The 56,217-nt window shown below is 61.7% G+C and carries 55 protein-coding genes and 1 pseudogene (1 of these 56 cut by a window edge); 26 read left to right on the top strand and 30 right to left on the bottom strand.

Translation table 11 applies throughout. The features are described from left to right. Positions 1-99 precede the first annotated feature (99 nt). From P3T23_RS12635 to P3T23_RS12610, 6 genes are all read left to right on the top strand, one after another. Positions 100-1,389 carry a dicarboxylate/amino acid:cation symporter gene (locus P3T23_RS12635; protein ID WP_429316495.1) on the top strand — a complete coding sequence of 430 codons (1,290 nt, stop codon included), beginning with the start codon at positions 100-102 and terminating at the stop codon, positions 1,387-1,389. After that, positions 1,386-2,867 carry an aspartate/glutamate racemase family protein gene (locus tag P3T23_RS12630; RefSeq protein WP_429316494.1) on the top strand — a complete coding sequence of 494 codons (1,482 nt, stop codon included), beginning with the start codon at positions 1,386-1,388 and terminating at the stop codon, positions 2,865-2,867. Before P3T23_RS12635 ends, P3T23_RS12630 begins: the two co-directional genes overlap by 4 nt. An 86-nt stretch (positions 2,868-2,953) precedes the next feature. Next, a complete protein-coding gene (gene aspA, locus P3T23_RS12625) occupies positions 2,954-4,372 on the top strand; it encodes an aspartate ammonia-lyase (RefSeq protein ID WP_429316493.1) in 1,419 nt (472 codons plus the stop codon). Positions 4,373-5,006: 634 nt separating this feature from the next. Continuing rightward, positions 5,007-5,444 carry a cupin domain-containing protein gene (locus P3T23_RS12620; RefSeq protein ID WP_429316492.1) on the top strand — a complete coding sequence of 146 codons (438 nt, stop codon included), beginning with the start codon at positions 5,007-5,009 and terminating at the stop codon, positions 5,442-5,444. A gap of 71 nt (positions 5,445-5,515) precedes the next feature. Then, entirely contained in the window at positions 5,516-5,872 is a 357-nt protein-coding gene (locus P3T23_RS12615; protein WP_429316491.1) for a nuclear transport factor 2 family protein, read from the top strand. A gap of 174 nt (positions 5,873-6,046) precedes the next feature. After that, a complete protein-coding gene (locus P3T23_RS12610; protein ID WP_429316490.1) occupies positions 6,047-6,442 on the top strand; it encodes a VOC family protein in 396 nt (131 codons plus the stop codon). Between the two features lie 39 nt (positions 6,443-6,481). Here P3T23_RS12610 and P3T23_RS12605 read toward each other — a convergent pair whose 3' ends face one another. Together P3T23_RS12605 and gloB are read right to left on the bottom strand one after the other, a co-directional pair. Then, a complete protein-coding gene (locus P3T23_RS12605) occupies positions 6,482-7,462 on the bottom strand; it encodes a helix-turn-helix domain-containing protein (protein ID WP_429316489.1) in 981 nt (326 codons plus the stop codon). A 208-nt stretch (positions 7,463-7,670) separates the two neighbouring features. Further along, positions 7,671-8,528: a hydroxyacylglutathione hydrolase gene (gloB, locus tag P3T23_RS12600; protein ID WP_429316488.1), complete on the bottom strand. Its 858-nt coding sequence runs from the start codon at positions 8,526-8,528 to the stop codon at positions 7,671-7,673. Positions 8,529-8,938: 410 nt separating this feature from the next. Between gloB and P3T23_RS12595 the strand changes: the two genes are divergently transcribed. The 7 genes from P3T23_RS12595 to P3T23_RS12565 all read left to right on the top strand — a co-directional run bounded on the left by P3T23_RS12595 (position 8,939) and on the right by P3T23_RS12565 (position 14,930). Continuing rightward, positions 8,939-9,433, top strand: coding sequence for a tautomerase family protein (locus P3T23_RS12595; protein WP_429316487.1), 495 nt, complete (start codon positions 8,939-8,941; stop codon positions 9,431-9,433). 235 nt (positions 9,434-9,668) lie between these two features. Continuing rightward, positions 9,669-10,121, top strand: a complete 453-nt coding sequence (locus P3T23_RS12590; RefSeq protein WP_429316486.1) for a MaoC family dehydratase — start codon at positions 9,669-9,671, stop codon at positions 10,119-10,121. Positions 10,122-10,302: 181 nt separating this feature from the next. Next, entirely contained in the window at positions 10,303-11,013 is a 711-nt protein-coding gene (locus P3T23_RS12585; protein WP_429316485.1) for a flavin reductase family protein, read from the top strand. A gap of 28 nt (positions 11,014-11,041) precedes the next feature. Continuing rightward, positions 11,042-12,214 (top strand): alpha/beta fold hydrolase, encoded by a 1,173-nt coding sequence (locus P3T23_RS12580; protein ID WP_429316484.1) that lies wholly within the window; start codon positions 11,042-11,044, stop codon positions 12,212-12,214. Positions 12,215-12,247: 33 nt separating this feature from the next. Continuing rightward, positions 12,248-13,141: an alpha/beta hydrolase gene (locus P3T23_RS12575; protein WP_429316483.1), complete on the top strand. Its 894-nt coding sequence runs from the start codon at positions 12,248-12,250 to the stop codon at positions 13,139-13,141. 29 nt (positions 13,142-13,170) lie between these two features. After that, the gene (locus tag P3T23_RS12570; RefSeq protein ID WP_429316482.1) at positions 13,171-13,959 is read left to right on the top strand and encodes an enoyl-CoA hydratase/isomerase family protein; all 789 of its coding nucleotides are present in this window, start codon (positions 13,171-13,173) and stop codon (positions 13,957-13,959) included. Positions 13,960-14,018: 59 nt separating this feature from the next. Then, positions 14,019-14,930 (top strand): LysR substrate-binding domain-containing protein, encoded by a 912-nt coding sequence (locus P3T23_RS12565; RefSeq protein ID WP_429316481.1) that lies wholly within the window; start codon positions 14,019-14,021, stop codon positions 14,928-14,930. Positions 14,931-14,933: 3 nt separating this feature from the next. Here P3T23_RS12565 and P3T23_RS12560 read toward each other — a convergent pair whose 3' ends face one another. Then, positions 14,934-15,095, bottom strand: a complete 162-nt coding sequence (locus P3T23_RS12560; protein ID WP_429316480.1) for a hypothetical protein — start codon at positions 15,093-15,095, stop codon at positions 14,934-14,936. A 43-nt stretch (positions 15,096-15,138) separates the two neighbouring features. After that, positions 15,139-16,011, bottom strand: a complete 873-nt coding sequence (locus P3T23_RS12555; protein ID WP_429316479.1) for a LysR family transcriptional regulator — start codon at positions 16,009-16,011, stop codon at positions 15,139-15,141. Positions 16,012-16,157: 146 nt separating this feature from the next. On the opposite strand from P3T23_RS12555, the gene P3T23_RS12550 reads away from it, so the two are divergent. Then, a complete protein-coding gene (locus tag P3T23_RS12550) occupies positions 16,158-17,231 on the top strand; it encodes an alkene reductase (protein WP_429316478.1) in 1,074 nt (357 codons plus the stop codon). A 10-nt stretch (positions 17,232-17,241) separates the two neighbouring features. After that, complete coding sequence (locus tag P3T23_RS12545) at positions 17,242-17,382, top strand: hypothetical protein (RefSeq protein WP_429316477.1); 141 nt, start codon at positions 17,242-17,244, stop codon at positions 17,380-17,382. A gap of 43 nt (positions 17,383-17,425) precedes the next feature. Here P3T23_RS12545 and P3T23_RS12540 read toward each other — a convergent pair whose 3' ends face one another. The 5 genes from P3T23_RS12540 to P3T23_RS12520 form a co-directional block, all read right to left on the bottom strand. Beyond that, positions 17,426-19,435, bottom strand: coding sequence for a beta-galactosidase (locus tag P3T23_RS12540; protein WP_429316476.1), 2,010 nt, complete (start codon positions 19,433-19,435; stop codon positions 17,426-17,428). Positions 19,436-19,518: 83 nt separating this feature from the next. Continuing rightward, complete coding sequence (locus tag P3T23_RS12535; protein ID WP_429316475.1) at positions 19,519-20,370, bottom strand: carbohydrate ABC transporter permease; 852 nt, start codon at positions 20,368-20,370, stop codon at positions 19,519-19,521. A gap of 16 nt (positions 20,371-20,386) precedes the next feature. Beyond that, positions 20,387-21,334 (bottom strand): carbohydrate ABC transporter permease, encoded by a 948-nt coding sequence (locus P3T23_RS12530; protein ID WP_429316474.1) that lies wholly within the window; start codon positions 21,332-21,334, stop codon positions 20,387-20,389. Between the two features lie 16 nt (positions 21,335-21,350). Continuing rightward, positions 21,351-22,586 (bottom strand): ABC transporter substrate-binding protein, encoded by a 1,236-nt coding sequence (locus tag P3T23_RS12525; protein ID WP_429316473.1) that lies wholly within the window; start codon positions 22,584-22,586, stop codon positions 21,351-21,353. Positions 22,587-22,606: 20 nt separating this feature from the next. Continuing rightward, positions 22,607-23,761, bottom strand: a complete 1,155-nt coding sequence (locus P3T23_RS12520) for an ABC transporter ATP-binding protein (protein WP_429316472.1) — start codon at positions 23,759-23,761, stop codon at positions 22,607-22,609. A gap of 221 nt (positions 23,762-23,982) precedes the next feature. Here P3T23_RS12520 and P3T23_RS12515 point away from each other — a divergent pair, with 221 nt between their 5' ends. Next, positions 23,983-25,023 carry a LacI family DNA-binding transcriptional regulator gene (locus P3T23_RS12515; protein ID WP_429316471.1) on the top strand — a complete coding sequence of 347 codons (1,041 nt, stop codon included), beginning with the start codon at positions 23,983-23,985 and terminating at the stop codon, positions 25,021-25,023. 96 nt (positions 25,024-25,119) lie between these two features. On the opposite strand, the gene P3T23_RS12510 is transcribed toward P3T23_RS12515, so the two are convergent. From P3T23_RS12510 to P3T23_RS12495, 4 genes are read right to left on the bottom strand one after another with little or no spacing between them, the layout of a single operon-like run. Continuing rightward, complete coding sequence (locus tag P3T23_RS12510) at positions 25,120-25,431, bottom strand: non-heme iron oxygenase ferredoxin subunit (protein ID WP_429316470.1); 312 nt, start codon at positions 25,429-25,431, stop codon at positions 25,120-25,122. 8 nt (positions 25,432-25,439) lie between these two features. After that, entirely contained in the window at positions 25,440-25,913 is a 474-nt protein-coding gene (locus P3T23_RS12505) for an aromatic-ring-hydroxylating dioxygenase subunit beta (protein WP_429316469.1), read from the bottom strand. Position 25,914: 1 nt separating this feature from the next. Next, the gene (locus P3T23_RS12500) at positions 25,915-27,171 is read right to left on the bottom strand and encodes an aromatic ring-hydroxylating dioxygenase subunit alpha (RefSeq protein ID WP_429316468.1); all 1,257 of its coding nucleotides are present in this window, start codon (positions 27,169-27,171) and stop codon (positions 25,915-25,917) included. A 42-nt stretch (positions 27,172-27,213) separates the two neighbouring features. Continuing rightward, on the bottom strand, positions 27,214-28,200 hold the full coding sequence (locus tag P3T23_RS12495; protein WP_429316467.1) for an FAD-binding oxidoreductase: 987 nt from the start codon (positions 28,198-28,200) through the stop codon (positions 27,214-27,216). Between the two features lie 130 nt (positions 28,201-28,330). On the opposite strand from P3T23_RS12495, the gene P3T23_RS12490 reads away from it, so the two are divergent. Beyond that, positions 28,331-29,233: a LysR family transcriptional regulator gene (locus P3T23_RS12490; RefSeq protein WP_429316466.1), complete on the top strand. Its 903-nt coding sequence runs from the start codon at positions 28,331-28,333 to the stop codon at positions 29,231-29,233. 215 nt (positions 29,234-29,448) lie between these two features. On the opposite strand, the gene P3T23_RS12485 is transcribed toward P3T23_RS12490, so the two are convergent. Next, entirely contained in the window at positions 29,449-30,204 is a 756-nt protein-coding gene (locus tag P3T23_RS12485) for an SDR family NAD(P)-dependent oxidoreductase (RefSeq protein WP_429316671.1), read from the bottom strand. 86 nt (positions 30,205-30,290) lie between these two features. Between P3T23_RS12485 and P3T23_RS12480 the strand changes: the two genes are divergently transcribed. The 3 genes and pseudogenes from P3T23_RS12480 to P3T23_RS12470 form a co-directional block, all read left to right on the top strand. Then, positions 30,291-30,731, top strand: a complete 441-nt coding sequence (locus P3T23_RS12480; RefSeq protein ID WP_429316465.1) for a hypothetical protein — start codon at positions 30,291-30,293, stop codon at positions 30,729-30,731. A 152-nt stretch (positions 30,732-30,883) separates the two neighbouring features. Continuing rightward, a complete protein-coding gene (locus P3T23_RS12475; RefSeq protein WP_429316464.1) occupies positions 30,884-31,105 on the top strand; it encodes a hypothetical protein in 222 nt (73 codons plus the stop codon). Positions 31,106-31,121: 16 nt separating this feature from the next. Beyond that, positions 31,122-31,221: pseudogene (locus P3T23_RS12470) on the top strand (DDE-type integrase/transposase/recombinase); the annotation flags it as partial. Here the strand turns inward: P3T23_RS12470 and tcuB are convergent. The 3 genes from tcuB to P3T23_RS12455 are packed head-to-tail and all read right to left on the bottom strand — an operon-like array spanning position 31,213 to position 34,770. Next, complete coding sequence (gene tcuB, locus P3T23_RS12465; RefSeq protein WP_429316463.1) at positions 31,213-32,388, bottom strand: tricarballylate utilization 4Fe-4S protein TcuB; 1,176 nt, start codon at positions 32,386-32,388, stop codon at positions 31,213-31,215. The pseudogene P3T23_RS12470 and the gene tcuB sit on opposite strands and share 9 nt — an antisense overlap. Beyond that, the gene (tcuA, locus tag P3T23_RS12460; RefSeq protein ID WP_429316462.1) at positions 32,375-33,778 is read right to left on the bottom strand and encodes an FAD-dependent tricarballylate dehydrogenase TcuA; all 1,404 of its coding nucleotides are present in this window, start codon (positions 33,776-33,778) and stop codon (positions 32,375-32,377) included. Before tcuA ends, tcuB begins: the two co-directional genes overlap by 14 nt. After that, on the bottom strand, positions 33,775-34,770 hold the full coding sequence (locus P3T23_RS12455; RefSeq protein WP_429316670.1) for a LysR family transcriptional regulator: 996 nt from the start codon (positions 34,768-34,770) through the stop codon (positions 33,775-33,777). The genes tcuA and P3T23_RS12455 overlap by 4 nt, the downstream gene beginning before the upstream one ends. A 159-nt stretch (positions 34,771-34,929) precedes the next feature. On the opposite strand from P3T23_RS12455, the gene P3T23_RS12450 reads away from it, so the two are divergent. Then, entirely contained in the window at positions 34,930-35,928 is a 999-nt protein-coding gene (locus P3T23_RS12450) for a LysR substrate-binding domain-containing protein (RefSeq protein WP_429316461.1), read from the top strand. Positions 35,929-35,945: 17 nt separating this feature from the next. Here the strand turns inward: P3T23_RS12450 and P3T23_RS12445 are convergent, their stop codons facing one another. The 12 genes from P3T23_RS12445 to P3T23_RS12390 form a co-directional block, all read right to left on the bottom strand. Next, positions 35,946-37,481 (bottom strand): FAD-dependent oxidoreductase, encoded by a 1,536-nt coding sequence (locus P3T23_RS12445; RefSeq protein WP_429316460.1) that lies wholly within the window; start codon positions 37,479-37,481, stop codon positions 35,946-35,948. 20 nt (positions 37,482-37,501) lie between these two features. Then, positions 37,502-38,236, bottom strand: a complete 735-nt coding sequence (locus P3T23_RS12440) for an SDR family NAD(P)-dependent oxidoreductase (protein WP_429316459.1) — start codon at positions 38,234-38,236, stop codon at positions 37,502-37,504. Next, positions 38,236-39,210: an NAD-dependent epimerase/dehydratase family protein gene (locus P3T23_RS12435; RefSeq protein WP_429316458.1), complete on the bottom strand. Its 975-nt coding sequence runs from the start codon at positions 39,208-39,210 to the stop codon at positions 38,236-38,238. Before P3T23_RS12435 ends, P3T23_RS12440 begins: the two co-directional genes overlap by 1 nt. Before the next feature lie 20 nt (positions 39,211-39,230). Beyond that, positions 39,231-39,653 carry a cupin domain-containing protein gene (locus tag P3T23_RS12430; protein WP_429316457.1) on the bottom strand — a complete coding sequence of 141 codons (423 nt, stop codon included), beginning with the start codon at positions 39,651-39,653 and terminating at the stop codon, positions 39,231-39,233. A 26-nt stretch (positions 39,654-39,679) separates the two neighbouring features. Further along, the gene (locus P3T23_RS12425; RefSeq protein ID WP_429316456.1) at positions 39,680-42,295 is read right to left on the bottom strand and encodes an ATP-binding cassette domain-containing protein; all 2,616 of its coding nucleotides are present in this window, start codon (positions 42,293-42,295) and stop codon (positions 39,680-39,682) included. After that, entirely contained in the window at positions 42,292-43,161 is an 870-nt protein-coding gene (locus tag P3T23_RS12420; protein ID WP_429316455.1) for a branched-chain amino acid ABC transporter permease, read from the bottom strand. Before P3T23_RS12420 ends, P3T23_RS12425 begins: the two co-directional genes overlap by 4 nt. 32 nt (positions 43,162-43,193) lie before the next feature. Beyond that, positions 43,194-44,426, bottom strand: a complete 1,233-nt coding sequence (locus tag P3T23_RS12415) for an ABC transporter substrate-binding protein (protein ID WP_429316454.1) — start codon at positions 44,424-44,426, stop codon at positions 43,194-43,196. Between the two features lie 113 nt (positions 44,427-44,539). Then, complete coding sequence (locus P3T23_RS12410) at positions 44,540-46,318, bottom strand: thiamine pyrophosphate-binding protein (RefSeq protein ID WP_429316453.1); 1,779 nt, start codon at positions 46,316-46,318, stop codon at positions 44,540-44,542. A 13-nt stretch (positions 46,319-46,331) separates the two neighbouring features. Beyond that, entirely contained in the window at positions 46,332-47,768 is a 1,437-nt protein-coding gene (locus P3T23_RS12405) for an aldehyde dehydrogenase family protein (protein ID WP_429316452.1), read from the bottom strand. Between the two features lie 165 nt (positions 47,769-47,933). After that, positions 47,934-48,533, bottom strand: a complete 600-nt coding sequence (locus P3T23_RS12400) for an NADPH-dependent F420 reductase (RefSeq protein WP_429316451.1) — start codon at positions 48,531-48,533, stop codon at positions 47,934-47,936. Between the two features lie 76 nt (positions 48,534-48,609). Further along, positions 48,610-49,587 carry a zinc-dependent alcohol dehydrogenase family protein gene (locus tag P3T23_RS12395; protein WP_429316450.1) on the bottom strand — a complete coding sequence of 326 codons (978 nt, stop codon included), beginning with the start codon at positions 49,585-49,587 and terminating at the stop codon, positions 48,610-48,612. Between the two features lie 130 nt (positions 49,588-49,717). Further along, positions 49,718-50,758: an alcohol dehydrogenase catalytic domain-containing protein gene (locus P3T23_RS12390; protein WP_429316449.1), complete on the bottom strand. Its 1,041-nt coding sequence runs from the start codon at positions 50,756-50,758 to the stop codon at positions 49,718-49,720. Positions 50,759-50,839: 81 nt separating this feature from the next. On the opposite strand from P3T23_RS12390, the gene P3T23_RS12385 reads away from it, so the two are divergent. Both P3T23_RS12385 and P3T23_RS12380 read left to right on the top strand, forming a co-directional pair. Further along, positions 50,840-51,523: a TetR/AcrR family transcriptional regulator gene (locus tag P3T23_RS12385; RefSeq protein WP_429316448.1), complete on the top strand. Its 684-nt coding sequence runs from the start codon at positions 50,840-50,842 to the stop codon at positions 51,521-51,523. Positions 51,524-51,716: 193 nt separating this feature from the next. Continuing rightward, entirely contained in the window at positions 51,717-52,436 is a 720-nt protein-coding gene (locus tag P3T23_RS12380; RefSeq protein WP_429316447.1) for a hypothetical protein, read from the top strand. Positions 52,437-52,510: 74 nt separating this feature from the next. Here P3T23_RS12380 and P3T23_RS12375 read toward each other — a convergent pair whose 3' ends face one another. Then, positions 52,511-53,104, bottom strand: a complete 594-nt coding sequence (locus tag P3T23_RS12375) for a helix-turn-helix domain-containing protein (protein ID WP_429316446.1) — start codon at positions 53,102-53,104, stop codon at positions 52,511-52,513. A 121-nt stretch (positions 53,105-53,225) separates the two neighbouring features. Here P3T23_RS12375 and P3T23_RS12370 point away from each other — a divergent pair, with 121 nt between their 5' ends. The 3 genes from P3T23_RS12370 to P3T23_RS12360 form a co-directional block, all read left to right on the top strand. Next, the gene (locus P3T23_RS12370; protein WP_429316445.1) at positions 53,226-53,954 is read left to right on the top strand and encodes an SDR family oxidoreductase; all 729 of its coding nucleotides are present in this window, start codon (positions 53,226-53,228) and stop codon (positions 53,952-53,954) included. A gap of 2 nt (positions 53,955-53,956) precedes the next feature. Next, the gene (locus P3T23_RS12365) at positions 53,957-55,054 is read left to right on the top strand and encodes an S-adenosylmethionine:tRNA ribosyltransferase-isomerase (protein WP_429316444.1); all 1,098 of its coding nucleotides are present in this window, start codon (positions 53,957-53,959) and stop codon (positions 55,052-55,054) included. Positions 55,055-55,326: 272 nt separating this feature from the next. Further along, positions 55,327-56,217 carry the 5' portion of a hypothetical protein gene (locus P3T23_RS12360; RefSeq protein ID WP_429316443.1) on the top strand. Its footprint extends 42 nt past the window's final position, so 891 of the gene's 933 nt are visible here — the first part of the coding sequence; its start codon is at positions 55,327-55,329; the stop codon falls past the right edge of the window.

The following is a 56,217-nucleotide window of genomic DNA, read 5'->3' as shown; positions in this document are numbered from 1 at the left end:
CCATACACAGAAACGTCGCCTGGCCAACGGCGTTTTTGCCCTCTCCCCGCGTACGGTGGTCGCGTCTGACCTTTGTGCGCCAGCCTCGGACGGATGGAAATGAAAAACCGCCTCACGCTCTATATTCTCGTCGGCATGGTGCTCGGCGTGATTGTCGGCTACCTATGTCATCGGACGGTCGGTGACGCCGCCGAAGCGAAGACCATCGCAGGCTACTTCTCAATCATCACCGATATCTTCCTGCGGCTCGTGAAGATGATCATCGCGCCGCTCGTCTTCGCCACACTGGTATCCGGCCTTGCCGGAATGGAGGGCTCAGGCGATGTGCGCAGAATCGGACTCAGGTCAGTTGGATGGTTTGTGTGCGCATCCCTTTTTTCGCTCGCGCTTGGCCTCGTTCTGGCGAATCTTCTGCAGCCCGGCGCGGGGTTGCATATGGTGCAGACGAGCGCCGATGTGGCCACCGGTCTCAACACCGCTGGTCTGAACTTCAAGGACTTCGTGACGCATGCGTTTCCGACCAGCATCATGGATGCGATGGCGCGAAATGACATCCTCCAGATCCTTGTCTTCTCCGTGCTGTTCGGCGTTGTTCTGAGCGTCATCAAGACGGACCCGCGTGTGGCGCCGCTGATCGCTGGCGTGGACGCTCTCGTACCTGCAATGCTGAAGCTGACCGACTATGTGATGCGACTCGCACCTGTGGGTGTTTTCGGCGCGCTTGCCGCTGCGATTACCGTACACGGCCTCGATGTATTGATGACCTACGGCAAGCTCATCGGTAGTTTCTATGTCGGTCTCGCATTGCTGTGGACTGCACTCATTCTTGTTGGCTATGCATTTCTCGGTAAGCCCATCTGGGCGTTGTTGAAGGCCATTCGGGAACCGGCAATGCTCGCGTTTTCGACTGCGAGCAGTGAGGCGGCTTATCCGCGTCTCACCGAGAAGCTGGAAGAGTTTGGTGTTGACAAGAAGGTTGTCGGCTTCACCCTGCCGCTCGGATATGCGTTCAATCTCGACGGCTCGATGATGTACCAGGCGTTCGCCGCGATTTTTATCGCACAGGCATTCGGCATCGAGATGCCTCTGAGCGCGCAGATCATCATGCTGCTGGTGCTGATGCTGAGTAGCAAGGGCATGGCGGGCGTCGCGAGAGGCTCGGTGGTCGTGGTCGCCGCTGTCGCCCCGATGTTCCATCTGCCGCCGTCGGGAGTCGTGCTCATCCTTGCCATCGACCAGATTCTCGACATGGGCAGAACAGCGACAAACGTGATTGGCAACAGCATCGCCACGGCGGTTATCGCAAAGTGGGAGGCAAAGCGGGTCCCCACGCGACAGGAAGCGAACGTTGAAATCACGTTCGGCCAACTTCAAGGCGAGACGAAATGACAGCCGGAGACATCAAGCGCGAGCGCAAGTTCGGTGTGGTCGGTGGTCTCGGGCCACTGGCTAGCGCAGACGTCTTTTTCAAGCTCGTGATGTCGACTCCTGCAACCAGTGATGCAGAACACTTCGATGTGGTCTTCGAGCAGCATCCATTCCCGAGTTCAGGCACGGGCAGCGAAGCGACGACGCAAAGAAAACTCTATATTTTCGACATGATTAGCGGCTTTGAGAAGCGAGGCGTGACGACGGTTGTGCTGCCTTGTTTCCTCAGTCATACCTTCATCGACGAGTTGAAAGCCAACTCGCCGTTGCAGATTGTTGACATGGTCGAGGCCGTTCGCAGCCACGTCCGAAGGAAGTTCCCGGCTGTTCGTCGCGTGGGCGTGCTGGCCTCGGACTACACCCGAGGCAGGAGGCTATTCGAAAAGTATTTTTCGGCATCCGGGTTCGAGGTTGTTCATCCGCGACTGCGCGACAACGTCGACCTCGTCACGGAAGCCGTTTATGGACCGGACGGCGTAAAGAGCGGAAACCTGCGTGGTCGGCCAGTCGAGCTTCTGCGCGAAGCGTGCGAGGACCTTATCGCACAGGGCGCAAATATCATCGTGCCAGGCATGACAGAGATTGCACTCGTCGCGGATGAAATCGGCCCACTGCGCGTCCCGATGGTTGATTCGAATCTCGCGTATGCGCAATACGTCGTTTCGTGGCAGTACGGCTCGGCCGAAACAGTCTTCAAGGTCGGGGTAGTCGGCGGCGTTGGCCCCGCGGCTACCGTAGATTTCATTCACAAGATAGTGCGCAGCACGCCCGCAAAAAGGGATCAGGACCATATCAAGCTCCTGGTCGAGCAAAATCCACAGATTCCCGACCGCACAGAAAACCTGCTTGGCGACGGCCCCGACCCGACCGTCTCTCTTTACGCGACCTGCAAAAGGCTTGAAGCCGGCGATGCGGACATCATCGCCATCCCGTGCAACACGGCTCATGCGTTCGTCGAACGGATTCAGCCCTATCTCAACATACCGATTGTGAACATGCTGACGGTCACCGTTCGCTATCTCCGCGAGACGTTTCCCGCGCTTCGCGCAGTTGGCGTGCTGGCAACCTCCGGAACGGTCGCAAGCGGCGTCTACGAAAAGGCGCTCGAGTTACAGGGCCTGCACCAGGTCGTACCCGGACCCGCCTTGCAGGCACGCGTGATGGATGCCATATATGGCAAGGAAGGTGTAAAAGCCGGGTTCACGACCGGGCAATGTCAGGACGATATTGCTTCCGCAGTGGATGGACTTATCGCCCAGGGCGTCGAAGTCATCATCCTTGGATGTACGGAGCTACCGCTACTTCTTCCGCATAAGGAATTCGTGGGCGCGAACGGCACCCTCGTGAGTCTGGTCGACCCCACCGATGTTCTGGCGAGACAGTGCGTGGCGTACGCAACTTCAGCGGCGGAATTGCCGCATCGCAAAGCAGCTGGCTAACACGAAAACCCCCATGACGGTCCCGACGCGTCAAGAGCGCCGGGTGACGCAGTTCGTCAGTCGAATCCGGTACCAACGAGGAACCTATGCTCACGCCCACTGAACGTATCGAACACGACCTTCTCGGCGACCTCGCCGTGCCCGCCGCAGCCTATTACGGCATCCACACGCTGCGTGCGCTCGAGAACTTTCCCATCACCGGGATTCCCATCTCGGCTTACCCGAACCTCATCAATGCGCTGGCGAGCGTAAAAGAGGCTGCCGCGCTGGCGAACCGTGACCTTGGGTTGCTCAGCGAACTCAAGACGCAAGCCATCGTTGAGGCATGCAGGCAAGTCCGTTCCGGCGCCGCACACGACCAGTTCGTGGTCGATGTCATTCAGGGCGGCGCGGGAACCTCGACGAACATGAACGCGAATGAAGTTATCGCCAATCTTGCTCTTGAACATCTTGGACATCAGCGAGGCGAATACGCTGTCCTGCATCCGAATGAGGATGTCAATCTTGGACAAAGTACGAACGACGTCTATCCGACGGCGCTGAAAATTGCGACATACGCGGGAATCATGCAACTGGTCGATGCAATGGCCACGTTGCGCACCTCGTTCGAACGTAAGGCCGAGGAATTCAGGAGCGACCTGAAGATGGGGCGCACGCAACTTCAGGATGCCGTTCCCATGACGCTGGGGCAAGAGTTCAGCACGTTCGCGGTCATGCTCGGCGAAGACGAGGAGCGACTCAAGGAGGCCGCAAAGTTGATTTGTGAGATTAACCTGGGGGCCACTGCGATTGGTACGGGCATCAACACGCACCCTGAATACGCGCAGCTCGCTTGCCGTCACCTGAGCGACGTGACCGGCATTCCTCTCACGACTTCTCCGAACCTGATCGAAGCAACGCAGGACGTTGGTTCGTTTGTGCAGTTGTCGGGCGTGCTGAAACGGGTTGCGGTCAAACTCTCGAAAACCTGCAATGACCTGCGTCTTCTTTCGAGCGGGCCACGCGCGGGTCTGGGGGAAATCAATCTGCCGCCCGTACAGGCGGGCTCCAGCATCATGCCCGGGAAGGTGAACCCGGTCATCCCCGAAGTCGTCAACCAGATCGCGTTCGAGGTGATCGGCAACGATGTGACCGTAAGCTTTGCTGCGGAGGCGGGTCAGCTGCAACTCAATGCATTCGAACCCATCATCGCGCACAGTCTTTTCAAAAGCGTCGCCCACCTGCGCGCCGGATGCCTCACGCTCGCTTCAAAATGCATCGATGGCATAACTGCCAATCGGGACCGGCTGCGGTCAATCGTCGAGAATTCGATTGGCATCGTGACTGCACTCAATCCATACATCGGTTACACGCATGCTACGGAAGTCGCGCGCGAGGCGCTCGCGTCTGGCCGAAGTGTGGCGGAGATTGTGGTTGAGAAGGGCTTATTGAGCCAGACACAACTTGATGAAATCCTGCAGCCGGCGATGCTGACCAGGCCGAGGAAAGTTGGGCCTGTCGCGTAAGGGACGGTGACTGGGGTGTCGCGTCGGCACCCTGGCTGATGCGAGTCAGGTCTCGCCCGATATTCCAGATTCCTGTTGCGACGGCTCGGTCACCACGCGTTGTCCGCCGTCTGGGGCAAGGATAGCCCTTCAACGCAATTGGGGTGGATGGCCGTACCGGCCTCTATTTCGATGGCGCAAGGCTCGCCAGGGCCCATCCTGACGCCTACAACCCCGCCATTCGCAAGCGACTGCGTCAGCTCAGCTTTCAGTTGAGCGACCCGTCCTTGGCACATTGACACATCGAGCTTCGATGTTGGTCCGCCTGGGTTCCGATACCCGGCATTTTCAAAGAACGGAGACTTCAACCATGTCACAACATGTCTTCATCGTCGGTGACTGCGCAGGACCGCTCCGCACCGGTGTGCCCTCTCAGCGCCGATGTCTTGTGCTGCGGCGGTGGGCGCCTTCGCCGCAGGATGCCGCGATCCTGTCATTCTGGCTCCCTGAATGCTCCCTTAACTATCCATGCACTAGCAGGCAAGCGGACCTGCGCTATCAGGCAAGCGCTGCCTGGTCTGTCGGCGATATCGTTGTCTCACCCCGCAAAACCTGCCGGCCCCTTTGGGAAGCGGCAACATCACAGGAGACGATGATGGAAATCAAGCCGAAGGTCCGTGAGGAAGCTGTTCAACTGAACGATATCCCCTGGAAGGCGTTCCCCGATGCGCTTTCCCATGGCGGCATCCGCTGGAAGATGCTGCACGCCTCGCCCGAGATGGGTGCCTGGACGGCGATTTTCGACTGCCCGGCCGGCTCCTCCTTTAATGCCCACTTCCATGTCGGGCCCGGCGAATATCTTCTGACAAAAGGCCGCATGGATGTCCGCGGCGGTGCCGAGCACGGTGGCGACACCGTCGTCGCTCCCGCATACGGCTACGAATCCGCGAACGCGCGGCACGACAAGACGTTTTTCCCCGTCGACAGCGAGTTCTACATGACGTTCCTCGGCCCGCTTTCGTTCATCAAGGAAGACGGCACGCCGATCGTCGTCGTGACGTGGGACGAAGCACAGCGCGCCTACGCGGGTTAAGCCTGCACGGAGCCGAACGCCCGCGACAGCCTGATTGCGGGATCTGCAAACGGTTTTTGGAGACATTGAACATGACCCATGCTTCAGCACAGATCGATGGTGCTACCCAGCAGGTGTTCGACCATCATCTCGGCGCGTTCGCTCAAGGTCTGGACGAGCTTCTGAAAGACTACGACGACAGCTCGACGATCATCACGCCGGACAAGACCTATAGTGGCAGCACGGAGATCCGCGCCTTCTTCAAGGCGTTCCTCGAAAGCGCTGATCCCGGATTCTGGCCAGCATTCAAGATCACAAGCAAGAGCACGGCGGGCGAAGTCGCCTATCTGGCGTGGGAGGCGAAGCCCTGGGTGACGCTTGCCACCGACACGCTGGTCGTCAAGGAGGGAAAGATCGCGGTCCAGACCTTCACCCCCTTCTCAGGCTAAGCGCCACTCGCACCAGTCAGCAGGAACCGCTCGCCACGTCGACGGGCGCCGAGGTGCGCGGACGCATCGTGCACATCGTCTCGACGGCGAAGCGCTTTGCCGGTTCTCCTTGCAAACGGTAACAGCCGACGTGGATCTGTCCATGTCGGCATCTGCCTATTCTGGAAGCAAAAATTGGCCAAGATCATTCACTCCATGATCCGTGTTCACGACCTTGACCGGTCGTTGCAGTTCTACAAGGATGCGCTGGGACTCTCGACCAGCCACCGCCTGGACTTCCCCGACTTCTCGCTCGTGTATCTGCGCAACGAAGAGAACGACTTCGAGATCGAACTCACCTGGAACAAGGGGCGCGAGCCAGCCTACACGCATGGCGATGGCTACGGGCACGTCGCTGTCGCCGTAGCGGACGTCGAATCTGAGCACGAGCGGATGGCGGGACTGGGCATCCATCCGACCGCGGTGAAGGAATTCAAACGTGGCGACGAGATGCTCGCGCGCTTTTTCTTCATCCAGGACCCCGACGGCTACAAGATCGAGGTGCTGCAGCGCTCAGGGCACTACGTGTGATGCGGCGCCGTGGCGATTCAAGCGCGCCACCGCCGCGTGTCAGACAACGTCCGCGCCCGCAGTGCTACTCAGCGCAGCGCGGCGCACATCGCTGGGCGAGGCGCCATACCGCCCCCGGAAGGTCCTGCAGAAATGGCTTACCGAGTTGAAGCCCCAGCGGAACGCGATCTCGGAAATTTGCAGGCGCTGGAAGGCGGGATCAATCAGCGCCTGCCTGCATACGCGCAGACGACTGTCCAGGATGAATCCTGAGACGGTCAGATCGCTGCGCTGGAACAGCATGTGCAGGTAGCGCAGCGAGATGTTGTTCGCCTCTGCGATGCGTGTCGGATTCAGATCTTCCTCATGAAGATGCTGCAGGATGAAGTCCTTCACGCGTCGCAGCATCGCGGCACTCGCGTCGAACGTCGCCGAGGGCTGCTGCCCCGAGAGGGCAATGCCAAGAAGTTCGAGCGTGGACCGGCTCACGGAAGCCTGAACACTCTGGTCGAGACTGTCGATCTGGTTCGACAAAGCCAGCAGGTGGACAGCCAGCAGCGAGCCGACGCCCGTGCGGCTCTCGATCTTGCCGCCCGACGGCGGCTGCTTTCGCTCCGGCAAACGCTCCCGCATCAACGTCCAGGGGATCATCAGCGTCACCTTGTGCAGCCGCTCAAGCACTTCGAACTGCACCACCTGATCGGTCGTCCATACAACGAGGTCGCCCGATGTCACCTCCACCCCAGAATCGCCAATCCTGAACCGCTCACGGCCGCCCGTGGTCAGCTGGACACCCACATACAGCTCGTCGTCACGCCGTACCTGACCGCGTGTCCGTTGTCCGATGCAAGGGTCACATACCGTTTCAACAATCCCGGCCCCGGCGAAGTCGTGTTGCTTCACACGCGCATAGAACGTCGCAGGCAACCGTTGCGGAACCTGCCACTCCCTGTAGCTGCGACTCAGCACATCCTGCCAGGCGTCCGTGCGATCGTTCGTGGGGACCCGGTCGATCGACCATTCGGTGAAAGCATTTTGCAAGTCTGTCTCCTGTGTCGGCCGGAGTTAGCGCTTTAGCGCTTACTCCGGTCCCATGCAAGGCGGTTGCGCGCTCCAATCACAGCGCCTCTTCCATTGGAGACGTTTGCGCCATTTCTTGAAGGTACACGCAATGACCTGGCCCTGGGAGGCGGTGCTACCCTCATCCCCTCAGGTTTGCTGCATCGCACACCTGCCAGACATGGGCGTATCAGCAGTACTTCAGGAGCGTAGGCGGCCAACGCCGCTCGACCGGGATGGCCTCTTCGACGCTGAAAAAATCCTTCCAGCCACGTAGCAGAATGAACGCAGCGAGCCGGTTCGGCACCAGAACGTTGAACTGGTTGATCAGCGCGGCCCGGATCTCGGGACTATGCACGCGAAGAAACGGATTGACCGCCAATTCATGCCGGAGCGTGGTCGGCAACGTAGGCGCTCCTTCAGCCCGTAACGCACGGGCCTGATCGTACCAGTCGCTGACGTCAGTGTTCGAGGGGTCACATCGAAGCGAAAACTGGATGTTGGCGAGCGTGTACTCGTGCGCGCAGTGAACGCGCGTCGAGAGAGGCAGCTGCGCGAGCTTGTCCAGGGATGCAAGCATCTGCTCCGCGGTCCCTTCCAGGAGTCTTCCGCAGCCACTTGCGAACAACGTATCGCCACAGAAGAGATGGGGTACCCCGGCGCCTTTGCCGGCCTCGAAAAACGCGATGTGGTCATGGGTGTGTCCCGGCACCTCAATCACGGTCACCTGAAAAGCCGGCTCTTTAAACGTCACACAAAAGCCGTGTCCGACGCGAACGGAAACCCCAGGGATGCGCACTTTTGCTGGCCCGTGCACCGGGAGAGAGGAATTCCCCGACCACGCGAGAAGGCCATCGACACCTCCCACATGGTCGGGATGATGGTGCGTAACCAGGATACCCGCCAACGTCAGGTGATTTTCTTCGCAATATCGGATGACCGGGCCGGCATCGCCTGGGTCAACGACGATGGCCGCGCGTCCGTCAGTGATTAGCCACGCGTAGTTGTCCTCGAAGAACGGGACGGGCACGTATTCCAGTTCTGACACACACCACCTCGCAGAGAAGCCATTGCATCGTCCGCTAATACCTGAGCGACCGGACTATCCCCATTCTGGTTCTCATTGCGGTCCAACGCTTGCTCCACAGTGCAAAAGCAGTTGACCTTGCGCGCACTGCCATACCTCAACCCCAATTCGGTTACTCAGGTATGCCCAGCTGTTCTTTGCCGTTCCCCGTGTGATAGCGAGTGCGCTATACGGCAATTCTCCGTGCACGGAAACGCAAACAACACTCCACCACGACGGCTACGATAAATCCATCGGTCCGCGCGGTTCCGCACTAGCGACCCGGAGGGCCGAAGCTCGCCTGGGGCAAGTGAGATGCCTCACCAGCCCAGCCGCGAGGCAATCCTTGATGCACCCGCCCTTCAACCTCAGGAGTACTGGCCATGCCACTTATGGATGTTACCTTTGCGCAAGGTTCACTGGACACAGACGCCCAAAGCAGGCTCTCAGCGAAGCTGTGGTCCATCGCGCTTCGTTGGGAAGGAATCGAAATCAACGAGACGTCCGCGTCCGTCGCCTGGGTCTACCTTGACGAACGCCCCCAACATCACGTCACCGTCGCAGGAAAGTCTCCCAGGCAGAACATCTATCGAATCAATGTTCGGGTTATGGCCGGGTTCATGGATCAAAAGCGGATCGACAGTCTCGCCCGCGAACTGACCGACTCAATCCTTGAAGTCGACGGAACGAAGGGCGACGGCAGCGGCCCTCGCGTATTCTGCATTATCGAAGAGATTCCGAGCGGGACCTGGAGTATCGACGGGCAGACCTGGACCACCGCGTTTACCGCTCGTACCTTGCAGCTCGATAGCGAACGCATCGAAGCCATGGAAAAAGCCGTAGCCGCCCGCCCCCGTATCGATGTTCCCTATACCGTAAAGAAATAAACAAAGTCTGCGGAAACCCCGGAAAACGGCGGAAGAGGCAACACGCTCCCTTGAAGCGCGGCATCTCAGCAGCTGACAGCCCGCCGTACCGATCATTGATAGATTTGAAATGATGCATTCATCCGCGCCGTCTTTCTCCTCTCAGAGACATTCTCTAAAGTAGCTGCAATACCCGCGGGACAGCGAACGAAATCAGTCGGTCGGCCCGCCATCCTCAACTTCAAAGGAGAGGGCCATGAGTCAGGAGACGCTCTATTTCGACGACCTCAAGGTCGGCGACACCTTCATCACCGGTACGCATGAAGTCAGCGCTGCCGATATAAAGCGGTTCGCCGCGGAGTTCGATCCGCAGCCGTTCCATCTCGACGACGAAGCCGCGCGCCACACGATGTTCGGCGGGCTCGCCGCGAGCGGCTGGCATACCGCAGCGATCACGATGCGTCTGCTCGTCTCCGGTGGCCCGAAGCTGGCCAACGGCGTGCTCGGCGCTGGCGGCGAGATCGAATGGAAGATGCCGACGCGCCCCGGCGACGTGCTGCATGTCGAAAGCGAAGTCATGGAGCTGACCCCTTCTCGCTCGCGCACCGATCGCGGAATGCTGGTGCTGCGCTCCAGAACGATCAATCAGCATGGCGAAGTCGTGCAGAACCTGACCGCAAAGCTGATCGTCGCCCGCCGGCCCGCGTAACGAACAACACCCAATACATTTACAGCAACCATCTTTCATGGGACCGGAGTAGGCGCCATGGGACCAGAGTAAGTGCTTTGCGCCAACTCTGGTCGACACGCCAACTCCGGTCGACATACAACTTGCATGGGACCGGAGTAGGCGCTAAAGCGCCAACTCCGGTCGACACAGGAGACATATCATGATCGTCGATCCCTCCACTCAGGATGCCACTTCGAACTACAAACTGCTGATTGGCTCGATCCTGCCGCGCGCAATCGCATGGGTCAGCACGCTCTCCAAAGACGGCGTCGCGAATCTCGCGCCGATCTCGTTCTTCACCGCGGTCGGCCGCAAGCCGCCGATGGTGTCGATCTCGATGCAACCGCGCTCCGACGGCGTCACGCTGAAGGACACGTTCATCAACATCCGCGACACCGGCGAATTCGTCGTCAACATCGTGAGCCTCGAGCTCGCGGACGCGATGCACCGCACCGCCTTCGAATTCCCGTCCGAGGTCGACGAGTTCGACGCGGTCGGCCTCAAGAAGGCCGAGTCGCTGACGGTCCGTCCGCCGCGCGTGGCAGCGGCGCCGATCGCGCTCGAATGCAAGGTCGACCGGATCATCCCGATCGGCGACCAGAACGACCACGTGGTATTCGGCGAAGTGCTCCGCTTCCAGATCCGCGACGATCTCTACCTCGATCGCGGCCGCATCGACACCGCCGGCCTGCAGGCGGTCGCCCGCCTCGCCGCCGAATACACGGTCGTGCAGAACGCGTTCACGACGCCGCTCGACCCACAGGCGCTCACGCTGCTGCAGAAACAGAGAATCGGCCGGCTCGACGGGTTCGAGGACGGCTACTCGCCGATCGACGCGGCGAACTGGTCCGCATCCGGCGCGACGCGCTGATTTTCGAACGACTCGACAAGGGATACGCATGAATCCGACTCATCCGACCCAGCCCGCGCTCGTATTCATCCACGGGTTCCTGGACGGCGCCGACGCGTGGGACGACCTCGCCCTGCGCCTCGGCGACCGCGCGGCCGGCGCGCTGCGCGTCGATCTTCCGGGAATGGGCGCGCGCACCGGCGAACCCGGCCCGTACAGCCTCGACCGCTTCGCGGCGGACGTCACGACGCAGGTCCGCGCGCTATCGCGCCCGGTCGTGCTCGTCGGGCACAGCATGGGCGCGCAGATCGCCGAACTCGTCTCCCAACGGCTAGACGAACAGGTCCGCGGCCTCGTGCTGCTGACGCCAGTGCCGCTACGCGGCACTGGCCTGCCCGACGACGCGATGCGCGGTTTCCACGCGCTTGGCGGCAATCCGGCCGCGCAGCGCGAGCTGCGCCGCAACCTGTCGGTGCAGCTCGACGACACGCAACTCGAACGTCTCGGCCAGTTGGGCGACCGCGTCGACGCCGCCGCGGTCGGCACCTTCGCCGATCTGTGGAACAACGGCCATCCTTCGGGCGCCGAACCTGCGCGATACCGCGGCCCCGTGCTGATCGTTTGCGGGGGCGGCGACGCATTCGTCACCGCCGAGCTGATTTCGTCGGGCGTGACGCCGCGCTTCGAAGCGCCGACCGTCGCGTCGATCGAGCGCGCGGGCCACTGGCCGCACGTCGAGCAGCCGGACGCGGTCGCGCGCATCGTCGGATCGTTTCTCGCGAAGGTCGAACCCGCCTCGCATATGCCGGACGTGCCGGTCGCGCCGCAAGGCTGGACCCGCGCGTTCGAGCACAAGTCCGCGGACGCGTTCGCCGACGCGTTCGCGCCGAACGTCGTGCTCGAAGCGAGCGTGCTCGCGAAGCCGGTCGTCGGCATCGATCAGGTCAAGACCGTGATGACCGCGGCGAGCAAGATCTACGAGGCGCTCTCGTTCACGCACGAAGCGCACAACGACATGCGCGACTACCTCGAATGGGAAGTGCAGGCATTCGGCGGCGAGCGGATGCGCGGGATCACGGTGCTGACGAAGAACGCAGAAGGCAAGATCGTTCACGTGGCGATCCATCATCGCCCGCTCGGCGGCGCGCTGAAATTCTCGGCCGAACTCGGCCGCGTCCTGCAAGGGCAGGTCGACGCAAGCTTTTTCTATCGCGGCGCGTGATTCGCGCGCCCATCCAGGATCCAGGAGATTGAAATGATAAAACGTACCGATGTGGAATTCGAAGTCGATGGCGGCGTCAAGCTGCGCGGCTGGCTCTTTGTTCCGCCCGGCGAGGGTCAGCGACCCGCGATCACGATGGCGCACGGCTACGCCGGCGTGAAGGAGCACGGGCTCGAGCCGTTTGCGCGCGCGTTCGCCGAAGCCGGCTTCGTCGTGCTGCTGCATGACCATCGCGGCTTCGGTGCGAGCGAAGGCACGCCGCGCCACGACATCGATCCGTGGCGTCAGATCGCGGACTGGCGGCGCGCAATCAGCTTCCTCGAAAGTCTCGACGTCGTCGATCCTGCTCGCATCGGCCTTTGGGGCACGAGCTATGCGGGCGGCCATGCGATCGTGCTCGGCGCGACCGACCGGCGCCTGCGCTGCGTCGTCGCGCAGGTGCCGACGATCAGCGGCTACGAACAGGGGCTGCGCCGCATTCCGCCGGAGAATGTCCCGGCGATCGAGGAAGCGTTCGCCGACGACGATCGCGCTCAATTGCGCGGCGAGCCGCCTCGGCGTCAGGCGATCGTCAGCGCGGATCCCGCGATCCCCGCGTCGTATCGCGCGAAGGACGCGATCGACTTCTATCTGCAGCCGCTGCCGGACGGCGCGTGGGAAAACAACGTGACGGTCCGCTCGACGCGCGCCGCGCGCATGTACGAGCCCGGCCACTGGATCGCGCGCGTATCGCCGACGCCGCTCCTGATGGTGGTCGCGACGCGCGACACGATCACGCTGACCGACCTCGAACTCGCAGCCTACGAACGCGCGCTGCAGCCCAAGCGGCTGGTGACGATCGCAGGCGGGCACTTCGATCCGTACCTGTCGCAATTCCGTCTTTCCAGCGAGGCCGCAGTCGAGTGGTTCACGCAGCACCTCGGCTAAGGTCCACTTTCACGACAAAGGACTTCCCCATGTCTCACCTGACTATCAGCTTCGACGACGGCCTCGCGACGATCGTCATCGATCGCCCTCCACAGAATCGCATCGACGACCAGATGGTCGACGAACTCGCCGCGGCCGTCACCGAGATCGAACGCAGCGACGCGCGCGCGGTGCTCGTGCGCAGCGAAGGCGAAAACTTCTCGTTCGGCGGCGACATCATGACCTGGCCCGATGCGAGCGTCCGCGAACTGCGTGCCCGCTTCGGCCATTACATGTCCGTGTTCAACCGCTTCGAGCATCTTCCGCTGCCGGTCGTCGCTGCGGTGCAGGGCCTGTGCTTCGGCGGCGGCCTCGAACTTGCGCTGCGCGCGGACGTGATCTTCGCGGCCGAATCGGCGACGTTTGGGCATCCCGAACAGACACTCGGGATCGTCACCGTGCTTGGCGGCATCTACCGGGTCGCGGAACGCGCGGGCCGCTCGCGCGCGTCCGAGTGGGCGCTGACGTCGGAGAAGGTCCCTGCCGCGACGATGGAACGCTTCGGCGTCGTGAACCGCGTGGTCGCCGACGCGGACCTGCTGAAGGAATCAGCCGATTTCGCGCGCAAGGTCGCGCGCGGGCCCACCCGGGCCTATGCCGCGCACAAGGCGTTGCTGCGCGCATGGGCAGTCGGCGGCGTCGCGGCCGCGGACGAAGCGATGTTAGACATTGCGATGCCCCTGTTCGACACCGACGACGCGCGGCGCGGGATCCGCTCCGCGGTCGATGCGCTGAACGCGGGCCGCCCGCGACCGGTGATGGATTTCAACGGGCGCTAGCAGCAGGCATCGGGATTGCGGTCTAATGGCGTCTCCCCCATCGAACGGAGCCGCGCATCATGGACCGCATCGCAGCGATGAATGCATTCGTCCGCGTGGTCGAAGCCGGGACGTTCGCGAAGGCGGCCGACACCCTCGACCTGCCGAACGCCACGGTGACGCGGCTCATCCAGAGGCTCGAGGCAGATCTGAAGGTTCGCCTGCTGCACCGCACGACGCGCTCGGTGACGGTCACACCAGAAGGTGCGATCTACTACGAGCGCGTCGTGCGCCTGCTCGCGGACCTCGCGGACATCGAATCGTCGACCACGCATGCGCTGAGGAAGCCGTCGGGCAGGATCCACGTCGATGTCCCGACGGCGATCGGCACGCTCGTGCTCGTGCCGGCGCTCGCCGACTTCTACGGCGCCTATCCGGACATCGAGATTGAACTCGACATCGGCAACAGGCGCACCGACCTGGTCGCCGAGGGCATCGACTGTGCGATCCGCGCCGGCGAAGTCGACGAGCAGTTCCTGGTCGCGCGGCAGATCGGCAGCTTCGGCTTCACGACCTGCGCGGCGCCCGCGTTTCTCGACGCGCACGGCACACCTGCATCGCCGGACCAATTGCGCGATCGGCCGACCATCGGCATGGCCCCGTCGCGCGGCGGGCGCCCGCTGCCCTTCCAGTTTTCCGACAACGATCAGAAAGGCGATCTCGCGCTGAATCACCGGCTCGTCGTGGACGATACGAACGCGTATCTGGCCGCGGGCCTCGCGAGTCTCGGGATCATCCAGGCGCCGACGTACTCGGTGTGTGACGCGATCGCCGCCGGGAAACTCGTGCCGCTGCTCGAGGACTGGCAGCAGCAGGCCAACCCGGTGCACGTGATCTACGCGCCGAACCGCTACCTGAGCGCCAAAGTCCGCGTGTTCATCGACTGGATCGTCGAGCTGTTCGAGCAGGACGAGCACCTGAGACGCCGGTGACGATCACGCGACGCCGCCGGCCTCGTCCGCGTTGCGTATCGCGTGCCGCAGGCGTTCGATGCCGGCGTCGTGGAGACCGAGCCGTTCGAGCGTCTGCACGGTCGCGTTGAAATACGCGCGCGACGTGCCGAGCGGCCCGCGGCCCGTGCGCTTTGTGGCAACCAACCAGCGGCCGGTTGACGGGTAGGTGGTCGCATCCAGCCCTTGGCTACCTCCCCAAACGCTCCCGAAGGAACTCGATGAAGCGCTGCGTCTTCGCCGGCAACAGACGGGTTTCGGTGATGGCATAGACAGGCATTGGTGTGCCGTGCCATCCGGGCAAAATCCTGCGAAGTCTCCCGCTGCCCAGTTCATCGGCGACGATTTCCTCCGGCATCAGGATGATGCCCATGTCCAGCGTTGCCAGGCGGCGGATCATGCCAACGCTGTTGAGCGTGAAGCGCCCACCCACCGACACCGTGGTGGTTCTCTTTCCGTCGCGCAAAGTCCAGGAACCGGCCCTCAGGATGCCCAGGCACTCGTGTTGTTCCAGATCAGCGGGCTTGCCTGGCTCACCGGATCGTTCAATGTACCCCGGCGAGGCGTAGAGGCAAGGCGTGAGCGAGGCCAGCGGGCGGGCAATGAGTTGCGAGTTTTCGGACTCCCCCATGCGAATCGCCACGTCGAAGGGTTCGCTAACCAGATCGATCCGCCGCGGGGTAAGGTCGAAATCGAAGGAGATGCCGGGGTAGAGGCTGGCAAATTCGGCTATCAAGGGGGCGAGGTAGGTCACGGCGAAATCTACCGGCAACGAAGCTCGCAGCACGCCGCTGGGCTGCGCGAGCATTTCGCCAAGCTGTTCGTGCGCGAGGCGTGCTTCATCGACGATGCGCTTGCATCGCTCGAAGTAGATCTGGCCAGCCTCGGTCAGTTCAATCTTGCGCGTCGTGCGGTGTAGCAGGCGAAGCCCGATCGCCTTCTCCAACGTGCTGATCCGCCGCGAAAGGGTCGAGTTGGGCATCCCCATCGCCTGCGCAGCACCGCGAAAACCCTTGGCTTTGACGACCTCCACGAACAACGCCATGTCGTTCAGCAATTCCATGCCAACTGCTCCACCAATGGATCAATGTTATCCAAAATATCATATTTATCTCGATGAAGAAGCAGGCGATGATTTCCTCATCCGAGATCAAAGATACCGGGCCGGTCCTTTCTTTCATCCATCCATCACACTCCGAGGATTCCGTCATGAGCAAACTGTTCGATCCCGTCCAGGTCGGCCGCTACACGCTTCAAAATCGCCTGGTCATGGCACCGATGACCCGTTCGCGCGCCCAGTTCGATGGCACTCCGGGCGAACTGGCCGCCGAGTACTACGCTCAACGCGCCAGCGTCGGCCTGATCGTAACCGAAGGCACCCAGCCTTCCGACGATGGACAGGGCTACCTGACCACACCTGGCATCTGCACCGACGCGCACGTCGCCGGCTGGAAGAAGATCACCGATGCCGTCCATGCCAAAGGCGGCCACATCTTCATTCAGATCATGCACGCCGGGCGCATGTCGCACCCGGACAACACGCCGCACCGTCGCCCGGGCGTTGCGCCTTCGGCCATCGCGCCAGGTACGGGAATGTTCACGGCGAAGGGCATGCAGGACATTCCGGTGCCGCGCGCCCTGAGTACCCACGAAGTGCTACAGACCGTCCAGGATTTCCGTCATGCGGCCCGCCGCGCGATCGAGGCCGGCGCCGACGGCGTCGAAATCCACGGCGCGAACGCCTACCTGATCCAGCAGTTCTTTGCACCGAGCGCCAACACGCGAACCGACGAATACGGCGGCTCTATTGAAAACCGCGCCCGCTTTGCCATTCAGGTGGCTGCCGCGATTGCCGAGGAAATCGGCGCGGACCGCACTGCCATCCGCCTGTCGCCCGGCACGACGATGTGGGGCATCGACGAAGGCGCCGAAGGGCCGGACCTCTACCGCTACCTGGTCGCTGAACTCGGCAAGCTGGGGCTGGCCTACGTGCACGTCATGCACCAGGGCAACGAACCGCTGCTGGCCGACATTCGAAAGCTCTGGAACAGCACGCTGATCCTGAACCGGCCAGGCCGTCCTCGCGACCACATTGGAGCCGATGTGGCTTCAGGGCTGGCCGATCTGGAAGCTTATGGCCAGATGGCTCTTGCGAACCCGGATTTCGTCGCCCGATTGAAGGTCAACGCGCCAATGAACGATGCGAACCGCAATGGTTTCTTCGGTGGTACGGCACAGGGCTACACCGATTACCCGACCTTGAGCGAAGCCCAAGGGGCCTGAGGCCACGATCATGTCCGTCATCGCTCCGCTCCAGCGCGCCAACCATGGCAGCCACTTTCGGGCCTATGGCCTGCGTGGCGCGGCCGCGCCGATCGACCCCTTCATCGGGGTCGATCATGCAAATCCCGTCGAGCGGAGGCTGCAGCGCTAACAGACAGTCGCCAGCTTTCGCAGCCCCTCCGGGAACGGATGTGTCACAAAGTGATAGCCACTTCAGAAAGTGTTTCAACGAGAATTTCTACATCTCCAGCTTGGAGCTCAATGCTCCCTCCCCGCAATCGCTTACCCGACAGGGCACTTACGCACTCGCGGTCGTCGAGCGTGATTCGCTTCGATTCCTTCGAGAGGTTCATAACGAACAGAAGCCTTGTCGTATCAGAGCTTCTCACGGCGAGTTCTACTCCCTCGGGGAGATCTGGCTCAAAATCGAGATCCAGATCCTCCGCAATCCGACCGAGCAAAACCCTATAAGCTTTATCATCGAGCACTGTTCCGATGTAATACACAGTGCCGTTGCTGGCAACATTCCTCGTCACGGCAGCGCGGCCAGCAAAGTATTCGCTTGAATATGTTGCTATCGTCTCTGCAGTGACCGGTGAAAGGATGTCACACCATTGACTACACTTGAATAGCTCACCACCTTCGAATTCAATTCTCTGCACGTCGTTGCCAATTGGGTCGTACTCGTCTACGAACACACCAGCGAGCTCCGTCAAAAAGTTCGGCAAGCGGTCTGGCAAACATACGTTGTTCATGTTCTTGACGCCGGAGCGCGTTGTCAAGATGAGCGTACCGCCATTGTCCACATACTGGCGCAGCTTAGCCGCCATGGCGTCGTCAATGAGGTAGAGCATCGGGGCGATGACAAGTTTGTATTGCAGGAAGTCATCCCTCCAGTTAAGCACGTCCGTGCCGATGCCCATTCGCAAGAGTGCCGAGTGCACGCGCTTGAAGTTGTCGAGGTAGTCGAACCCGTCCGACTGCGGTTGAATCTGGAAGGCGTTGAGTTGCTCGTGTGAAAAAAGCATCGCTACATCGTGATGTAACGTCGTGCCCTCCAGCAGCGGAGCGAGTTTTCCTGCTTCCTGGCTGAACCGGACGAACTCGTCGAAACGGCGGCCGGGCACGCCGTGATGGTCCAGCAGACCATGCCAGAATTGCTCTGCGCCGATGCGAGCCGAACGCCAGCGGAATTGGACCACCGCGTCGGCACCACGAGATACGCTTTGCCACGCGTACGCTCGAATCATTCCGGGAAACGGCGTACGTGACATTGGGTACCAACATCCCGGCGTCCCGCTCAATTGCTCCATCACCCAGAAGTTTTGCCGCTTCAAACCACGCGTCAGGTCAAGAGTCAGGGCCCCGTGGTACATCCGGGACTTCGAGTTATCGGCGAGGTCGGTGGCCGGATAGTAGTCGACAGACGCGAAGTCCATGCTGTCGAACATGTCGTAGTAGTCGGCCGTGACGGGGTAGCCCCACAGATTGTGGGTCACGAACTTGCCGGGACTGTTCTTGCGTATAAGGGCCGCCTGGAACTGATTGAAGTCAGCAACCGAGTCGGAGGAGAACCGCCGGAAGTCCAGCAGGAACGACGGGTTAAGATGCTGCGACCCACCAAGCGGTGTGTTGACCTGCGTCCAGTCGCTGTATTCGCCGCTCCAAACGACGGTACCCCACTCGCGGTTCAAATTCTCCAGCGTTCCATATTTGTCCTGGAGCCAGGTACGAAAGAGTCGCGTGCAATTCTGGCAATGGCAATCGTTTGCAGCGAGCTCGTTATCCGTCTGCCAGCCAATGACAGCCGGATGCCTGCTGTAGTGCTGCGTCAGCCGGTCGATGATTCGTTCGCCATACTCGCGCAAAGAAGGACTGTTGTAACAACGATGAAGGCGTACGCCCGCGTAGTGGGCGTGACCTTTGTTATCGACCGGAAGAACGTCCCGATAATTGTGCGTGAGCCAAACCGGCGGCGTAGCCGTGGGAGTGCCGAGCACAACGCCCATGCCGTGACGTGCAAGGACTGCAATGGCCTCGTCAAGCCAGTCGAAATCGAAAGCGCCTTCGGTAGGCTCAAGCCTTGACCACGCAAACTCCGCGAGGCGAACGATAGTAATGCCAGCATCCTGCATCTGCTGCGTATCCTGCTCCCACAGCGCGACGTCCCAATGCTCGGGGTAGTAGTCGACTCCCACCTTCATGGAATTGTTCCTTTATGGATGTTATGGGCGCAGGGCGCCCTGCGAGCCCAACGCTCGCATTGAATATGGAATGAATGGCTGGCTTACCCCTTCGTGGCGCCGAAGGTCAGACCGGCAACGAAGTGCTTCTGCATGGCAAAGAACAGAACGACCGACGGGAGGGCGGCAAGTAGCGAGCCAGCGGAAACGAGGTTCCAGGCTGTGGTCCACTGCCCTTTGAGTGCAGCGACGCCCACTGTGATAGGCGCTGCATCATCACCTTGCGTCAGGCATAGCGCCCAGAAGTAGTCGTTCCACACGAATGTGAAGACAAGAATCGCTAGCGCAGCGAGCGCTGGCGCAATAAGCGGCAGGATGATTTTGTAGAATAGCTGCCATTCATTTGCTCCTTCGATACGTGCAGCCTCGACAAGCTCATAGGGGAGTTCCTTGATGAAATTTCGCAGGAACAGCGTGCAGAAGCCGGTCTGAAACGACACGTGAAAGAGAATCAACCCCTCAAGGGTGTTGAACAATCCCAGTTGCAGCGTCAGTTGGCGCACGGGAATCATCAAGACCTGAATGGGAACAAAGTTACCCGCCACAAACGCGCCAAGAATCGCGTTGTTTCCTTTGAACGGGTATGTTGCGAGGGCGAAGCCCGCCATGGCCGCCAAAGCGATGGAACCCAGCACCGATGGCACGGTAATGAGGCAACTATTCAGAAAGTAGTGAAGCATTGGGGAGTCGACGAGGACCGTCCTGTAGTTCTCGAAGAAGGCGACTCCCTCTGGCCAACCCCAATAATTTCCCTTCATGAGCTCGCTTGACGAGCGAACGGACGTCACCAACACTGCGAACAACGGAAGTAGCCAGATGGCAAGTGCGACCGGCAACGAAGTCTTGTAGACAGTCCGTCCAGCTGGACTCCATCTGCTAACGGGAGTTGGATACATAGATAATCTTCCTTCGTTACCGTTCCACGTGGAGGAGGCGGCGCAACTGATATACGATGAAAACCAGCATGATGAGAAACAACACAACAGCAATGGCCGCCGAATAACCGAATCGGAAGTACTTGATGGCCTGGTCATACATGAAATATGCAAGCACAGTCGAGCTATCGAATGGACCGCCGCCGGTCATAACAGCGATGAGGTCGAAACTACGCAGCGCACCAATAATGGTCAGCACGACAGACAGGAAGGTAGCGGGCCTCAACTGAGGCAGTACGACGTGCCATAAAAGAGACCAACCTGTTGCCCCCTCCATGCGACCTGCCTCAATGATTTCGGGGTTGATGCTTGTGAGGTTGGTCAGATAGAGCAGCATGCAGAACGGAATCTGCGGCCATAGTGCTGCCGCGATGATTCCGAACGTCGCGTAGTGTTCATCACCGAGAATGGGTATTCCGTGCCCGACGAACACCTTCAAAAGACCAAAGGCCGGGTCATAGAACCAGCTGAAGACAAGGCCAACCACCACTCCGGACAGCACGAACGGCGAGAAGAACAACGATTTGACCAGCCGCATGCCTCTAACGTTCTGGTTCAGATATAGCGCGAAGACCAGTCCCACAGGCGGTGCGAGCAGAAAGAACACGAGCCACAACAAGTTGTTTTCCAGTGCGATGTAGAAGGTGTCGGTATGGAAGAGTTCCCTGTAGTTCGCGAACCCCACAAAGACCTTGTCGCTCATGCCATCCCAGTTGTAAAAACTGAGCACGATGCTGCTGATGATCGGGTAAATCACATACATGCAAAACATCGCGCAGGCGGGCAGCAGGAACAGCACGGCTGCCCGCTTGCGCCCGCTTGCCAGAGGTGTAGACCGGCGCCCCGTCAACGCGCGGTTGGTGCGAGCAGGCTGGTCTGTGGGCGAACCCTTTCGCACTGACGTTCTCGTCTCGGCTGTAGCCATGGCACGCCTCGCACTGTTACGACTTGTTGTAAATGCGCTGGCGCGTCTTTTCGAGTTGTCCAAGAATCTCGTCGAGCCTGGACGGGTCGCTGATGAACCGCTGCATACCCTTCATACCCTCGTCGGCCATTTCCTTGGTCATGTCGCGGTCATAGAATTGTGCGACGCCGCCGCTGGTCTTCGAGAGAATCTGGAAGCCGGTTTTTGCAATCGGGTCTTCAGGCATCGCGGCCTGATTGTTGGCCGGCAACGTACCTACACCCTTTGCGAGTTCCCCGTCGATATCCGGTCGGCCAATGAACGCGAGGAATTTTCGAGCGTCAGTCTTGTTCGCAGCCCTCTTGGGAATATTGAGGCATTCGGCAGAGCCGTCCTCTGCAGGGGCAATTTTTGGGTCGACCGTGGGAAACCGGAAAAAGCCGGTCTGTGTCTTTGTCGCTGGCGGCAATCCGGGCGAAAGGAATGTGCCCATCAACATCATCGCGGCCTGGCCTTGAATATAGAGCGGCTGCACGGAGTCGAGACTGTAGGAAAGCGGGTTGTCGATGAAGTATTTGTTATCAATGAGCGTTTTCCACGCCAGATAGACCTTCTTCACGCGGGCGTCCGTGTACGGAATGTCACCGTTCATGAGTTGCATGTGGAAGTCGTAACCATTCATGCGAAGGTCGAGGTAATCAAACCACGCTGCCAGCGTCCATGAGTCGCGCCCACCCACTGCAATCGGAGCAATGCCCATCGCTTTGAGCTTACGACACGCCTCAAGAAACTCGTCCCACGTGGTCGGTTCACCTTTAATACCAACCTTCTCGAACAGGTCCTTCCTGTAGAACAGCCCCCACGCAAAATACTGCGTGGGCATCGCATATTGCTTGCCATCGTACGAGGATGCGGTCTTGAGCGACGCAAACTGCGAGTTCAAGTCGTTCTTTTGCCAATCGACAGACAGGTCTTCGAGCAAACCACGGCGTGCGTAGTAGGCCATGCGCTCGCCTTCATGCCAATTAATCACGTCGGGTGCGACCGATGTCAACCAACCGGGAAGCTGCACCTTGTACGTCTCTTCCTCGACGAACGCAACTTTCGCCGTCACATCCGGGTTGGCCTTTTCGAATCCCTGAATCAGCCGCTCCCATACCGCGCGCTGGTCGGCGCCTTTGAAAGCGATATTCAACTGGAGAGTCCCCGCATCGACCGCACTCGCGAAAGAGAGGGCCGCACCCAAGGCTGAGAGCACAAGCAGTCGTTTCATCGATGTCTCCGGATGTCGTTCTATTGAAGTTTCGGCACTGCGCGGCCGTCGGCGGTGAACATGTGGCAGGAATGGGACCTGAAGGCCAGTGCGACGCGAGCGCCGGTCAGGTGGTTCGCGTCACCTGGTTGCTTTGCAATGACTGTCGTTCCGCAGGGGTCATCGGCGTGCAGATAGCTGTGCTCGCCGAGTCGTTCAACCAGAGCGACATCGCGCCACAAAACCTGCATCTCCCCGTGAGGTTCAGGGGCCGTTGACGCGTCGCGAAGCGAGGCGTTCTCGATGTGTTCAGGTCGGATTCCGACCGTAACCGGTTGCCCGGCCTCCAGGAGCGAACCATCGACCTTCGCCACCACGATGTCGTTGGACTTCGTCAATTTCACGGTGGCACCCTCGGACCCCACGGAGACGACCGACGCGGACAGAAAGTTCATCTTCGGGCTGCCGATGAACTCGGCGACGAACCGGCTGTCTGGACGGTGGTAAAGTTCCAACGGTGAACCGACCTGCGCGATGCTGCCGAAGCGTTCAGCGTCTTGCCCCGCACGCAACAGGACAATCTTGTCCCCGAGCGTCATGGCTTCTACCTGGTCATGCGTAACGTAGACTGTGCTGGCTTGCGCGAATTGACGATGGAGCCGCGCGATCTCAACGCGTGTCTGGCCCCGAAGCATTGCGTCGAGGTTCGAGAGCGGTTCATCAAACAGGAACACTCCCGGCTCGCGCACGATAGCTCTGCCGATGGCGACGCGTTGGCGTTGGCCGCCGGAGAGCGCCGCTGGCTTTCTATTGAGCAGGGCATCCAGTTGCAGTATCTTCGCCGCCTGGTTGACCTTTTGCGTGATTTCGCCTGCGGGCAGACCGGCCAGCTTCAAGCCAAACCCCATGTTCTGTTCGACAGTCATGTGGGGAAACAAGGCGTAGCTTTGAAAGACCATCGCTACCCCTCGTTTGGCAGGGGGTACGGCATTCACGAGCTTCCCACCAATGTGCACGTCGCCAGACGTCGCGTCTTCGAGTCCAGCAATGATGCGCAGCAGCGTCGACTTCCCGCAGCCAGATGGCCCCAGGAAGACACAGAACTCGTTTTCCCCGATATCAAGGTCGATTCCGCGTAGTACGGGCGAGTGCTCTCCGTACGCCTTGGTCACGCCTCTCAGTGTGATGGCTGCCATGTCTCCGTCCAGCTTGATTTAACGTTACACCAACGGGGTTTAAAAAAAGGCCGCGAGGCCTGACCGGGAGCAACTGTCCTTCTATTTGCGATGGACTCTACGCCCGTTTTCCGACAGGCGCAAGAGCTTTTTCATGGGTAATATGATTGACAACGCTGTGCCGCGTCGATTGAATGATGCCAGGAAATCCTGTTGCGGCTTCGCCGACGAGTGTTCTTACTATGAGCAGCAAACAATTCACCCCTGCCGCGACGATCAAGGACGTAGCTGAACACGCTGGCGTCTCGGTCATGACCGTCTCGAATGTGTTGCGCGGTCGGGGACGCGTGAGTGAAGAGACGCGGCAACGAGTTCTCGAAGTGGTAGAGCGCCAGGGCTACCGGCCGAACCTTACGGCGCGCGCACTCGTGGAACGCAAGGCGCCGACGCTTGCGTTGATGCTCAGTTGCATCACCAACCCGTTCTATCCGGAATTTACGCTCGCGGCGAATCTGTCAGCGCTAAAGCACCAGCGCCATCTGCTCGTCTGCAACACAGATCATGAGGCGGACCGTGGTACGCATTTCCTGGAACAAGTCGCCGGCTCTCTTTCGGATGGGGTTCTTGTAGCGAACTACGCGGACCTGCCGATTGACGAGCTACGCAGGCTCCAGCGTCGAGGCGTTCCGGTGGTCATATCTGTGTGGGAACTGCCAGACGAACCTCCTGGCATTCCGTGCGTCACGTTCGATTCGAAGGGTGCAGGCAAACTCGCCGCACAGCACCTGGTCGAATATGGACACCGACGCATCGGCGCTATTATTGGCAGCTCGAAAAACGGAATCCATCGACCACGATATGATGGGTTTCGGGAGGTCATGCGAGAAGCCAGAATTCGGCATTTGGCAGCGGACGAGCGATTCACACAGGATTCCTTCGAAGACGGCTACGAAGCCGCGAAGCATTTGCTTTCGGCCCGTCCCGATCTGACAGCGCTCTTTGTCTCCAACGACCTTCCGGCGCTTGGTGTGTTGAACGCTGCATCGGACCTGGGATACTCGGTGCCCGACGATTTATCCGTTGTGAGCATCACCGATATTATCCCCGCACGCCAATCGCGCCCGGGCTTGACTACTGTCGCGATACCAACGGCCGAACTGGCCGAGCAGGGAATAGGCCTTCTCGTCGAACTCATGGCCGGGCGGGCGAACGAGTCGACGGTCATCCACACATCGCCTCCGAAGCTTATCGTTCGAGGTTCGACCGGTCGACGTCTCCTGTGATTGAATCGGCGACGTCCCCGGTCGTGTCAACGACTGGTACATGACAGGCAGCGAGACGAAGAAATTAACTTTAGAACTTCCAGAGCCCGGCGCACACTAGAGTTGGACGAAGACGCAGCCGTCTTCGATTTTCACTGGATATGCCTTAATATCCTCGGTCAGGGGTTCACACATCGCCTTCCCGTTCCGGATATCAAAACGTCCCTGATGGAGCGGACATTCGATTTCGTGTCCTTCCAGAAAACCGTCACACAGCCGCGCGTGACCATGTGTGCAGATGTTGTCCGTTGCGAACACTTCTCCATCTATGCCGTAGATCGCCAGCTCTTTCCCACTAGCCTGTACCGCGACGACGTCGTCATTTGGAACTGCAACCAGCTCGATAATCCTGGTCCATTGTTGTGCCATGGCAAACCTCAAATCGGATAAATCAGCGAGTTGGCGATCATTTCGCTATCGAACACGCAAACGCGCGATTCGAACTTCAGGCCAGCGTCCGTGCGACGAATCGTGTCGATGTATCGGCCGACGTTGAACACCGTGGAAATCTCATCGGGCTTCGTGCGGAACACTGCATAGTTTGCCTCGGACTGGATACGCTCAGGATCGACGTGAAGAACGCGCGGAGTACCGACAACGTGCCGCTGGTAATACGGATCGTGAAAGATAGTCTCCGTCATGCCGTAGATCCGATCCTTCAGCATGCCGCGACTTTCGAATGACAGGGTTGCGAGCGGGTAGCCCCGGTCGAAGTTTTCACGGGGCTGCACCTTGTACACGCACTCTTCCGTAAAAAACTCTGGCCATTTGCCCCATTCGTTGTTATCGATGGCGGATGCGTAGTCCGAGTACAGCGCCACCAGCTGTTGGTATGTATTGAAATCGAGCATCTCAAACCTCCATGACACGGCGCCAGTAGTCGTACATCCCGCGAATGAGCGTTTCGGTCACCATGTGATCGGAATCGCCAACGTCGCGGCCGCCCAGTTCGGCAATCGTTCGATGGAACGGCTTCTGCTCAAAGCCTTCCTGCGAGAACTCGATAACTTCGCCGTCGTCCGCCGAAACGAAGCCCGCTGGGCCGAACAGGTTGGCCTGACGAAGTCGGCGACGCGTCATCTCTTCGCTGTCTTCTTCGAATCCGAAATGCGTCCAGACGAAGTCAAATGATCCGTGGCCGTCAGGCTGAATGTGTCGCGTCGACACGGAGTTGACCTGCTGCTGGATGATCACGCTGGGAAACAGGGTCATCATCACTGCGGTCGGTTCGCCCCACCAATCTTCCTTGACGATGTCGAGAATGCGATCGTCATTAAGGTGCATCTGCTCCTTGAAGCTCGAGACGCCAGATGTCACATCGCTTTTGCCGGCCGCCCCGCGTGTCGAGATCATGGCAGCGTGGCGGAAGTGTTCGTCCATCTTCAATTCCGACTTATTGTCGGCCCGCCACAGCCCGAACGTGACAAACCAGGTGTGCAGCAGCCCAGGGTGGTAGGGATCCTTGATGTTTTCCTGCATCAACTTCCAGTTGCCCGGAATGCGCTGACGGTTGTAGCCGAGAAGAGTCAGCTTGCGACCGTCGAAGACACGGTCAAAGTAGCGGAGGATCGTCGGGCCCAGATACTCCTCTAGCGACGCAACGTCGTGGTCGAAAGACGCGAACACAACGCCATTACGCGCGGCGACCTTCAGCCTCGTGAGGCCGTGCGCTTTCGGATCGAAGTCGGAGGGCATACCGCCGTTGATCTTGCCGTCGAGCTTTACGCCGCGACGGAACGGAACGCCGACCAGATTGCCTTTCAGGTCGTAGTTCCATTGATGGTACGGACACGTGAAGTCCTTCCGGTTGCCCGACTTTTCCCGGCAGAATTGAACGCCGCGATGCGCGCAGACATTCTCCACTACATAGATCTCGCCATCGGTCGCCCGGCTGACGATAACGGACCGCTCACCGATAACTGAGCGCCTGAAGTCGCCAGGGTTCGGGATTTCCGCCTCAAGTGCCACGTAGCACCAGTGGCCCGAATAAAAGAAACGCTCGAGTTCGCGGCGGTAGATGTCTTCGTCTGTGTACGCCCAGAATGGAATACGGCTTGAGCCATCGTCCTTCCACGCTGCCTTCCTGAATATAACGGGAGTCTCGTTCATACCTGTCTCCTATGACTGGATATTGATGGCGCTGCCGGAAGGTCAAACACCACTTGAATAAAAAGCATCGGCGTAGATTCGTTCAGGCTCGACGCCTTTCTGCTTGAGCAGTATCGACGCCGCATCGACCATCACCGGCGCGCCGGCGATGTACGCGCTCCAGCCACGCATGTCGCTCCAGTCGTCGCTTACGGCCTGGGTCACAACGCCGCTGCGGAATCCGTTCACGTCGTGACCGGACGCGACGACGATGTGAAACTCCAAATGAGGAAGCCGGCTTTGCAACTCCCTTAACCAGGGTTCACCGTACACGTCGATATTCGAGCGGACGCCGAAATACACGTGGACACGGTTTTCCATGCCAGCCTCGGCGATACCCCGGAGGATCGAGAGAATTGGCGCGAGGCCAGTACCGCCAGCAATACAAACAATCGGGGCAGAGTTTTTGCGGCGCAGATAAGCAGTGCCGAGCGGACCACTCACCCGCACCGAGTCGCCGACTTTCAGTTCTTTGGCGATGTAAGAAGTGACGCGACCGTCCGGCACGAGCCGGATATGAAACTCGATCTCCTCCGGGTTCTGCGTCACCGCCATCGAATACGGACGGATATGCTGTGGCGTGAACTGCAGGTTCGCGTACTGACCTGGCGAAAATTCAAGCGGCCTGGACAGTCCGAGGCGTAGACGCTTGATATCGTGCGTCAGGTCTTCGATGGCAAGCACGGTCGCCTTAAGGGTCTTCGCCGGGTGAACGACGACTTCGTCCACTTCCGGAATCTCGATCGCGCAATCTTCGACAAGTGTCGTCTGGCACGCGAGCACGGACTGGCCTCGGTTGATCGGTGCATTCAAGTCCCGGCTTCCCGTCACAAGCACACGACCAGAAGCGACCCGGCAGCGGCATGTGCCACAGCGGCCAGCCATGCAACTGTATGAAATGGGAATCTGGTTGGCACGCAGCACTTCGAGCAGGTTTTCGCCAGCGCGCACGTCGAGGATGCGTTGAAGCGGCAGAATAGAAATATCCATGAAGCCAGTGTCTCCGGGCTGGTCAACTAGTGCGTCCATGATGCCGCCGACACTGCTATTGATAAATAGAAATTGCTTGATAGTTAATATCACCAACAGTGATAATGGTGGTCAGAGGAGGAGACCACGGATGGAACTTCAAGATATCGACCTGAATCTGCTGGTCGTATTCAATGAGCTACTGCGGCAACGTCGCGTGTCGGCAGTCGCGAACACCTTGGGGATTTCTCAGCCTGCCATTAGTAACGCTCTTAACCGGCTGAGAAAACTTCTGGGGGACGAACTCTTCCTCAGAACATCGAAAGGGATGATCCCAACGCCACTGGCGGAGACATTGGCGGAGCCCATCGGATACGCGCTTGGCGCGATATACAACACGCTAAATGCAACGTCGAACTTCGACCCGGCATCCAGCACTCGTGCGTTCACCCTGGCGATGACCGATATCGGGGAAATCTATTTTCTTCCTGCCCTCATGAAGAGGCTCGCCCAGGTTGCGCCGGGCGTTTCTGTCAGCACCGTGCGTAATCATGCGGACACGCTTAGCGATGAAATGGAGACCGGACGAGTCGACCTTGCCATCGGCTTCTTGCCTGACCTCAAGACAGGTTTTTTTCAACGGCGTCTTTTCAGGCAGAGATACGTTTGCATATTTCGTAAAGGCCATCCACTGGCGAAGACCGGCATGACGCCTGAAGCATTCTGGGACGCGGAGCATGTCTCCATTGTGGCCGAAGGTACCGGGCATGGCATGGTCGACACAGCCATCCAGCGCGCCGGCTTAACGCGCCACCTGCGGCTTCGGGTTCCGCACTTCGTGGCTGTGGGTCACATCCTTCAGACGACGGATCTGATCGCAGTCGTTCCGGAAGCCTATGCGACGAGAACCCTTGCTCCGTTTGGTCTCGAGTCGGCACCGTGCCCCATCAAAATTCCGGATATTTCCATTAACGTGTTATGGCATGCGCGAAATCATCGCGAACCCAGCAATCAGTGGCTCCGGCAGCTTCTGTTTGAAGAATTTTCTCTTTGAACCAGATACCGCATGACTACTCGGGCATTGCACCTGCCAATCGCTGAACTACAGGTTATGGACCTGGAACCCTGCTGATGTCACGCGTGAGGCTACGCCTACGGAAAACGATGACAGCGTTGCGCCAGCCCGGAAGCCCAGATTCGTACTGCGCAGAGCCGGGGATTGCCGCGGGGGCATTCAAGAACGCATGAATGCCCGGTATGGCCCGCAAACTACAGCGTGGCAGTCACTCCGCCATCCACATAAAGAATATGGCCGTTCACAAAGTTTGAAGCGCTGCTTGCCAGGAACACGGCGGCGCCGACGAGATCTTCGACATCCCCCCAACGCCGCGACGGAGTCCGTCCAACCAGCCACTTGCTGAAAGTCTCGTCGTTGACGAGCGCCTCAGTCAGCTCGGTCTTGAAGTATCCCGGCCCAAGGCCGTTGACCTGGATCCCGTACTGCCCCCAGTCGATCGCCATCCCCTTCGTCAGCATCTTCACCGCGCCCTTGGTCGCGGTGTAGGCGGCAATGTTGGGACGGCCCAGTTCGCTCTGCACCGAACAGATATTGATGATCTTGCCACGCTGGCGATCGATCATATGCCGCGCCACCGCCTGTCCGACCAGGAACACACTGTCGACGTTGGTCTTCATCAACTCCTGCCATTGCTCATGGGAAAACTGTTCGAGCGGTGCACGACGCTGCATGCCAGCGTTGTTGACGAGAATGTCGATTGCACCGATTTCGCGCTCGATATCGGCGATCGCCGTTGCAACCTCATCGGCCGACGTCACGTCGAAACCTGCGGCATGGACGGTCGCCCCCTCATCGCGCAAACGGCTGACCGCCTCCGCCAGCCGGGCCTCGCTGCGGCCATTCAGAATGATTTCAGCACCGGCGCCGGCCAATCCCTTTGCGAGCGCGTAGCCGATGCCGGTACTCGACCCGGTGACCAAAGCTCGACGCCCCGACAGATCAAACATCTTCAGATTGCTGTTCAACTCAACCTCTCCTCGACGCCAGTTCGTCCGGCTTCCATCCAGCACCACCTGCTGCACCCAACCATTGCATGATCTCCCTCATATTTCTGGCGCTGTCTTGCGCAGGAGCGCGCCGCTACATCTCCGGAGTCGGCGCGCACGATCTGGTAATGCTCACCATACGCGAGCCGCAGGTCGCGCGCGACCGCCCCGACCACGGCCGGGTCGTCGCCGACGGCGATGATGACGGGCTTTTCCATCGCGTTGAGAGTGCAACTGAATACGGGCTGGCTCGAATGATGCGACAGAAAGCGGAACGCTCCGCTCGATTGCGCACGTTGCGCCAGCCTGCCTCACTGAATCAACATTCTAGGACCGTCGCGGCACCAATTGATCGTTCAACCGGTCGCATTGATGAAGCGGGCCTTCCTGTGACGGGTCGCCGTATTCGGCACGTAAACCATACAGACGGCTCTGACCCGATCCTGTTAGCGGCGGCGTGCATCGAAAGCAGGCGATGCGCGCAATGATCCAGCAATCGCACGCCTGGTTTGTCCCGCGCACGACTGTACGGACTGGAAGCGGTTCCTGGCTGATTTTGCCGTGCAACTGCCGTCGGCCCCGCGGCGATAAAATCGACGAGGCGGTAGCGATCAACTACGCGGGGTTTCAGGAGTCAGCAATGATGGAATGGACGGACACACGACCCGTAGTGCCGGGATACTACTGGGTGCGGTTTACGGACGACCGGTCGCCGAAGCAAACCATCGGGGAAGTCGCAGACGTGCCCGGAAACGGTTCACGGCAGTTGGTCGTGATCCTTCTCGGCGACGACGAAATACTGGAACTGGACGATCCGTTCTTCGACCTCGCACTGTTTGCCGGACCGATGGAACCGCCTTAGACGGAATGACCGTAAGCGCGCAGTTGACCGGGCCGGGAAGACGGTTGTTTTCCGGCTCGGCGCCAGGCGAGATGAAGCTGCAGCAAAGGCGTTCTTCGCGAAGGCCCTCAATCATCCCCCAACTGAAGCCGGTTCGGCTGACGCCGCTCGATCGACCACTTCAAGAGCGCCGCGGACCGGAAGATGCCATGCGCGAACTTGCCGTACGGTAGCGTCGCGAAAAGCGCCATTACACAGCCGAGATGCACGCACAGCGACACCGGCAACGCACTCGTGTCGCGTGCGAGCATCAACGCGAGGCCGCTCGCAGCGGTCAGGAACAGCAGCGCGATGAAGCCGCGATCCATCGGCTTTTGCGCGGGATCCTGCTGCAGCGGATGGCGACGCAGATTGAGCGCGAACAAGCCGCCCGTGCCGATCATCAGCGCGATGCCACCCGAGATGCCGAACAGCTTGGGCAGGCTCGCAAAGTCGTAAGGCGCGTGCCAACCGAACAGATAGTGATAAAGCGTCGCCACGGAGGTCGAAGCGAAACACAACATGAATCCATAGAACGTCAGATGATGAAAGCGCCTGCGCGCGTGCGTGAACGCATCGTCCGCGTTGTTGCATCCTTCTCCGTGACCGCCGTCGAGATACTTGAGCTTCAGCACGTTGTGAACGGATTCTCCCACCGCCTCCTTCGATGCCGCGCCCACGTCCTCTTCCCGCCAGAAGCGCCGCACGCCGAAGCTGAGCGCCAGCACCGCGAACAGAAACACCGGCGCGAACAAGGCCATCAGGAAGTTATGCGGGAAAATTGCGTAGAAGCCGCCGGGCACCTTGCCCCATAACGTGCCGTTCGCGGAGATGCCGAGCATCGTGAATACCGAAAAGCCGAGCACGAGTGCGACGCACATCGTCAGACCGTTGCGCTTGTAGAACATGCCGAGCGCCGACGGCCACGCATAGTCCGAATAGGTCGTGAGTCGTACTTTCGCCATTGCGCGCGGCACATTCACGGCGAATTCATGCGGCGGCGCGTACTGGCATGCATGCAGGCACGCGCCGCAGTTGTGGCAGAGATTGGCGAGATAGTGAATATCGGCCTTGCCAAATTCGAGGCGGCGCGTCATTGCAGGAAACACCGCGCAAAAGCCCTCGCAATAACGGCATGCATTGCAGATCTGCAGAACGCGTCCGACTTCGGCTTCCTCGCTCGTGAGCGGGTTAATGGGGATCACGCGCGATTCGCCTCGCGCGAGCGCACTGGCCTCCCGCGTCAGGGCCTCAAGCTGCTGCATGTTCACGCTCCTTCAATGCGGCCTGTGCGGCCCGCCGGCCCGCGATCCGTCCGAACGCGGTGCCGATGCTCATGCCCACGCCCGCCGTATAACCCTGGCCGAGCACGTTGCCCGCCATCATTTCGCCGGCGACGAAAAGGTTCGGGCTCGGCTCGTCGTCAAAGCGCACCGCCGCCGTTTCATCGACCTTCAGGCCGAGATAGGTGAACGTCACGCCGGGGCGCAACGCGTAGCCGTAGAAAGGCGGCGTATCGATGGGACGCGCCCAGTGCGTCTTCGGCGGCGCGAGTCCTTCGGTGGCGCAGTCGTCGAGCGCGGTGTGATTGAACGTGCCGGGCCGGCACGCGTCGTTGTACGCGGTGAGCGTCTCCATGAAGCGCGCTTCGTTCAGGCCGAGCGCGTGCGCCAGTTCGGGCAGCGAATCCGCCTTCGTGCCTGGAAACACCGGTGGCATGAACCGCCCGACCGCCTTTCTATCGATGATGGAATACGCGACCTGTCCCGGTTGCTGCGCGACGAGCCGTCCCCAGATCGCATAACGCTTGGGCCAGAAATCCTCGCCTTCGTCGTAAAAGCGCCGCGCGTCGCGATTCACGACCACGCCGAGCGACACGCAGTCGATGCGTGTGCATATGCCACCGTCATAGAGCGGCGCGCGTGCGTCGATGGCGACCATGTGCGCCTGCGTCGGATCGCCGATCCTGTCCGCGCCCGCATCGATCATGAAGCGCAACAGCGTGCCGCGATTGAAGCGCGTTCCGCGAATCAGAAAGTTGTCAGCGGGCCATTCGCCGGCATCGTTCTGTCCCCACGCCTCGCGCAGCCATTCGCGATTCGATTCGAAGCCGCCCGCGGCCAGCACACACGCGCGCGCCTCGATGCGCTCATTGCCGACATACGCCGCGACGAAGCGGCCATCGCGCAATTCGAGCCGCTCTACGGGCGCGTCGTAACGGATGCGCGCACCAAGCGCCTCGGCGCTGCGGTAATACGCGTTGACGAGCGCCTTGCCGCCGCCCATGAAGAACGCGTTGGTGCGCGCGGTGTGCAGCGCGCCCGACAGCGACGGCTGAAAACGCACGCCGTGCTTGCGCATCCACGGGCGGCATGTCGACGATGCGCGGATCACGAGGCGCGCCAGCGCTTCGTTGGTCGCGCCGCCGGTAACCTTCAGCAAGTCCTGCCAGAACTCCGCTTCGGGATACGCATCGACGAGCACATCCTGCGGCGCGTCGTGCATGCAGCGCAGATTGCGCGTGTGCATCGAATTGCCGCCGCGCCATGCGCGCGGAGCGGCTTCGAGGATGAGCACGCTCGCGCCCGCTTCGAGCGCCATCAGCGCGGCGCATAGCGCGGCATTGCCGCCGCCGATCACGAGCACATCGATCATGGTTCTTCGTTTCCTGTGTTCAGTTCGTGAAACGTGGTGCCCGGCCAACGCCCGGCCTGCGTCAGTTCGCGCGCGACGTCGTGGATCACCACGCGCGCGGCGAGCGCGGCGGGCGACAACTCGTCGACCACCTGGCTCGCGATCATCGTCTGCCGGCGCGCGTCCGAATCCATAATCAGGAGCGCGCGCAATTCGCGCCTCGGGTCACGACCGCCTAGCATGGGACCCGGGTAAGCCGCTGAAGCGCCAACTCGGGTCGCCACCACACACCCCGGCTGCAGCGTTGCGCCGAGACCGGCACACACGGCGTCCATCAACAATGCAAGGCCGTCAATTTCATACGCGATGCGCGGCTCTACGCCCGCGCGCTCGAACGCGATATCGAGTAGCGAGCGCAGGCCGTGCGAGCAGTTCGGCATCACGAGCGGCAAGTCGCGCAGTTCGGCGAGGCTCACGGTGTCCTTCGACGGGAAATCGCGCAAGTCCGCGCGCCCGAGCAGATACACGCGTTCGTCGATCAGCGGCGACACGCGCCAGCGGCGTGTCGCGCTGCCGCGCGCGACGAGCGCGAGATCGAGCTGACGCGCGTCGAGCATCGCGGCGAGATGGCCGGAAAGCGCCTCGACCAGATGCACCCGCAATTCCGGATGACGGTCGCGCATCGCCGTCAGGAACGGCACGCCCAGCACCGAAGCGGTGCTGGGCGGCAAGCCGACGCTCACATGCCCGACGAGCCGCGGCTGGCGCGCGGCCTCGACCGCATCGACGGCATGCTGCAACGTGAGCTGCGCGTGGCGCAAAAAAGCGAATCCGGCGTCCGTCGGAATGAGCCCGTTGCGGGTGCGGCGAAAAAGCTGCGTGGCCAGTTGCGCTTCCAGTCTGCCGAGATCCTGCGTGAGCGCGCCCGCCGCGATTCCCAATTCGGACGCCGCCCGCCTTATACTGCCAAGTTCAACCGCACGGACGAAATAGCGCAGTTGCCGGAGTTCGATCGGCAACTCGGCCTCATCCTCACTTGCAAAAGCTACGCTTGCAATCGACATGGGTCACGTCCAGTAGAGCAACTACCTTGCATGGGACCAGAGTAAGCGCTGACTCTGGCCGACAAAGGAGACAAGCGGAGCGCCCCTCGCTCCGTCCAGGGATCACACATGGACATGCGTCAGTTGAAGTACTTCGTGCAGATCGTCGAAAGCGGCAGCCTGTCGAAAGCCTCGCGACAGTTGTTCATCGCGCAGCCCGCGCTCAGCCAGCAGATGACGCGCCTCGAGGACGAAGTCGGCAAGCCGCTGCTCGTGCGATCGTCGCGCGGCGTGAAGCCGACGGACAACGGCGAGGCGCTTTATCACCACGCGCGCTTCATCCTGCGCCAGCTCGATCAGGCCGTCTCGGTCGCGCGCCGCGAGCACGCGAACGTGAGCGGCCGCGTGAACCTCGGCATGGCGCCGACCACCGTGTGCGCGATCGGCCTGCCGCTCATCAAGCACCTGAAGGCGAAATATCCGGGCATCACACTCAACGTCATCGAGGCGCTGTCGGGCCATCTCGAACACATGACGCGGCTCGGCGAACTCGATCTCGCGATTCTTTTCAGCACGACCGCTGCGCTCGATCTGACCGTCGAAGCCCTGCTCGAGGAAGAGCTCTTCGCGATCCTGCCGCGCGACAGCGCGATGATCGCGCCGCATCGCGCGGACATCACGCTCGCGGAACTGGCGAAGCTGCCGCTCATCCTGCCGAGTCCGGGGCACGGTTTGCGCCGCCGCATCACGCTGGAGTTCGATCGCGCGAACCTGACGGTCGATGCCGTCGCGGAAGTCGATTCCCTGCCGCTTCTGATGCGCTGCGTGGCCGATGGCATCGGCGCGACGATCAAGCCGATGGCCGCCGTCTATTCGCTGCAGAACGCACCGGATGAATGGCGCTGCGTGCGTATTTCCGACGCGCAGATGGTGCGGCGCAATTACCTTTACGCGCTCGCGCCGGAGAAGCTGTCGCTCGCGGCGGCGATCGTGCGTGACGAGCTGAAGCACATTGCGCGCACGCTCATCGAAAACGATATGTGGCAGGGCGTGCGCCTGATTTCCCCCGGCGACGTGCCGGAGCTGGAGCCCGTGCATGAAGATGTGCCCACGCACGACGCAGCCTGAATCCGTCAGTCGTTTCTTCATGCGATCGCCGCCTTTCTGACCGCTCCGGCGCCCTCGCGCGCGCGCTTCGCGGCGAAGCGCCCCGCGCGCCGGCCCGAGGCGAACGCCCACGCGAGATGATGCCCGTGCCCCTTCAGCAGCAATCCGCCCTGCCCCGTCGATCCGGCGGCGAAAAGACCCGCGATCCGCTCGTTGTCCGCGTCGAGCACGCGATGTTGTTCATCGACCATCAGGCCGCCTTCCGCGTGCACGAACACCGCGCGCACCGGACCGAGCGCGATAAACGGCGCGCGTGACAGCGCGTTCGGCCCCGCGAAGCTCGTGACGCTGGCGGCGAGCGCGTTCGCATCCATGCCGGTTGCGGCAGCGAGTGCTTCGACGGAGTTCGCTTCCCGATACACATCCGGCCGATTGCGCCTGTAATCCGCGAGATACGCATACGCTACGCCCGGCGCCGTCGAGACGAAATGCGGCCACGCGGAATAACGCTCGGCAATGCGTCCGTCGAGCACGATATAGCCCACGCCGTTCGGCTGATCCGGCAGGCGATACGCGGGCCGGTCCGTTTCATCGCCGAAGCGTTCGCCTCGCGCGTTCACGAGGATCGCGCCGTCCTCGAACAGCCCGAACGCCGGGGCGAGTGCGGTGGTCAGGAACTTCATCAGGAACGGGCGCAGGATCGCGTCGGGCAGATGCCTCATCGACCATTGCATGACTGCGGCGAGCGAGCGCCACGGTGGCAGGCGCCGCACGAAGTTCTCCTTCGCGGGCGCGATGAAGCGAACCTCCGGACCGAGCGCAAGATCGCCGTTCACGATGCGCGCGCCGCAGCGTTCGGCCATGTGCTGACCATCGCCGGTGGCGGTCGGGTTCACGGCGGCGACCTTCGCTTCCTGCCGGCCCATGAAGCGCGCTTTCAGTTCCGGGCTGTTGGTAAAATCGCCTGCCGCGAGAATCACGCCGCCGCGCGCGTCGATCCGCTTCTTCGCGCCATTGACCTCGAACAGCACGCCTTTCACGGCATGGTCTTCCATCACGAGTTCGACGACACGCGCCCGCACGCGAATTTCCACGCCCGCGCGTTTCGCCCGCCGCGTCAGGTGATAGATGAACGAGCGCGAATTGGGCAGCACGTTATGCATGCGCGGCACACGATGCGGCGGCTCGGGCATCGGCCCCATGAAGCGAATGCCGCTGTCGAGCAGCCATTGAAACGTGTCGGGCATCGCATCGCAGAGCACGCGGCGCAGCGCGTCGTTGTCGCGCGGCGCGAGATCGCCGGCGAAACCAGGCATGTCTTCCCAATGCGCTTGCGGCGTATCGTCGATGCCTTGCGCGCGCTGATGCGGCGTCTGCGATGCGCTCACAGAGCCGATCGACCACGACGTCGATCCGCCCGGCGCGTCGTTCTTTTCCAGCAGCACGACGCGCGCGCCGGATTCCGCGGCTTCGATCGCGGCCGCGAGTCCCGCGCCGCCGCCACCGACGACGAGCACATCGACCGTTTCGTCAGCGCCCGGATAAATGCGACTGGTTCGATTGCGTGTCAACATCTGCGTGGCCCTGGCGTTGATCACACCATGCCGCCGTTGGTCTGGACGATCTGGCCGTCCACCCACGACGCTTGATCGGAAAGCAGGAACGCGACGACCTCCGCGACTTCGTGCGGCAAGCCAACGCGATTGAGCGGACTCAGCGATGCCGAGCGCGCCTTCGCTTCCTCGGTCTTGCCCGCGCGGAACAGATCGGTATCGACCGGTCCCGGCGCGACGGCGTTCACGCGCACCTTGCGCGCGGCGAGTTCCTTCGACATGGAACGCACGAGGCATTCGACCGCCGCCTTGGTCGCGCTGTACGGTCCGACGCCCGGCACCGCATGACGCACGAGCGACGTGGTCAGCGCGACGATCGCGCCGCCGTCCGCCACTTCGCGCGCCGCCGCGCGCAGCACGTGAAACGCGCCGACGATGTTCACTTCGACGAGGCTGCGAAACGCGTCATCGGGAAACTGCGCGACGGGAGCGGGCGGCACGTTGATGCCCGCGTTCGCGATCACCGCGTTCACGGCGCGCCCGAAGTCTTCCTTCACGCGCGCGAAGGTGGCATCGACCGCGCCTGCATCACAGATATCGACGCAATAGCCGCGCACCTTCACGCCTGCCTTATCTTCCCATTCACGCGCTGACGACGACTGGTTCGCATACGTGAAAGCGACGTCCGCGCCGCTCTTCGCGAGCGCTTCCACGCATGCCGCGCCGATGCCGCGTGATCCGCCGAACACCAGCGTCAAGGGTTTGATGTCGTTCATTACTGATCTCCTCGTGCCGCTTCTTGCGCGAAGGCCGCGCGTGTTTCCTCGATGGTCGCTTCGATGCCGCGCTGCAGGTCGTATTTCGGCTCGTAGCCCAGTTCGGCGCGCGCCCGGCCGATGTCGAGCGCGCCCTTCGTTGCACTTAGCACCACGCCGCCGTGCTTGTACGGGCCACGGCTGCCCACGCTGATACGCGCGCCCGGAATCGCGCGATTCACGGCCTGGGCGACATCCGCGATGGTCGGCGCGACGCCGGTCGCGACGTTGTAGCTCCTGTAGCGATGCTTCTCCTTGTCGAGCGCGAGCAGGAGGCCCGCGACCGTATCCGCGATGTAGACCTGATCGACCGCGAACTCCGCGCCGTCATCGGCATGCAGTGGCTCGCCGCGCAACGCGGCTTCGACGAACGTGCGCGGCACGCGCAGGCGCGGCAAGTGCGGGCCATACACCCAACACGTGCGCACGTTGATGCACTCCAGACCGTGATCTCGCGAGTACATCCGGCCATAGTGTTCGACCGCTAGCTTGGTTGCGCCATACACGCTCACGGGCTTCTGCGGATGTTCTTCGTCGATGACCGGCGCAAGAAAATCGCCGTAGGTTTCTTCGGTGCTGACATGCACGACGCGTTTCACGCCCGAGAGACGCATCGCTTCGAACAGATTGATCGAGCCTTCGACGTTCACGCGATTGGCCTTGATCGGAATGTCCGCGCATTGAATGACGCCGACGATCGCGGCGGCGTGAATGACCGCATCCGGCCGGTGATCGTTGAAGATGCGCATCACTTGCGGCCATTCGCAGAGATCCGCCGCAACCGCTGTGAGCTTGGGATGACGCGACGCGAGCGCGGCCGTCGCCGGACTGGTGACGATGTCGGTCGCAATGACGGCATCGCCGCGCGCGAGCAGTGCCTTCACGATTGCGGCGCCGAGCCAGCCGCTCGCGCCCGTGACGAGGATTTTCTTCATGTGTCTTCCCTGATGGAGATTCAGCGCGGCTGCGGCTCTTCGTCAATCGGCGGACTCGTGATGACGAGAAACACCAGCGTATCCGTGCCCGTGCAATGGAACGCGTGGTGCACGCCAGGCGGAATGTAAGTCACGTCGTTCGCGCGCACGAGACGCCTTTCGCCATCGACGGTCAAGATTCCTTCGCCCGACAACACGTGATAGATCTGCTCCTGAACCTTGTGCACGTGATTCTCGACATACGCGCCCGGCTCATAGCACGAGATGCGGTGATCGAAGAAGCGGCTGCCCGTGGTCTCCGGCGTCACGATCGCCTTGGACAACGCCTGATTAAAATGGCCGGGATACTGCACCCACAGCAGTTCGGCGAGATTGCGCGTCACGGCTTGCTTTTCGTTCGCCGCGTTCCTGAAATGCTTATCGTCGGGGATGATGGTCGTCATGTCAGTTCTCGAAGTGTGCGTGGTCATCATGCGGTCCTGCGCAGAAGTTCTTCGGTATCGCCCGCGCTCACGCCGAGCAAGCGCTCCTGCAAGGCGGTGTCGGCGGCGAGTTCGCGCGCGTTGCCACCAAACGCCACGCGGCCGTTGACGAGCACGTAGGCGCGGTCGGCCATGCCCAGCACCGACTCCGCGTGATGCTCGACGATCACGAGGCTCGCGCGCGACGTGAGCCTGGCGACGGCCTCACGCACTTCATGGACGACTGCCGGAGCCAGACCTTCGAACGGTTCATCGAGCAGAATCAGACGGCTTGGCACCATCAACGCGCGCGCAATTGCGACCATCTGCCGCTCGCCGCCCGAAAGATTCGCGGCGCGCGAACGCATCAGCACGCGCAGCTTCGGAAAAAGCTCGCAGATTTCATCGAGCGGCGCGCCGCCCGCGCGTGCGCCGAGCCTCAGGTTGTCCTGCACGCTGAGGTTCGGGAACAGGCGCCGGCCTTCGGGCACGAGCGAAACACCGAGCCGGTTGATGAGATTGGCGCGCATTGCCGTCACATCGTTGCCGTCGAAGATCACGCGGCCCGATGTCGCATGCAGCGTGCCGGTGATCGTGCGCAGCATCGTCGTCTTGCCGACGCCGTTACGGCCGAGCAGCGCGATGACTTCGCCGGTGTTCACGGTCATGTCTACGCCTTCCAGCACGGTGCCGCCGCCGTAGCCCGCGCTCACGTTTTCCAGTTGCAGGAGCGTGCGGCCCGCGGGCCTGGCTTCGTTTGCGTCGTTCGCTGCAACTTCAACCTGGGCATGCGCGCTCGAATCGCCAACACTCGAATCGCCGAGATAAGCGCTGATGACTTGCGGATTGCGCGCCACGTCCGCCGGCAAGCCATCCGCGATCAGACGCCCTTGATGCAGTACCGTGATGCGATCCGACATCGCGAGCACGCGGTCGATGTCGTGCTCGATCAGCAGCACCGCATGCGAACCCGCGAGCCCTCGAATCAGCGCGGCGACCACCTTGCGATCCGATTCGGCGAGACCTGCGAGCGGTTCATCGAGCAGCAGCAGCCTGGCGCTCGTCGCGAGTGTCATCGCGATTTCGAGCAGGCGCTTCTCGCCGTGCGAGAGTTCCGCACACAGATCGGCGGCGCGATCCGCGAGACCGACTGCATCGAGCAGCGACCACACGCGTTCGTTGGTCTGATAGTTCGTATAGGCATCGCGCCAGAAACCGCGCCATTGCCTGCGCGAAGCCTGCACCGCCACCCGCACGTTCTCGAACGCGGAGAGATTCGGGAACACGCTGAGAATCTGGAACGAGCGCGCAAGACCGAGGCGCGCGCGCTTATGCGCCTTCAATTGCGTAATGTCGTTGCCTTCGAAAACGATGCGCCCGCCATCTGGCAGGATGAAGCCCGTCAGAATATTGAAGAACGTGGTCTTGCCCGCGCCGTTCGGCCCGATGAAGCTGTGCAGCTGATTGCGCTTCACTTCGAGCGAGATGCCGTCCTGCGTGACGATCGAGCCGAAGCGCTTCGACAGATTCTGCACGGACAAGACGGCCTGGCTTTCGTCGCCGCCAGCATCGAGCGGACGATACGGCGCGATACGTGCGGGCCGCGCCGGAATGGCGTCGCGCGTGAGCGTCCAGCGCGAACGCTTGCCGAAGCGGCGCAAGAAGCCCTGAATGCCTTCCGGCGACAACAGCGCCATGACGATGATGACCGGCGCGAAGAACAGCCACCAGTTCTCCGTGATCGCGGAAAGACGATCTTCCAGCACGATGAAGGTAATCGCGCCCCACAGCGGCCCGAGAAACTGATGTACGCCGCCGAGCACCGCCATGAGCACGGGATCGCCCGCGTGCGCCCAGTTCAGGTTGTTGGCATAGACGCCTTGCAGCAGCAGCGCCATCAGGCCGCCCGCGACGCCGATCGTGCCGCCCGCGATGAGAAGCGCGATGAGGCGCGTTGTGTAGACGTCGTAGCCGAGACTCGTCACGCGTTGTTCGTTGTCGCGCAGCGCCTGCATCAGCCGCCCAAACGGCGCATGCGCGACGCGCCACAGCAGCCACGACAGCGCGAGCACGACCACCACCGTGAACACATGAAACGACATCGCCGATCTGAACAGCGGCCGCGAGATATTCTGCAAGCCGTTCTCGCCGCCCGTCACCGATGTCCACTTGTACGCGACCTCGAACGCGATCTGCGAGCACGCGAGCGTTAGCAGCGAGAAATACAGCCCTTTGCGCCGCAAAATCAGCGCGCCGATGACGAGCGCGAGGACCAGCGAGAAGAGACCCGCGATCAGCACGCCGGTAATCTCGTTGCCACCGAACGCGCCGAACGTGATCGCGAGCGCATAGCTCGAACAGCCGAAAAAGAACGACGCGCCAAACGGCACGAGCCCGAGATAACCAATCAGAAAGTTGGTGCCCGCCGCGTACAGCGTGTAGACGGCGATCTGCGTGATGCGGTCGATCGGCATGCCGATCGCGAGCGCGGCGCCGGACACGGCGATCAGCACCGCGGCCATTATGGCGATCGGATGACGCGTCGGCCTGGGATGGACGCGCTGCGTCACGTTCGCCTCGCCGCTCACGGGCGTGGCTGCGTTGGTGTTCGTGCGCGCGGTCATTCGAAGCGCTCCCATTGTTCGCCGAAGAGGCCGCGCGGACGCAAGAGCATCACGAGAAACATCAGCGCGTACATGGATGCGGCGGCCGCATCCGGTTGAAACTGGATCGTGATCGACGTCACGACGCCGACCGCGAGGCCTGCCACCACCGCGCCGACGAACGAGCCGAGCCCGCCGATCGCGACGACGACGAACGCCGGCATGATCGCGTTCGCGGACATCGACGGCGACACGGTCCACAGCGGCGCGGCGAGCACGCCCGCGATCGCGGCGAGTGCGCAGCCGAGGCCGAACACGCCGGTCAGCACGCGCGGCAGATTGATGCCGAGCAACTCGACCATCTCCGGATCGCGGCTGCCGGCGCGCAGGATGCGTCCGTAGGGCGTCCAGGCGAGAAACGCGGCCAGCGCGACGAGTGTGCCGACGGTCGCGAACAGCACGGCAACGCGATACTTCGTGATGAGCAGCGGCCCCGCCTCGACGATGCCCGACAGAAACTCCGGCTGATTGAACGGCTTGCCGTCCGCGCCCCAGAAGAAACGGATCAGCGCTTCGATCAGCAACGCGAGCGCGAACGTCACGATGAGGCTGGAGAGCGGCTCCTTTCCGTACAGCCTCCGGATGATGACGACCTCGACCACCATGCCGATCATGCCGACCACGATCGGCGCGAACACGACGGCGGGCCAGCCGAACATCTGAAACAGCTGGTACGCGACGTAAGCGCCGAGCGCGAAGAACGCGCCGTGCGCGAAGTTGATCACGCCGAGCAGGCCGAACGTGATGGACAGGCCCACGGCGATCAGCACGTAGACGAAGCCCAGCACGAGGCCGTTGGCCGATTGGGAAACGAGCGTATCGAGCATGATGACCCCTTGAAGCGTGTGTTGCGATGCCCTTACAGCGGCGGCATGCTGCAACCGACCGTCTGCCTGTCGCCGAAGGCCTTCTCGGTGTCGGCGGCGGTGCTGGACGTGTCCTTGACGACATCGAAGTAGTCGTACTTGTCGGCGATCTTCGACTTCACTTTCACGACCACCGAAGGACGCACGAGCTGGTGATCCCACGAGCGGAAGTAGAACGGCAGCGGGCCGTCGGTGTTCTTCCAGTTCTCGAGCGCTGTGACGATGGCCGTCGAATCCGTCGACTTCGCCGCGTCGATCGATTCGAGCAACGAGCGCATCGCGATCCAGCCGGACCACGCCTTGTCCGAAGGCTGACGTCCGTATTTCTTCTCGAAGTCGGCGGTGAATTTCTTCTCGGCTTCGGTGTTCTTCGGATTGTTGTAATACCAGGGCTTCACATAAATGCCCGCCGATGCCTGCGCGCCGACGTCCCAGAAGTCCGTGTCGGTCACCGCGACGGCAACGTAGGGAATCTTGTCCTTCATCCCCATTTCGTTCCATTGCTTGAGGAAGTTCGATAAGTCGCCGCCGACCAGACCGCCAAGCACCACGTCCGGTTTCGCCTGGCGAATCTTGAGAATGTACGAACTGTAATCGGCCGTGTTTATCGGCACTTCGTCGACGCCGACTTCGCTCATGCCGTACTCTTTCAGACGGCCGCGCGCGGAACGCAGAATGTCCTGGCCGAACGCATAGGAAGGCGTGAGGAAGTACACCTTCTTGCCGATCTGCGAGAGATACGGCATCACGCCCGCGATCTGCACCGGCACGGTCGCCTGCGTGCGGAACGTGTAGCGGCTGCAATCCTTGCCGGTGATTTCGCGCGCCGCTGCGCCCGGCAGAATGAGCGGGATCTTCGCGCGATTGGCGACACTCATCATCGCGAGCGCGGACGAGCTGTAGTTGCCGCCGACCACCGCGACCACCTTGTCCTCGTCGACGAGCTTCTGCAAGTTCTGCTGGGAGACTTGCGGATTCGGCTCGTCGAGCCACGTGAGTTCGACGGGACGTCCAAGCACCTTGCCGCCCGCTTCCTCCAGCGCGATTTCGCTGCCGCGTTCGAGGAATTGCCCAATCGATGCGCCCGGCCCCTGCTTCGAATAAATGAGGCCGATCCTCACCGGTTCGTTGCCTTGCGCGAATGGCGCCGCGCTGAAACTCAACCCCGTTACGAAAGCGATGAACGAGCGATACCCTACCCGCCCGCACGGATTGCGGAAATTCATGGTTGTCTCCTGATGGGTGGTCGGCGCCGCGTTTGTGCCTTTGCGTCGAATCGGTGCGGTGCCCTGGAGCTTGCGTTAAACGACTGCTCTCTCTTTGTTCGCGCTTTTATTCGTCACGCGATATACGGTTTTCCGTAGATCGGCTCCTTGTAGGGAATCGGCGGCAATTGCCACGTACCGGTGGAAGGCGGCCGCACTTCCGCATCGACGTGTACATCGATCACGCACGGGCGGCGGTTCTTCAGCGCCTGTTCGACCGCGCCGCCCAGATCCTGCGGACGCGTGACCGTCACGCCGTTAGCGCCGCACGCGCGCGCCCATGCCGCGAAGTCGGGGTTGTAGCGTTCGCCGGTTTGGCCTTTGTAGAAGGCCGTGCCGATCTCGCGGCCATCGAAGAGACCGTATTGCAGATCGCGAATCGCGCCCCACGCGAAGTTGTTCCAGATGACCCACACCACCGGCAAGTCGTACTCCACCGCCGTGCACAGCACGTAGGGCGTCATCGTGAATCCGCCGTCGCCGACCACCGCGACGCATGGCCTGTCGGGCGCGGCGAGTTGCGCGCCGAGAATGCCGCAGACGCCGAAGCCCATCGACGAGTAGCCCCAGCTGTTGAGCATGCTCTGCGGGCGCTTCGGCTTCCAGAACTGCATGAACCAGTTGTGATGCACGCCGGAATCGAGCGAGAGAATCACGTCGTCGGGCAGTGTCTTCTGCAAGGTACCGACGACGAATTCAGGCCGCAGCGGACTCGTCGAAGCGCCGAAATGCGGCTGCACGAACGTGTCCCACTGGCGCACCCAGCCCTGCACTTCGTCGACCCACGGCGCAAAGCGCCTCGCGTCGATTTCGGGCCGCGCGGCAAGCGCATTGAGCAGTTGCCGCGTGAACACTTTGGCGTCGGCGGCGATGCCGACGTTCGTCGTGTAATTGCGGCCGAGTTCTTGCGGATCGATATCGACATGCACGAGCTTCGTCTTCGGGAAGTTCCACGAATAGCCCGGATGCCAGCTCGACGACGAACGATCGTCGAAGCGCGTACCCACGGTGATGACGAGATCGGCGTGACGTCCCGCCTCGTTCGCGGGAAACGCGCCGTTGCGGCCGATGAAGCCGAGCGTGAGCACATCGTCGGCGGGCACGCAGCCCATGCCGTTCGGCGAGGTAATGACGGGAATGCGCAGTTTGTACTGCAATTCGGTCAACTCGGGACCGGCTTCGGCGAGCGTCGCGCCGTGGCCGATGAAAAGCACCGGCTTCCTCGCTTCGGCGAGCAGATCGAGCACGGCGGCGATGTCTGCCTCGCTCGCACCGGGCCGCACGGGCCGGTCCAGACGCGATGCGGGCGGCAGTTCGACATCCGCCTCTTCCTGGAACACGTTGTAGGGAATGTCGAGATTCACGGGGCCGGGGCGGCCCGTAACCATCGTGTCCATCGCCTGACGCAGCGCGAGCGGCAGCATATCGACGCGCGTGGGCTGAAACGCGCGCTTCACGACCGGCCGCAGCACTTGCGCAAAGTCGGCCTGATTGTGCTTGTACAACTCCTGAAACGGTCCGCGATTATGCTGCGAAGTCGGCACGTTCGCGGTGATCGCCATGAACGCCGACGAATCCGACAGCGCGGTGGCGAGCGACATCACCATGTTCGCCGAGCCGGGGCCAGTGGACGTCAGCGTCGCGACAGGTCGATGCTTCACGCGGAAGTACGCGTCGGCCATGTGGCCCGCGCACTGCTCGTGGCGCGGCGAAATGAGCTGCAGCTTGTCGCGCACGTCGTACAGGGCGTCGAGAATGCCGACGTTGCCGTGTCCGCAAATTCCGAACACGTACGGCACTTTTTCCTTGACCAGCGTCTCGGCGATCAGTTGACCACCTTTCATCATCGGCATTGCTTCGTCCCCTTCAAGTGCTCAGCGTGATCAGACGTTCTTCGCTCATTTCCCGCACGGCGTAGTGCGGGCCTTCGCGGCCGAAACCCGAGTCCTTGCTGCCGCCGTAGGGCATCAGATCGACCCGCGAGCTCGATGTCTCGTTGATGTGCACGCCGCCCACGTGCAGGCGGCGGGCGGCCTCGAACGCCGCGTCGAGGCGGTTGGTAAATAGACCTGTCGCGAGGCCATAGGGCGTCGCGTTGACGCGGTCGATGGCTTCGTCGAGCGTGTCGAAAGGCACGATCGACATCACCGGGCCGAAAACTTCCTGGCAACTCACTTGCGCATTCGGATCGACAGCAGCGAGCAGCGTGGGCGGCACCACCGCGCCCTCGCGTGCGCCGCCCGCAAGCCGCTTCGCGCCGCGCGCGACGGCATCGTCGATCCAGCGCTCGATGCGCTCCGCCGACGCCAGGCTGATGACCGGGCCGACGAGCGTCGCGGGATCGCGCGGATCGCCGTAGGGCAGCTCGCGCACCAGCTGCGCGAGCCGCTTCTCGACTTCCTCGATACGCGAGCGCTGCACAAGCAGCATCTGAATCGACGTGCACACTTGCCCTGCCTTGCGAAAACCCGCGGCCACGATCTTCGGCAACGCGAGATCCAGTTTCGCATCGTCATCGACGATAGTAAAAGCGATGCTGCCGAGTTCCATCTGCGTGCGGCGCAATCCCGCGCGTTGCTGAATCGAGCGACCCACCTCGGTACTGCCCGTGAATGCGAAGAAACGCACGAGCGGTTCGTCGATGAGCCATCCGGCGACATCCGCGCCGCCGTGCACCACACTGATGAGCCCCGCCGGCAATCCCGCTTCGATGAGGCACGACGCCATCAGATTGCCGAGCGTCGGCGTATGCGTGGAAGGCTTCAGAACGACCGCGTTGCCCGCCGCGAGCGCGGGCGCGACCTTGTGCGCGACGGTATTGAGCGGCGCATTGAACGGCGTGATCGCGCACACGACACCGAGCGGCACGCGCAACGTGAAGCCGAGACGGCCCTTCTGTTGCGGCGCGCCATCGAGGGGGATCATCTCGCCCGCGAGCCGCCGCGCTTCTTCTGCTGATAGTTTGAACGTCTGCACGCAGCGCCTGATTTCGCCTTGCGCATCGGTCTGCGTGAAGCCGCCTTCGGTCTGCAGGGCCGCGACGAGCTGCGGCGTTTCGCGATCGAGCAGCACCGCCGCGCGCTCCAGCATGGCGCCGCGCTCGTGCGGCGTGAGCGTCGAGGCGCCGTATGCGCGATGCGCGGCCCGCACGGCCTCGCGCACCTGTTCCCGCGATGCGACATGCAGGCTTGCGGCCGGCGTCAGACGATATTTGTCCAACACCGCCATGCGGTCCGCGCCTTCGACCCACTGGCCGTCTATCAGCAATCGAACCTCGGGCAGCGCAGTGGTTGAATCGGTCATCGAAATTGGCTCCATGCGATGAAGCGCAGTGTAGAGCCGGGTTTGCGCGAGCAAAACTACTGTTTTCCGAGAGCACCTATACGTCGAGCTTATGGCCGGGCGCATGGTGCGCCGCAATGACGCCGAAAACGAGCGCCGGGATCGGCGTTGCAGGAACCGGCAGTCCTATGCGACGACCCAGTCGAGGCCAGCAATCGGGCCACCGGCTTGCTGCATGCGACCGCCTGCAACCAGACCGCCAAGATCCACCGCTGCGTAGCCAAACTCCTTGACGAGACCGATCACCACCGCCTTTGCGTCCTTGTCGTCGCCGGAGACGAAGATGACGCGCTTTCCATCATGAAACTTCGGGCCCTTGACGTAATGCTCCATGCGGATGGCATTGAACGCCTTGACCACGCGCGCCCCCGGCGCATGTGCCGCGACGATCTCGCTGGCGCCCGTGTCTCCCAGGTCAGCCAGAACGAGCTCAGGCTCATATTGCGTAAAAGGGTCGGTGGTATCCACCAGAATGCGACCCGCCCAATCGGGCAGCCCTTCCAGGGCCGACGGGACTTGAAGCCATGGAACGGCGAGCATGACCAGATCGAGCCGGGCCACCTCCTCTACAGTATCTGCCGAAGCCCTCGGACCGAGTCCGGCCACGATCTCGCGCAAAGCCTGCGGCCCACGACGGGCGCTCAAGACAACGTCGTGTCCTGCCTGAATGGCGCTGCTGGCGAGAGACTGCGCTACAGCGCCGGCTCCAATAAAACCGATCTTCATTTCGACACCTCAGCGGTAACATGAGTTGATGAAGCCATGCTCGCGTAGGAGCAAGGCACCTGGGGGAACGGCCAGGTCAGCTGGATGAGCGCAGGTCGAGCAGCACCTTGCCGCCCTTGATTGCGTGAGCGATGGCCTTTTGGTAATCCGCAAGCGGATATACGGCAGCCACAGGCAGGTCAAGTTCCCCGCGCGCCATCAGTTCGGCAGACTCCTTGATTGCGTCTGCGATGTACGGCAGGTATTCGGGAAGGTCGATGTATATGCCGCGCACGACGATGCCTCGCAGATGCAGGTCCATGACCTTGACCGGCATGACCACCTCGCCGCTCGTGAACGCATAGCTCACCAGCGTACCGTTTTGCGACAGCACGTCTATCAAGCGCACTGCAGCCGAACCGCTCAGGCCGTCGATCGCCAGGCGGACGTTGCCTGGACCGACTGCGGCCCTGGCCTTGTCGACGGCGCCTGGTTCATCGACGAGAACGACGTCCCCGCCAGCTTCTTCCAGCTCCTTGACCAGTTCCGGGCGACGCACGAAGTTGATGGTTCGCAGGCCACGCTTCTTCGCCAAGGCGATCAACGTGCGACCGATGCCGGAGTTGGCCGCGTTTTGCACGACCCAGTCACCTTCCTTGAGATCAACGAAGCGCCCGAGCAGAAGTACGGCCGTGGGAGGATTGATGCGCAGCATGGCCAGTTGCTGAGGATCAACGTTGGCAGGCAGCGCAAACAGCCCCCTGGCCGGGATCACCAGGCGCTCGCGCCAGGTCAACGCATAAAGCGGGGGCAACACGCGGTCGCCGACCTTGACTTTGGAGACGTTCGAGCCGACCTGCAGAACTCGCCCGACGCCTTCGTTGCCCACGATCGAGGGCAGCGGAGTCGAGTAGGCGAAGCGATTGGTGACGACGGCCAGGTCATTGCCGTTGATGGGCGCATACTCCATCGCGATCAGGACTTCATCCGGACCGGGGGCGGCTGGCTCCGGAAGGTCGACGAGTTTCAGCGTCTCGACGGGGTTGCCGAAAGCGGTGTTCTGGATAGCACGCATGGCTCACATCCTTTCATGAGATGCTTCGGTGGAAAGCCGAAGGACAATTCTTCGGCACCTGGGGCTTGTTTCGAAATCGTGCAAAGTTGGGGTGGACGCTACCAGGGCACCCCTCATGAAGAAGAACGCCTCACATTGCATAGGCGACGTGGTCCTGGAACGCGAGCAGCACCATGCCGGTCTTTCCCCGGCGGTTGGCATGTTCAATCGCTCCCAGGTAGTCACCCCCCTGATATCGTCCCGCTACGGGGAACAGGCTCGGGAAGTTGCGTGCGAGTTCGAGCGCCTTGGCCAGGTCCGCTTCGCGTACCGTCGCAGCTTCGAATTGCCAGCTGAACAACGACACCCCCTTGATGGTCAGCGCTTGAGGGGCGATGGAACGAATGTCCGTGGTAGCGCCTCCCAGGGAGCCGTAGCTGATGATCGCTCCGCCCCGGGCCAGGAAGCCCGCTACGTCGGACAAGAGCGGGCCGCCGACGCCATCGAACGCCACGTAGACGGATTTGTTCGCAAGCGCATCGCGAAGCTCGTCCTTCCAGCTTTGGCTCTCCGTGACGATGACCGGAAGGTCTGGGCGAGCGGCTTTGAGCGCCTGGCCGCTCGCTGCGGAGCCTGCGAGCAGGATCGGATTGACACCCACTTCGATGAGCAGATGAGTCAGCAGCTTTCCGACGGCGGAATTGGCAGCTGTCTGAATGACTGTGACATCTTTGCGCCTGTCTTCAGGCAGCGCGTTGTGACCGGCTCGCAACGCAAGTCGTGCAGTCAATGTGTTGACCAACATCTGTGCCGCAACCTCGTCGCTCACTTCATCGGGCACCGGTAGCAACGAATGTACGGGCGCGGCGATCATGGAGCTCCAGGCGCCGTTGACGGGAAAGACGGCCACCCGTGTGCCGACCTGAACCCGGTGTGAAGGGGCGACGTCAGCGGCCAGCGCTTCCACCACTCCTACGCTCTCGACACCGGGCACTCGACCTCCCCTCGGGATGAGGGGAGCCGATCCGAAGGCCGGGGAAGCGGAGACGCCCAGCAGGTCGCCCGGGTGAACCGGTGCGGCGGACACGCGCACGAGAGCCGTTCCGCTCGCAAGAGGAGGGGCATCGGAAAGCGCCTCCAGCCTGAGCACCTCGGCAGGCTCGCCGTGGCTAGTGTGAACAATTCGCTGCATCGCAGACTCCTTCTGCAAGGATTTGATTATTGGAGCGATCGCTCCGATATGGCATAATAGGTTTGTCCCTACAGCACGTCAATGATTTTTGGAGCCATGACTACAAAAAAAGATATGCAGCCCCGGCGGAGTCGCGGCAGGCCGTCAACCTTTGATCGCACGGAAGCTCTGAACCAGGCCATGAATCTCTTCTGGGAGCAGGGGTACGAAGGAACCTCCTTCGACCAGTTGATCCAGGCCATGGGAATCAGCCCCTCGAGCTTCTATAACGCGTTCGGCAGCAAGGAGCAGCTCTACCATGAAGCGACTGACGCATACCTGAGCATGTCCGGAGTCTGGTTCGCTGGCGGACTGTTCGGTACGGCCGACACGCGCGAAGCATTCAGGAAGCTTCTCGATGCCACCGTCGTGGAATTCACGCGAAAGAGCCACCCGTCGGGCTGCATGATCTCTCTGGCCGGCACTCACCTGCCCCCCGAACTCGCCTCTATTCGCAAGACGATGGCCGAGCACCGCGCCGACGCTGAAGAGATGATGGCGCAGCGGTTGCGCAAGGGCGTCGAAGACGGCGACTTACCGTCTGACACCGACGTGCCCGCACTTGCTGCCTTCTACAGCGCCGTGACTCGCGGAATGGCCGTCCAGGCACGAGACGGAGGCGGCCCGCAAAAGCTGAAGGCGATCGCAGACATCGCCATGCAGGCATGGCCGGTTCAACCCCGTCGGGGAAAATCTGCAAGGCCGGGTAGCCAGTGGAAATCGTAACTGCGGGCGCTGTCGGCACATTTTCGAATCGACGTCAACAAAGTAGCACGTTGAATGGACGACAATTTTTGAACAAAAACTTTCCGTGCCTTACCGCTGGCCGAGATGGGGGAGGAATCCACCCCTTACCAGGCATTTGAAAGTGTTGCCATCACTTACCCTGAGTGCTCAACCCGTAAGGAGATCAAGCATCATGAGCATACAAAGTGTAAGCGGCTCGCAAACCAGCACGAACCTGCTTTCTGTCGGCGCCACTCGCCGCTCGACCGGCGGCGGCTGCGAAGCGGCGTCGTCCTCGTCGTCTTCGTCGACCAGTTCGACGGACTCGAATCCGCTGTTGTCTGCACTCGATGCGGCGTTGTCGGCGCTTGGGATTAGCAGCACATCGTCGACCACGGCTGCGTCGGGTACGTCGAGCACGACGGTTGCTTCGAGCTCGTCCAGCACCGCAGCCTCCTCGACCTCATCCACGAGCGATTCGTCGTCAGCCAGTTCGGTTTCCGGGGCGCTGCAGGCCTTTCTCGGGGCGCTGTTTCAGGCACTAGGGTCGCTTCAGCAACCGGGCAATAGTGACGGCTCCACGTCTAATGGCACGAGCGGTTCGACGAACTCGATCGCGACTTCTTCCTATGGGGATATTGGTGGGGCGCTGAATGCGCTTGCACAGGAACTCGGGTCTGGCAGCACGACGAGTTCGGGTGCTGCGTCCAGTACCTCGGATGCAAGCAGCAATTCTTCTTCGTCTTCTTCGCAGACGTCGACGCTGCAGACGGATTTTCAGTCTCTGTTGAGTTCACTCGGCGATAGCAACTCGGGCACGTCGTTGCAGTCGTTTGTGCAGACGCTCGCGGATAACCTCAAGGGCAACCCGCATATGCAAACGGTTGGGAGCCTGGTGTCGACTACGGCTTAAGGTAACGAAAGTACAGGCGGTTTTTCGTCCTTCCTGACGACTCCATCAGGAAGGACGGACGCCGAACTCGCTGGTTAGATGCCCGCTTTCGCCAGTATCACGATCGATACGCCCAGCGCCTTGCGCTGCGCATCCTCGTTGCGGTACGAATGCGGCACGTGCCCGGGAAATGCCAGCACGTCACCGGCAATGAGTCCGTGCCGCTCGCCGGCGACGAACACGGCGACCCGCCCTTCGAGACACGTGAAGTACTCGCGTGTGCCCGGCAGATGGGGGCTGCCGCGCATATAGGCGCCGGGCGCGAAGGCCATCGTATCGAGAATGCTGTCGGGCACCGGCTCGGGAACCAGCGGCCGGATCGTCAAGCCGCTGCCGCGATTCTGCGCGGAAATGTCCTCCGCCGACCACTTGCGCACCTTCGCGCGCGGCGAGGCAAGCAGTTCGTCAAGTGGCGCACTGAGCGCGCCGGCCACCTTCATCAGCACCGTCAGCGACGGATTGCCTTCGCCCGATTCCAGATTGGCGAGCGTCGAGCGCGGCACGCCCGACGCCTTCGCCAGCCCTTCCTGTGTCAACGCGCGGGCGTGCCGCAGCGCCACCAGGTTGCGGGCCAGGTGCTGGGCCGCGTGAGCGATTTCATCGGCCGTTTCATGAGAGGTCTCGTCCATCGTATCGACTTTCTGACAAGAAACTGGACATCGCACTGGGACAGGCGACGGGTCATTCTTATTATCAGGCCATCGGGAAGGCGCCGCTGACGCGCGTTCCGCCCGCGACTGGAGAACCCGCATGACCGATTCGGACAGAAACCTTGATGGCATTCGCGTTGCCCTCACGGGCGGCACGTCGGGACTCGGCCTCGCGTTAATGGACGAGTTGCTTGCCCGCGGCGCGACGGTGGCCTTTGTCGCCCGTCGCGCGCAACGGGTCGCCTCGGTGGCCGCCACACGCACGAAAGTCGCCGGCATCGTCGGCAACATAGCGATGAAAGACGACATCTATGCGCTCGCGTTGCAGATCAATGGCGTGCTGGGCGGCGTCGATGTGCTGGTGAACAATGCGTCGTCGCTCGGGCCCGTGCCGCTCGCGCTGTTCGCGGACACCAACTGCGAAGACTTCGAATCCGCACTGGCGACAAATGTGCTCGGCCCGTTCCGGCTGACCAGGGCATTGCTGGGTTCGCTCGCGGCGGCCGCGCGAGAGCACGGTGGCGCCGTCGTGCTGAACGTATCGAGCGATGCTGCCGTCGAGCCGTACCCGACATGGGGCGCCTACGGCGCAAGCAAGGCGGCGCTGCGCCAGATGTCCCGCATCTGGAGCGTCGAGCTTGCCCCCCAGCGGATTCGGATGCTGTCCCTCGACCCGGGTGACATGGATACGCCATTGCATGCGCTCGCCGCGCCCGGTGACGATCCCGCGACATTGAAGCGCCCCGCCGACGCGGCACACGAGTTCGCCGACGCGATTGCGTCGGCATTGCATGAGTTGCGCCATTCCGCCACGCATGGGAGATCGTAACGATGCGCGCGGCCACGCTGCCGATTCAACGCCCTGACGATGCGCGACTGCTTGTCGTCGACCGTTCCGGAAACATCGAACATCGCGCGCGACGCGCACTCGCCACATTGCTTCGTGCGGACGATTGCGTGATCGCGAACGATGCCGCGACGCTGCCTGCAAGTCTGCACGGCACTCACGACCGGACGGGCGAAACGATCGAAGTGCGGCTGGCGGGACGGCCTTCGCTCGCCCCGGACGAGGTCGCGCGCTTCAGCGCGATCATGTTCGGCGCCGGTGACTTCCATACCCCGACCGAAGCGCGCGTCGCCCCGCCCACTCTATTGCCCGGCGACCGGCTGACGCTCGGCCCGTTGACGGCAACCGTCGTCCGGATTCTCGGTCATCCGCGCTTCGTCGAACTGCGCTTCGACGGCAGCGCCCTGCACATCTGGCACGCACTCGCGCTGCATGGCAGGCCGGTCCAGTATGCGCATCTGGACAGCGCGCTCGCGCTGTGGGACGTATGGACGCCGATCGCCGCGCAGCCCGCGGCGTTTGAACCGCCGTCGGCCGGCTTCGTGCTTGATTGGCGCACCGTCGAAAGCCTGCGCGCGCGCCGCATTCCGTTCGCGACATTGACGCATGCAGCCGGCCTCTCATCGACAGGCGATGCCGGGCTCGATCGCCGTTTGCCGTTCGACGAACCCTATCGGATTCCGGCCGCGACTGCCGCGTTGATCGAAGCGACACGCGCACGGCAGGGACGCGTCGTGGCGATCGGCACAACGGTCGTGCGCGCGCTCGAGCATGCGGCCAGCGTGGATGGCATCGTCCATGCCGGCGACGGCATAGCTACGCAACGGATCGGACCGGACACGCGCTTGCGTATCGTCGACGTTATTGTGTCCGGCACGCATGAACCCGGTTCGAGTCACTTCGAGCTGCTACGCGCGTTCGCAGATTGCGCGACGCTTGCCCGCGTGACGACCGCGCTCGAAGCCCACCACTATCGGACGCATGAATTCGGCGATTCGGTGTGGATCGAACGACGCAAGGACGACATGCAGAATACGAAAGTGAGCGCGCCGCGTTACTGTGGGCAGTACGCAATGTGCTGATCTGGCCACGACCGTTGGACTGATCCTGCCCCGCATGCTGTTTGAGCGGTTCGCGACGACGCGCCCGGCCGCTTGACTGATCCGACACCTGACACGCCTGTTCGGGGCGACGAGCATGCAATTGTCCACTTCGCTCGAAGTGACAAAACGTTCACGAAGTTCTCCCGCAACCTGGGGTAGTCTGTCGGGAGCCGGGTCAGCAGCAACGGGTCCTACGGATCTACTCCGGCGCTACGTCGACAGCTATATTGACCAGATGGAGGGTACTTACTGTGACTACGAACAATGGCGGTACGCTGTATGTCCTGCAGGCACGTCCACCGGCGATCATCGCTCTGTCACCGGACGGTTCACACGAGGTCGTTATCGCGAACCTTACGCGCACGCCCGACGGCATCAAGGTCGATGCCGAAAACCAGGTGGTCTACTGGACCAACATGGGAACCGGCATCCATCTGGTCGACGGCGATCCGGCTTCCGGCGCAGTTCCCCCGAACGACGGCACGATCGAAAGCGCGAAGCTCGACGGAAGCGAGCATCGTGTGCTGGTGCCTTCCGGTATGGCCGGAACGCCCAAGGAACTCGTGCTGGACAAGGAGGGCGGCCACCTTTATTGGTGCGATCGCGAAGGCATGCGAGTCATGCGCTCGCGGCTGGACGGCACGGAGGTGACGGAACTGGTCCGCACCGGGAATTTCCCCGAGGATACGGGCGACGCGACCCGCCATTGCGTAGGCATCGTATTGGACAAGGCAAACGGGCATGTCTACTGGACGCAAAAGGGACCGCCGGATGCCGGAGAGGGCCGCATTTTCAGGGCGGGCATTGAGCTGCCGCCTGGTGCGACTCCCGATCGGCGCCCGGATGTCGAATGTTTGCTCGCCGATCTGCCCGAGCCGATCGATCTCGATATCGATCACCGCGACACCATGCTTTACTGGACGGATCGTGGCGACGATGCGCATGACGGAAATACGCTGAATCGCGCAAGAATCACGGCGTCCGGACTGGTTGATCGCGAGGTGCTCGCCCGCGAGCTGAACGAGGGGATTGGCGTATCTCTGGACTCACAGGGACGCCGCGCATTTGTGACCGATCTGGGCGGCAACGTGCGCGAGCTGAACATCGATACGAAGCATGAGTCGCATTTCACCACCGTGGCT

Source organism: Paraburkholderia sp. GAS448, from assembly GCF_050435685.1.
GTDB lineage: Bacteria > Pseudomonadota > Gammaproteobacteria > Burkholderiales > Burkholderiaceae > Paraburkholderia.
The sequence above is the reverse complement of the archived record's forward strand: the minus strand, read 5'-3'. Positions and strand labels throughout refer to the sequence as shown.

What these genes read in the sequence shown, in the direction of transcription:
- P3T23_RS12635 (WP_429316495.1), top strand. Translation starts at nt 100, where the DNA reads ATGAAAAACCGCCTCACGCTCTATATTCTCGTCGGCATGGTGCTCGGC.
- P3T23_RS12630 (WP_429316494.1), top strand. Translation starts at nt 1,386, where the DNA reads ATGACAGCCGGAGACATCAAGCGCGAGCGCAAGTTCGGTGTGGTCGGT.
- aspA (WP_429316493.1), top strand. Translation starts at nt 2,954, where the DNA reads ATGCTCACGCCCACTGAACGTATCGAACACGACCTTCTCGGCGACCTC.
- P3T23_RS12620 (WP_429316492.1), top strand. Translation starts at nt 5,007, where the DNA reads ATGGAAATCAAGCCGAAGGTCCGTGAGGAAGCTGTTCAACTGAACGAT.
- P3T23_RS12615 (WP_429316491.1), top strand. Translation starts at nt 5,516, where the DNA reads ATGACCCATGCTTCAGCACAGATCGATGGTGCTACCCAGCAGGTGTTC.
- P3T23_RS12595 (WP_429316487.1), top strand. Translation starts at nt 8,939, where the DNA reads ATGGATGTTACCTTTGCGCAAGGTTCACTGGACACAGACGCCCAAAGC.
- P3T23_RS12590 (WP_429316486.1), top strand. Translation starts at nt 9,669, where the DNA reads ATGAGTCAGGAGACGCTCTATTTCGACGACCTCAAGGTCGGCGACACC.
- P3T23_RS12585 (WP_429316485.1), top strand. Translation starts at nt 10,303, where the DNA reads ATGATCGTCGATCCCTCCACTCAGGATGCCACTTCGAACTACAAACTG.
- P3T23_RS12580 (WP_429316484.1), top strand. Translation starts at nt 11,042, where the DNA reads ATGAATCCGACTCATCCGACCCAGCCCGCGCTCGTATTCATCCACGGG.
- P3T23_RS12575 (WP_429316483.1), top strand. Translation starts at nt 12,248, where the DNA reads ATGATAAAACGTACCGATGTGGAATTCGAAGTCGATGGCGGCGTCAAG.
- P3T23_RS12570 (WP_429316482.1), top strand. Translation starts at nt 13,171, where the DNA reads ATGTCTCACCTGACTATCAGCTTCGACGACGGCCTCGCGACGATCGTC.
- P3T23_RS12565 (WP_429316481.1), top strand. Translation starts at nt 14,019, where the DNA reads ATGGACCGCATCGCAGCGATGAATGCATTCGTCCGCGTGGTCGAAGCC.
- P3T23_RS12555 (WP_429316479.1), bottom strand. Translation starts at nt 16,011, where the DNA reads ATGGAATTGCTGAACGACATGGCGTTGTTCGTGGAGGTCGTCAAAGCC.
- P3T23_RS12550 (WP_429316478.1), top strand. Translation starts at nt 16,158, where the DNA reads ATGAGCAAACTGTTCGATCCCGTCCAGGTCGGCCGCTACACGCTTCAA.
- P3T23_RS12545 (WP_429316477.1), top strand. Translation starts at nt 17,242, where the DNA reads ATGTCCGTCATCGCTCCGCTCCAGCGCGCCAACCATGGCAGCCACTTT.
- P3T23_RS12540 (WP_429316476.1), bottom strand. Translation starts at nt 19,435, where the DNA reads ATGAAGGTGGGAGTCGACTACTACCCCGAGCATTGGGACGTCGCGCTG.
- P3T23_RS12535 (WP_429316475.1), bottom strand. Translation starts at nt 20,370, where the DNA reads ATGTATCCAACTCCCGTTAGCAGATGGAGTCCAGCTGGACGGACTGTC.
- P3T23_RS12530 (WP_429316474.1), bottom strand. Translation starts at nt 21,334, where the DNA reads ATGGCTACAGCCGAGACGAGAACGTCAGTGCGAAAGGGTTCGCCCACA.
- P3T23_RS12525 (WP_429316473.1), bottom strand. Translation starts at nt 22,586, where the DNA reads ATGAAACGACTGCTTGTGCTCTCAGCCTTGGGTGCGGCCCTCTCTTTC.
- P3T23_RS12520 (WP_429316472.1), bottom strand. Translation starts at nt 23,761, where the DNA reads ATGGCAGCCATCACACTGAGAGGCGTGACCAAGGCGTACGGAGAGCAC.
- P3T23_RS12515 (WP_429316471.1), top strand. Translation starts at nt 23,983, where the DNA reads ATGAGCAGCAAACAATTCACCCCTGCCGCGACGATCAAGGACGTAGCT.
- P3T23_RS12510 (WP_429316470.1), bottom strand. Translation starts at nt 25,431, where the DNA reads ATGGCACAACAATGGACCAGGATTATCGAGCTGGTTGCAGTTCCAAAT.
- P3T23_RS12505 (WP_429316469.1), bottom strand. Translation starts at nt 25,913, where the DNA reads ATGCTCGATTTCAATACATACCAACAGCTGGTGGCGCTGTACTCGGAC.
- P3T23_RS12500 (WP_429316468.1), bottom strand. Translation starts at nt 27,171, where the DNA reads ATGAACGAGACTCCCGTTATATTCAGGAAGGCAGCGTGGAAGGACGAT.
- P3T23_RS12495 (WP_429316467.1), bottom strand. Translation starts at nt 28,200, where the DNA reads ATGGATATTTCTATTCTGCCGCTTCAACGCATCCTCGACGTGCGCGCT.
- P3T23_RS12490 (WP_429316466.1), top strand. Translation starts at nt 28,331, where the DNA reads ATGGAACTTCAAGATATCGACCTGAATCTGCTGGTCGTATTCAATGAG.
- P3T23_RS12485 (WP_429316671.1), bottom strand. Translation starts at nt 30,204, where the DNA reads ATGTTTGATCTGTCGGGGCGTCGAGCTTTGGTCACCGGGTCGAGTACC.
- P3T23_RS12480 (WP_429316465.1), top strand. Translation starts at nt 30,291, where the DNA reads ATGATCTCCCTCATATTTCTGGCGCTGTCTTGCGCAGGAGCGCGCCGC.
- P3T23_RS12475 (WP_429316464.1), top strand. Translation starts at nt 30,884, where the DNA reads ATGATGGAATGGACGGACACACGACCCGTAGTGCCGGGATACTACTGG.
- tcuB (WP_429316463.1), bottom strand. Translation starts at nt 32,388, where the DNA reads ATGCAGCAGCTTGAGGCCCTGACGCGGGAGGCCAGTGCGCTCGCGCGA.
- tcuA (WP_429316462.1), bottom strand. Translation starts at nt 33,778, where the DNA reads ATGATCGATGTGCTCGTGATCGGCGGCGGCAATGCCGCGCTATGCGCC.
- P3T23_RS12450 (WP_429316461.1), top strand. Translation starts at nt 34,930, where the DNA reads ATGGACATGCGTCAGTTGAAGTACTTCGTGCAGATCGTCGAAAGCGGC.
- P3T23_RS12445 (WP_429316460.1), bottom strand. Translation starts at nt 37,481, where the DNA reads ATGTTGACACGCAATCGAACCAGTCGCATTTATCCGGGCGCTGACGAA.
- P3T23_RS12440 (WP_429316459.1), bottom strand. Translation starts at nt 38,236, where the DNA reads ATGAACGACATCAAACCCTTGACGCTGGTGTTCGGCGGATCACGCGGC.
- P3T23_RS12435 (WP_429316458.1), bottom strand. Translation starts at nt 39,210, where the DNA reads ATGAAGAAAATCCTCGTCACGGGCGCGAGCGGCTGGCTCGGCGCCGCA.
- P3T23_RS12430 (WP_429316457.1), bottom strand. Translation starts at nt 39,653, where the DNA reads ATGACGACCATCATCCCCGACGATAAGCATTTCAGGAACGCGGCGAAC.
- P3T23_RS12425 (WP_429316456.1), bottom strand. Translation starts at nt 42,295, where the DNA reads ATGACCGCGCGCACGAACACCAACGCAGCCACGCCCGTGAGCGGCGAG.
- P3T23_RS12420 (WP_429316455.1), bottom strand. Translation starts at nt 43,161, where the DNA reads ATGCTCGATACGCTCGTTTCCCAATCGGCCAACGGCCTCGTGCTGGGC.
- P3T23_RS12415 (WP_429316454.1), bottom strand. Translation starts at nt 44,426, where the DNA reads ATGAATTTCCGCAATCCGTGCGGGCGGGTAGGGTATCGCTCGTTCATC.
- P3T23_RS12410 (WP_429316453.1), bottom strand. Translation starts at nt 46,318, where the DNA reads ATGCCGATGATGAAAGGTGGTCAACTGATCGCCGAGACGCTGGTCAAG.
- P3T23_RS12405 (WP_429316452.1), bottom strand. Translation starts at nt 47,768, where the DNA reads ATGACCGATTCAACCACTGCGCTGCCCGAGGTTCGATTGCTGATAGAC.
- P3T23_RS12400 (WP_429316451.1), bottom strand. Translation starts at nt 48,533, where the DNA reads ATGAAGATCGGTTTTATTGGAGCCGGCGCTGTAGCGCAGTCTCTCGCC.
- P3T23_RS12395 (WP_429316450.1), bottom strand. Translation starts at nt 49,587, where the DNA reads ATGCGTGCTATCCAGAACACCGCTTTCGGCAACCCCGTCGAGACGCTG.
- P3T23_RS12390 (WP_429316449.1), bottom strand. Translation starts at nt 50,758, where the DNA reads ATGCAGCGAATTGTTCACACTAGCCACGGCGAGCCTGCCGAGGTGCTC.
- P3T23_RS12385 (WP_429316448.1), top strand. Translation starts at nt 50,840, where the DNA reads ATGATTTTTGGAGCCATGACTACAAAAAAAGATATGCAGCCCCGGCGG.
- P3T23_RS12380 (WP_429316447.1), top strand. Translation starts at nt 51,717, where the DNA reads ATGAGCATACAAAGTGTAAGCGGCTCGCAAACCAGCACGAACCTGCTT.
- P3T23_RS12375 (WP_429316446.1), bottom strand. Translation starts at nt 53,104, where the DNA reads ATGGACGAGACCTCTCATGAAACGGCCGATGAAATCGCTCACGCGGCC.
- P3T23_RS12370 (WP_429316445.1), top strand. Translation starts at nt 53,226, where the DNA reads ATGACCGATTCGGACAGAAACCTTGATGGCATTCGCGTTGCCCTCACG.
- P3T23_RS12365 (WP_429316444.1), top strand. Translation starts at nt 53,957, where the DNA reads ATGCGCGCGGCCACGCTGCCGATTCAACGCCCTGACGATGCGCGACTG.